We start from the raw sequence: 40,416 nt of genomic DNA on the forward strand, positions 1-40,416 counted from the left end.
GAGAGGGGATCCCGCGCCTTTCTCGTCAACCGTTGCACCAATTCATTTCACTGCCCCAGCCGCTCCAGCAGCGCCGGCACGTGGACCTGGTCGGCCTTGTAGTTGCCGGTCAGCGCGTACATCACGAGGTTGACGCCGCCGCGGAAGGCCATCTCGCGTTGCCGCGGGTCGCCGCCGACGAGGGGATAGAGCGCTTCGCCGCGCCGGCCGACGGCCCAGGCGGAGGCGAGGTCGTTGCCCGTGATGACGATCGGCGAGACGCCGTCGCCGGCCCGCGCCGGGCGGCGCTCGGCCCCGTCGCCGGCCGGCGGCAGGGCCTCGACCCAGGTCTGGCCGGTGGCGTAGCGGCCCGGGAAGCCGTCGACGAGGTAGAACGCCTTGGTCAGCACGTGGTCGCGCGGCACCGGCTCGAGTTCCGGTACTTCCAGGGTCGCGAGCATGCGCTGGAGGTAGAGCGCCTCCGGCGTCGGCGGCCCGCCGGGACGGGCGGTCATCGCGTCGCGGGTGTCGAAGATCACCGTGCCGCCGTTCTTCATGAAGGCGTCGATGCGCCGGATCGCCTCCGGGCTCGGCTGCGGCCGATTCGGCACGATCGGCCAGTAGATCAGCGGGTAGAAGGCGAGCTCGTCCCGGGCCGGGTCGATGCCGGCGGGCTCGCCGGGTTCGAGCGCGGTGCGGCTGGCCAGCATCTGGGTCAGGCCGGAGAGCCCGGCCCGGCTGGTCTCGTCGACGGTCGGGTCGCCGGTGACCACGTAGGCGATGCGGGTGACGAGCGCCGATTCGATGCCGTTCGGCCGGTTGGCGGCGGGCTCGACGGCCCGGGCGCTCTCGGGCGCCGCCCCCAGCACTAGGACACCGAGGACCAGGGCCGCGGCGGCCGGACGGCGGCGCAGGCGCGTCGCCATCCGCCCGAGGAAGCCGCCGAGCCACAGGCTCGCCAGGGTATCGAGGCCGAGGAGCAGCAGGGCGGCGAGGAAGAAGGGCCCGCGCAGGTCGCGGGTGCGGGCCTCCTCCAGGCCGCCGAAGCGCGCGCCGGCGAGCGCCGTGAGATCGAGGGGCTTCAGCCGGTCCTCGGGCGTGAGCGCGTTGACCGCGAGGCCGCCGTCGACCGGGCCGTAATAGCCCGGCGGGTGCTCGGGGGTCGCCCGCTCCGTCCAGGTCGCCGGCACCGCCCGGGCGGTGGCCGGCGGCGCCTTCAGGGCGCCGAAGCCGTCGAGGGTGAGGCGCGGGGCGAGCACCGGCGGCGGGCTGCCCGGGGCGGCCCCGGCAGTCGGCGGCGCCGTGCCGGCGAGCGCCACGACCCGGCGCAGCATGGTCACGAACAGGCCCGACAGGGGCAGGTTCGACCAGGTGGTGTCGGCGGTGACGTGGACCAGGACCACCATGCCCTCCCCGCGCTTGGCGGCGGTGACGATCGGGGTGCCGTCCTGCAGGGCGGCCCAGGTACGCCGGGCGAGATCGCCGTCCGGCTCGGCCAGGATCTGGCGCTTGACGCCGATATCGGCCGGCGGCGTCAGGCCCGCGAAGGGGCTCTCGGGCGCGAACGGCGCCAGCGTGCGCGGGCTGTCCCAGGACAGGGTGCCGCCGAGGTTGCGCCCGCCGCGGCGCAGCCGCACCGGCACGAGGTCGTCGCTGCCGGCGGCGAGCCGCGGCCCGGCGAAGCGCAGGAGCAGGCCGCCCTTCTCGACGAAGTTCGAGACCCGCTCCTGGGTCGCCGGGTCGAGGGCGCCGACATCGGCCAGGACCAGCACCGAGACCTGCGAATCGAGCATCTGGCCGATCGACTCGGCGACGCCGCGCCCGCCCCGGGGCTCCTGGACGTCGGCGAAGGGGGTGAGCGCCCGGGACAGGTAGTAGGTCGGCGAGAGCAGCGGCTGGGCCTGGTCGGCGGTGCCGCCGAAGACGAGACCGACCCGCCGGCGCCGGCCGCGCTCGTCGGCGAGCACCACGGCGCCGGCTGAATGCTCGCCCGCGACCTCGACCCGGGCGATGGCGTTGCGCAGCTCCATCGGCAGGTCGAAGCGCACCTCGGCCGCGGTGGCGCCGCCCGCGAAGGTGAAGTTCGTCTCGGCGAGCGGCAGGCCCTTGGCGTCGAGGGCGCGCACCGTGCCGGCATCGCGCCCGTTGGGGGCGGCCCGCACCACGCTCACGCCGAGCTGCCCGCCAGAGGAATCCGGACCCGCGAGGGCGAGGGCCGGCGGGCGATCGGCCTTGAGCACGGTGACGTCGGCACGGCTGCGCGCGGCAGCCGCCGCGAGGCCCGCCGGGAAGGCGTCGCCATCGGGTCCCGCGACGCCGTCGCCGACCCAGACCACGGCGCTGCCGGGATTGCGGTCGAGGAAGGCCGCGAGCGCCGGCAGCTGCGCCGCCCGGTCGGCGAGGTGCGGCAGCGGCTCGATCGCGCGCAGGCGCTCGAGCGCCGGGCCCGGCCCGGTGGCCTCGAGGCCGGCGGGCGCGGCGGCGGTAGCGAGCAGGGCGACGGGCCGCCCGGCCCGGGCCGCCGCCTCGACCTCGGCGGTGGCGACGCGGACCCGGTCGCGCCAGTCCTGGGCGGCGGTGAAGCCGTTGTCGAGAACCAGCACGAGGGGCGTGCGGCCGTCGCCCGCGGCTTGCGGGCTCGGATTCCAGACCGGACCCGACACCGCCAGGATCAGGCAGGCGGCCGCCAGGAGCCGCAGGACCAGCAGCCAGGGCGGGGTGCGGGCGGGCGTCTCGCGCTCGGGCAGCAGGTCGGCGAGGATGCGCAGCGGCGGGAAGTCGATCCGGCGCGGCCGCGGCGGCGTCACCCGCAAGAGGTACCAGAGCGCCGGCAGGGCGATCAGCGCCGCGAGGGCGGCGGGTGCGGCGAAGCTGAGGGGCAGTCCGAACATCGAAGGCGTCCTCAGCCCGCGCCGCGGGCGGCGGCGACCAGGGTGACGAGGCGCAGCGCCGCCTCGCTCGCGGGCCGGTCGGTGCGGTGCAGCGTGAGCGTCCAGCCTTGCGCGCGGGTGATCTCCGCCAAGGCGTCGCGGTGGGCGCGGATCCGCCGCCGGTAGGCCTCGCCCCAGGCGGCCGCGTCGCCGACGCGGAGCGACAGCCCGGCCTCGAGGTCGTGCAGCTCGGCCTGGCCGGAGAACGGGAACGTCTCCTCGACGGGATCGACCACCATCACGAGGTGGCCGCGGCTGCCGGCGGCGGCGATCGCCGCGACCGAGGCCCGCACCTGCTCGGGCGGGCTCAGGAAGTCGCCGATCAGCACCACTTCGTCGAAGCGCCCGACGGGCGCGCGGGGCGGCAGATCCTCGTCGAGGCTCGCGGTGTCGGCGGACAGGGTCTCGGCCATCCGCTCGACGATGGTGCGGGCGGCGAGCGGCCGCGACAGGCCGAGCAGGCCGACCCGCTCGCCGGCCTCCACGAAGGCGTCGCCGAGCGCCAGGCCGAGCACCAGGGCGCGCTCGATCTTGGGCGCCTGGGCGAGGTCCGAGCCGAAGCCCATCGAGGCCGAGCGGTCGATCCAGAGCCAGACGGTGTGGGCCGCCTCCCATTCCCGCTCGCGGACGTAGAGCCGGTCGTCCCTGCCTGAGCGGCGCCAGTCGATCCGGCTCGCCGCCTCGCCGGCGACGAAGGGACGGAACTGCCAGAAGCTCTCGCCCGGGCCGGCCCGGCGGCGGCCGTGCAGGCCGTGCGCCAGGGTCGCGGCGACCCGGCGGGCCTCCAGGATCAGGCGCGGCATCCGCTCGGCGAGCGAGAGGGCGGTCTCGGTCTCGCGGCGGCCGGGGGCGCGGGCGGCCGCGTCGAGGACGCGCGTCGCGGCCACCGGGTCAGAGCCGCCCGACGAGGCGGCCGATCAGGCCGGGAATCGTCTCGCCGTCGGCGCGCGCCGCGAAGGTGAGCGCCATGCGGTGCTTCAGCACCGGCTCGGCGAGCGCCGCCACGTCGTCGACCGAGGGCGCGACCCGGCCCTCGATCAACGCGCGGGCGCGCACCGCCAGCATCAGGGCCTGGCTGGCGCGGGGGCCGGGCCCCCAGAGCAGCTTGTCGGCGACCGCGGCGTCGCCGCCGACGGGGCGGGCCGAGCGCACGAGGTCGAGGATCGCGTCGACGACGGCCTCGCCGACGGGCAGGCGCCGCACCAGGCGCTGGGCCGAGAGCAGGGCGTCGGTGTCCATCACCGGCTGCGGCCGGTGCTCCTCGGCGCCGGTGGTCTCGAGCAGGATGCGCCGCTCGGCGGCGCGGTCGGGATAGCCGACGTCGATCTCGAGCAGGAAGCGGTCGAGCTGGGCCTCGGGCAGCGGGTAGGTGCCCTCCTGCTCGATCGGGTTCTGGGTCGCGAGCACGTGGAAGGGCCGCGGCAGGTCGTGGCGCGCGCCGGCGACGGAGACGAAGTGCTCCTGCATCGCCTGCAGCAGGGCCGACTGGGTGCGCGGGCTCGCCCGGTTGATCTCGTCGGCCATCAGCAGCTGGGTGAAGATCGGCCCGCGCACGAAGCGGAACGAGCGGTGCCGGTCCTGGTCCTCGTCGAGGATCTCGCTGCCGAGGATGTCGGAGGGCATCAGGTCGGGGGTGAACTGCACCCGCCGCGCATCGAGCCCGAGCACCGTGCCGAGCGTCTCGACGAGCTTGGTCTTGGCCAGGCCCGGCAGGCCGACCAGCAGCCCGTGGCCGCCGGCCAGGATCGTCACCAGCGCGAGGTCGACCACCTGCTCCTGCCCGAAGATGACCCCGTGGATCGCCTCGCGGGCGCGCCCGACGCTGGCGAGGCAGGCCTCCGCGGCGGCGACGATGCCGTCATCCATCGGGGTCGCGGCCGGCGCGCTGGCTTCCATCATGCGGTGTCCTCGTCAACGTCCGGGGGCCTGAACCGACCTGCGTCTCGGGGGCCCTCCCGGGATCCGCGAGTGTGGATCCCTTCCCCACCGCAAGGCAAGGTCGGCGCGACGACGCAGGGCGGCGGCGCCCCTTCGGCCCCACCCGGCTCGCGCAGGCTTGATCGGGCGGCGCGGCGTCACGGCTCCTTGCAGGAAAAGCTCTCGGCCCGCTCCGCCTCGCCGCCCTGGTAGCGCGCTTCCCTGGGGAACGGGCAGAGCGGCCGGGTCCGGCCCGGGAAGGCGGTGCCCCTGGCCGTGAGGCGGTCCGGCGCCTCGTCGCGCTCCACCCAGGATTCGATGGCGGCGAGCGGGTCGAAGTCGTCGAGGGCCGGCCCGCCGCCGCAATGGGTCATGCCCGGCACCAGGAACAGGCGCGCCCGCTCCGCGAGGGCGGCACCGCCGTTGTCGCGGGCGAGGTCCTGCCAATGGGCGACGAGGTCGCGGGCGGAGAAGACCGGATCGGCCACGCCCTGATAGACCAGGAGCCGGCCGCCGCGGGCGGCGAAGGTCGACAGGAAGGTCCCGGTCGGGTCGTTGAAGGAGGCGGTCTCGGCGGTGCGGGGCACGTCGCGATCGAAGTCGAAGCGCAGGGCATCGAAGCCCGGATCCGGCGGGGTCAGAATGTAGTTCGCGATCGCGGCCGGGCCCAGCGTCGCGTTGCGGGCGTTCGGCGTCGCGGTCTTCGAGGTGCCGAGCTTCCAGGCCCGCCAGCCCGGCGCCGCGAGGCCCGGATCCCAGGGCCAGGAGGCGTAGACCGGACGTCCCTGCGAATCCTTCGCGCCGCTGAAGCTTCGCCGCAAGGCGTCCACCTGCGGCTGGCTGAGGCAGGTCGCGGTCTTGTCGCCCGGGCAGGCGAGGCTCGCCGGATCGAACCGGCAGGAGGCGACCGCCTCGACCGTGCCGTCCGCGAGCCCATCGGCGGCGTCGCAGGTCTTGAGCACCGCGCCGGCGACGAGGGTCAGGTCGGCCTCGCTCAAGGCCTCGGCCAGGATCGGCCTGCCCTCCGGGTCCTTCGGGGCGGCGGAGAGGAAGGCCTGCGTGTCCCAGACCTGGCCGAGCGCCGCCCGGGTGAGCCGGAAGGCCGGGGCGCCCGCGACGATGCCGTCGAAGGCGGTGGGGAAGCGCGTCGCCGCCATCAGGGCGGAGCGGCCGCCGTTGGAGCAGCCCATGAAGTAGGCATGCGCCGGGGCGCGGCCGTAGCGGGCGGCGACGAGCGCCTTCGCCTCCCGCGCGACGGCACCGACCGCGCCGTAGGCGAAGTCGATCCGCGCCTGCTGGTCGAGGCCGAAGGCGGCGTCGGCGTTGTCGCGGCCGCGATGGCCCGAATCGGTCGAGACGACGGCGTAGCCGCGCAGCAGGGCCGGCGGCGCCGTCGCCCCCGAGACGGGAATCGCGCCGAGCGCCTCGCCGACCACGCCGTCGAGCCCGCCGCCGCCCTGGAACAGGAAGCGCCCGTTCCACGCCTCCGGCAGCCGCAGCTGGAAGCCGATGCCGTACGCGACGCCCCCCGCCCCGACCCGCGGGTCGATGGTGCCCTCGACGAGGCAGTGGGCCGGCAGCGCGGCCTTCGCCCGGGCGGCGCCGGTGAGGGCGGCGCGGCCCGGATTGTCGGCCGGCAGGGTGCCGGCGGGGACCGCCTCGGCCCGGGCGATGCGCAGGTCCGGCCGGGCGAGCCGCGCGAGGTCGCCGCAGGCGAGCGGGGCGGCGGAGGCGGGCGAGAGGACGCCCGGCAGGCAGAGGCCGAAGACGACCGGCAGGGAGCGTCGCGCCCTCCCCGTCCCGTTCCTCCGGGTCGCGCTGCGCATCATGACCGCTCCTCCCCCAGGGTTTCGCCGCCACTCGGCCCCGGCCGGAGCGCACCGTCAAGCGACGGCAGCGGATTCGTCGGGCGGAAACCCTGCGGCAGCGCGTCCGCGCCCCTGTCGCGGCCGCCCTGCCCGGCGCATGATCGTCGTGACACCGCCATCCAGGGAGCCTCCGCCATGCCCGACCGCGACGCCCCGCTTCCCGACCGGCGCACCCTGCTCCTCGCCGGTCTCGCCGCGGCGAGCCCTGCCCTGGCGGGGCCCGCCCTCGCGGCGGAGCAGCCCGCGCCCCTCACCGACCTTCCGCTGGTGATGCCGAGAATGGAATTCGTCTACGAGGCGGTGGTCGAGATCGCCCCCCTGGTGCCGCTGGGCGAGTCTCCCCTTGGCGAGCGCCGCATCGTGCCGATCACCGGCGGGCGCTTTCAGGGGCCGCGGCTGCGCGGCACGGTCCTGCCCGGCGGCGCCGACCGGCAGCTCGTGCGCAAGGACGGCGTCCGCCGTCTCGACGCGCTCTACGAGATGAAGACCGAGGACGGCGCGATCCTGACCGTGCGCAACCGGGTGACGATCGATCCCGGCCGCGACGGCGCGCCGGACTACCGCTTCTCGACGATCGACGTCACGGCGCCCGAGGGACCGCATGCCTGGCTCAACCGGCTGGTCCTGGTCGGCACGCTGGCCAGCCTGCGGCCGGCGCAGGAGGCGGTGCTGGTGCGGGCGTTCCGCTTGGCGTGACCCATGGTAGGATGCAGGCGGACGAACAGGGAGCGCCCGCCATGCGCGCCGCCGCGACACGCGATCCCCCGATGAGCCTCGACGGCTTCCTGGCCTTCCTGGAGGAACGGCCGAAGGGGGAACGCTGGGAACTGGACGACGGGGTGCCGCTGATGAGTCCGCAGCCGACGCGGCGGCACGACTGGATCCAGGTCAACATCCTGGAGGCCCTGCGCCAGCACCGGCGCCGGCACGCCAGCCCCTGGCGCCCGTCCGGGCCGAGTCAGGTTCCTGTGCCGGGTGCCGCCCGGACCGTGGCGCCCGACGTCATCGTGGCGATCGACGACGGCCGCCACGATCTCTGCATCACGCCCGCGCCGCTGGTGGTGTTCGAGGTGCTGTCGCCCAGCGACAGGCCGAAACGCCGCGCGTCGAAGCTCGCGGCCTACGCCGCCGTCCCGTCGATCCGGAGCGTCGTGCTGGTGGAGCAGGGTCGCCAGTCCGTGACGGTGCATCGCCGCGATCCGGAGGGCGGCCTCTCGCCGGTCGTCTGCACCGACGCGGTCGATCTGCCGGAAATCGGCGTCACGCTGACATTCGCGACGATCTACGACGACATGCCGCTCGGCTGAGCCGCCTCACCCCAGCTCGGCCACCAAAAACTCCCGCACCGCCCCCGCCTCGATCCCCGGCGCGATGAAGCTCTGCCCGATGCCGCGGGCCAGGATGAAGGTGAGCGCGCCGTCGCGGACCTTCTTGTCCTGGCGCATGGCGTCGAGGAGCTGGTCGGCGTCGCCGCATCCGCCCGGGACCTGGGCCAGCGTGGTCGGCAGGCCGGCGAGCGCGAGGTGGTTGGCGACCCGGCCGGCATCCTGGCCCGGGCACAGGCCGAGGCGGGCGGAGAACCGGAAGGCGAGGCACAGGCCGATCGCCACCGCCTCGCCGTGGACGAGCCGGGCGGAGTCGTAGCGCGTCAGGCGCTCGAGGGCGTGCGCGAAGGTGTGGCCGAGATTGAGCAGCGCCCGCTCGCCGTCCTCGCGCTCGTCGCGCACCACGACCCCGGCCTTGGCCCGGCAGCAGGCCGCCACCGCCGCCTCGCGCGCGGGACCGCCCGAGAAGATCTCGCCGAGGTTGGCCTCGCACCAGGCGAAGAACTCCGGCGAATCGATCAGCCCGTATTTCGCCACCTCGGCGTAGCCGGCGCGCATCTCGCGCAGGGACAGCGTGTCGAGGGAGGCGGTGTCGGCGATCACCAGGCTCGGCTGGTGGAAGGCACCGACGAGGTTCTTGCCGTGGGGGGAGTTGATGCCGGTCTTGCCGCCGACCGAGGAATCGACCTGGGCGAGCAGCGTGGTCGGCGCCTGGACGAAGCGCACGCCCCGGCGCAGGCTGGCGGCGGCAAAGCCCGCGAGATCCCCGACGACGCCGCCGCCCAGGGCCAGGACGAGGTCGCGCCGCTCGACCCGGTGGGCGATCAGCCCGTCGCAGACCTGGGCGAAGCCGGCATAGCTCTTCGAGCCCTCGCCCGGCGTCACCGCGATCAGCGCGGTGCGCAAGGACGCCCGGGCCAGCGAGGCGGTGACGGCGTCGCCGTACTCCGCCGCCACGGTCTCGTCGCTCACCACCGCCACCGCCCGGGCGCCGAGCGCCGCGACGCGGGGCCCGATCTCGCCGAGCAGCCCGCGGCCGATCAGGATGTCGTAGGCGCGGCCCCCGTCGAGGGGCACGTGAACGGTCTCGGTCAGCACGGTGTCCTCATCGAAAGCGGGGGCGCCCGGTCACAGCGCGGCGACGCCGTGGCTCGCCGGCTCCGGCGCGCCGCCGGATTCAGGCCCCTCGCCCGGCCCCTCGCCGGCGAGGTCGCCCGCAGGGTCACCCGCCGGGTCGCCCGCGATGTAGGCGTCGAGGGCTTCGAGCACGTCCTGCACCACCCGGTCGTGCGAGACGTCGCGCGACACCACCATCACGTCGGCCCCGCCATAGACCGGGTAGCGCACGTCCATCAGGCGGCGCATCGTCCCCTCGGGGTCCTCGTTCTGGAGCAGCGGACGGCCGGGGCGCTTGCGCACCCGGCGCATCAGCACGTCGAGCTCGGCCTTCAGCCAGACCGAGACGCCGGATTCGGCGATGCGGGCCTGGGTCTCGGGCCGCATGAAGGCGCCGCCGCCGGTGGCGAGCACCATCGGGCCCTCGCGCAGGAGGCGGGTGATCACCCGCTCCTCGCCGTCGCGAAAGCTCGGCTCGCCGTAGATGGCGAAGATGTCCGGGATGGTCAGGCCGGCCGCCGCCTCGATCTCGTGGTCGGCATCCTTGAAGATCAGGCCGAGGCGTCCCGCCAGGCGCTTGCCGACGGTGCTCTTGCCCGCGCCCATGAGCCCGACCAGCACGATCGAGCGCAGGCCGAGGCCTCGGCGCACGCGCGACTCGATCGAGGGGTCCTGGGTGTGGCGCTGGTTCATGCGGCGTTCTTTAGCCTGTTTTCCGCGCAGGGCGAAACGGCGGAATGCGGGGAAAACCACGTCCCCGCCCGCCGCCGCGCCCGTCCGCCTCGGCACCCGCGCAACAGGCGCCGGCTTTCCGCAAGGCCCCGCCGCGGGCGGCCTTGCCTCGGGGGGCGGCCCGTGGTCGAACCGACGGCCAAGGTGGCCGGCGCGACAGGCGCGCGGCCGCTCGTTGTCACATGCGTCACCCGGGGCCCGTCCGACGTGCCGACCCTCTTCCGCTTCCTGGCCGTGGTGGCGATCCTGGCCGGGCTCGCCTTCGCGGCGATGTTCGCGCTCGCCACCTTCGTCGAGCCGACCCCGCGCGAGATCTCCGTCACCATCCCGAACGCGAAGCTGCAGCCGAAATGAGCGCTTCGGCCCCCCAGGGCCTGATGCACGCCTATCTCGACATGCTGGCGGCCGAGCGCGGGGCCGCCGCCAACACGCTGGCGGCCTACCGGCGCGACCTCGACGACTACCTCGCCCACCTCGCGGGGCGGCGCCAGGCGCCCGGCGACGTCGAGGCGGCCGGGATCCGCGCCTACCTCGCCGAGCTGGAGGCGCGGGGGCTGAAGAGCACCTCGGCGGCGCGCCGGCTCTCCTGCGTGCGCGGCTTCCACCGCTTCCTCTACGCCGAGGGCCTCGCGGAGAGCGATCCCACCGCCCCGGTCTCCGGGCCGAAGCGCGGGCGCGGCCTGCCGAAGGTGCTGTCGGTGGCCGAGGTCGACCGGCTTCTCGCGGTCGCCAAGGAGGCCGCCGCGAAGGCGCCGACCCCCGGCGAGGCGGCGCGGGCCGGGCGGATGCACTGCCTGATCGAGCTCCTCTACGCCACCGGCCTGCGCGTCTCGGAGCTCGTCGCCCTGCCGCGCGCCGCCGGCGCCACCAAGGAACGCTTCCTCGTGGTGCGCGGCAAGGGCGGGCGCGAGCGCCTGGTGCCGCTGACCGAGGTCGCCCGCACCGCCATGGCGGCCCATCTGGCGACGCTGACCGCGCCCGGTCCCTGGCTGTTTCCCGCCGAGAGCGAGACCGGCCACCTGACCCGCCAGGCCTTCGCCCGCGACCTCAAGGCCGTGGCCGCCGCCGCCGGCATCCGCACCGACCGGATCAGCCCGCACGTCCTGCGCCACGCCTTCGCCAGCCACCTCCTGCAGAACGGCGCCGACCTCCGGGTGGTGCAGGAGCTGCTCGGCCACGCCGACATCTCGACGACGCAGATCTACACCCACGTCCTCGACGAGCGCCTGAAGCAGATGGTGCGCGACCTCCACCCCCTCGCGAGCGCCTGACCCCGGCGGGCGCCCGCCCCTCCGATCGTCGCCGTGGCGCGCGGGCCGGCGCGACCTATCTCGTCCCGTCAAGGCGGCCGGGGCCGCGGGGGAAAAGCAGCACGTGCCGGTCTCGACCCTGTCCCTCGTCGCGCAGGCCCTGGCGGCGCTCCTCGTCGCCGCGACCCTGCTGCCGTTCTGGCGCAGCCGCGCCGGCCTGGTGCGCACCTTCGACTTCCCGCGGTTCCAGATCGCGGCGGCGATGCCGCCGGTCCTCGTCCTGCTGGTGATCGCCGGGCACGATCCGGCCTCCCTCGTCCTCGGCGCCGCGCTCCTGGCGGCGCTGGGGCTGCAGCTGCGGCACATCCTGCCGTTCACGCGCCTGACGAAGCCGAAAGCCGCCGCCGCGCCGGACGACGCCGATCCGGGGACCTGCGTGTCGATCCTGATCGTCAACGTGCTGCAGTCGAACCGCGCCTACGATCGCCTGCTGCGGGTCGTGGAACGCAGCGACCCCGACCTGATCCTGGCGCTCGAGACCGATGCCGGCTGGCGCGACGCGCTCCAGCCCCTGCGGGCGCGCTATCCGCACGGGGTCGATCAGGCGCAGGACAACACCTACGGGCTGCTGCTCTATTCGCGCCTGCCCCTCGACGACGTGACGCTGCGCTTCCTCGTGGAGGACGACGTGCCCTCGGTCCGCGCCGGCGTCACGCTGCCGTGCGGCGAGCGCTTCACCTTCCACGGCGTGCATCCGCGCCCGCCGCATCCGGGCAACAGCAGCGCGACGCGGGACGGCGAATTGGTGCTGGTCGCCCGCGAGGTCGCGCAGGAGGGCGGTCCCGCGGTGGTGGCGGGCGACCTCAACGACGTCGCCTGGTCGCGCACCACGCGCCTGTTCCAGGCGATCGGCGGCCTCCTCGACCCGCGGGTGGGGCGCGGGGCCTACCCGACCTTCCACGCCCGCTGGCCGATGCTGCGCTGGCCCCTCGACCACGTCTTCTTCAGCGAGCACTTCCTGCTCGCCCGGCTGGAACGGCTGCCCAATGTCGGCTCCGACCACTTCCCGATCCTGATCGCCCTGTGCCGGCACGGCGCGGCGGAGGCGATGCAGGAGCCGCCCGCGGCCGATGCCGAGGACCGGCGGGAGGGTGCCGAGGCGGTGGCGGAGGCGCGCGAGGCGGCGGCCTCCTGATAGCCCAAGCGCAAAAGTCAAACAGTATGACTATTCCGCCGGGCGCGCCCGTGCTGTAAGGGTCCGGCCGGCGCCGCGGGGGCGCCGCACCGGCGGACCCGTCCCAGATCCATGCGCGCGCCGTTCACGACCGTCCGGACCTCCGACGCGGCGCCCGCCCGGGCCGGCGTGGTGATGATTCCGGCCGGGCGTGCGCGCTCCAACCACGCCGAGGTGGCGCGCAGCCTCGGCACCGCGATCATCGCCGGCCGCTACGCCGCCGGCGCCAGGCTGCCGGGGGACGGCGAGCTGATCGCGACGTTCCGGGTGTCGCGCCCGGTCCTGCGCGAGAGCGTCAAGACGCTGGCGGCCAAGGGGCTTCTGACCACCAAGGCCCGGGTCGGCACGGTGGTGCGCGAGCGCGCGGCCTGGAACATGTTCGACGCCGACGTGCTCGCCTGGCACCTGGAGGCCGGCATCGACCGGCGCTTCCTGCGCGACCTCGCCGAGATCCGCCTCGCGGTCGAGCCGGCGGCCGCGGCGCTCGCGGCCGAGCGCCGCGGCCCCGACGACCTCGCCGCCCTGGAGGCGGGTCTCGCGCGGATGCGGGCCGCGCCGTCGGATTCGCCGGGCTTCGCGGAGGGCGACCTCGCGCTCCACGTCGCGGTGGCGGTCGCCTCCGGCAACCCGTTCATGCGCTCGATCGGCGGGGTGATCGAGGTCGCGCTCCGGGCCTCGTTCCAGCTCAGCGCCCCGGTCGAGGCGGCGGAGCGCGAGGCCACGCTGGCCGCCCATGCCGCCATCGTCGCGGCCATCACGGCGGGTGATCCGGACGAAGCGGCCGCCGCCATCACCGCCGTCATTCACAACGGCCTGCGCCGCCACGGAGCCGCGGCCTGACACCCGGGAGGAGAACGCCATGAGCACGACGAGCGCGACGACGAGCATACCGACATCCCGCCCCTATCGCGGCGTCTTCCCGGTCGCCCCGACGATCTTCCACGAGGACGGCACCCTCGATCTCGACGGGCAGCGCCGGGCGATCGACTTCATGATCGAGGCGGGCTCCGACGGCCTGTGCATCCTCGCCAACTTCTCCGAGCAGTTCGTCCTCACCGACGCCGAGCGCGATGCCGTGATGCAGGCGGTGCTGGAGCATGTCGCCGGCCGCGTGCCGGTGATCGTCACCACCACCCACTTCGCCACCCATATCTGCGCCGAGCGCTCGCGCCGGGCGCAGGACTTGGGGGCGGCCATGGTGATGATCATGCCGCCCTATCACGGGGCGACGATCCGGGTGACCGAGGCCGGGATCGAGCGATTCTTCCAGGCGGTCTCGGACGCGATCTCGATCCCGATCATGATCCAGGACGCGCCGGTCTCCGGCACCACGCTGTCGGCCGCCTTCCTGGCGCGGCTCGCCCGCGAGATCGCGAACGTCTCGTACTTCAAGATCGAGACCGCGCAGGCGGCGGCGAAGCTCCGCACGCTGCTCGAGCTCGGCGGGGAGGCGATCGAGGGGCCGTGGGACGGCGAGGAGGCGATCACCCTGCTCGCCGACCTCGATGCCGGCGCCACCGGCGCGATGACCGGCGGCGGCTACCCGGACGGCATCCGCCAGATCCTCGACCCCTATCTCGCCGGACGCCGCCACGAGGCGGTGACGGCCTACGGCCGCTGGCTGCCGCTCATCAACTACGAGAACCGCCAGACCGGGCTCGCCGCGGCCAAGATCCTGATGAAGGAGGGCGGCATCATCCGCTCCGACGCCCTGCGGGCTCCCCTCGAACTGCCGCATCCGGCCACGCGCGCCGGGCTGATCGAGATCGCCCGGAGCCTCGATGCGGCGGTGTTGCGCTGGGGGCGGTGACGAAAAGGCGCTTGCGGGGGAGCGGGCGTCAGCCCGCTCTCTCCTTCGCCTGCATATAGTGTCGAAGCACCGCATTGATGCGCGTCTGGTAGCCTCGGCCCTCCTGGCGGAAGAAACTCAGCACGTCGCGATCGAGCTTGATCGAGATCGCTTCCTTGCCGGACGGCGGCTCGTCGAGGCCGGCCCAGACCGTATCGTCGAGACCGGGGTGATCCGGATCGGACGCTGCCATCTCGTCGATCTCCGCCTCGCTCAGGGCCGAGAGACGGGCACGATCCGTCTCCGAGGCGACCGGCCGGAACGCTCCATCGGCATCGCGCCTCAGCAGCGTACCATCCGCCAGGCGGGTGAAGATGATGGGATCAGCGTTCGCCATAGCGTGCGCGCTCCTTCCGATTGGCGGGCCAAGCCGTGATGAGCCACGTCGTCGGTCAGCGCATGGTATACACGACAGTAAAGATACCACCTAATGCCGCACCTATCGCGACGCGACGTTCTTCGCCGTAGTCGAAGCGGAGATCGACAACATCGAGGCGTCCGCCATCCGCAAAAACCTCCGCCATATCCAGCAGATCGAAGCCGCGCTCCTGCTGCAACCAGGCGCGCTTCCCGGGGTGGCATCCGAACAGACGTTCCATAGGACGCAAGTATATCTTACGGTATATACTCTTGCAATCACGGAAAGCCAGGCTCGCTCATGATCGAGTCTCGTGTCCACCGAGCGGGCGTCGCCTCGTGACGAGGAGGCGAAGGTGGACGGCATCGATCGCGGTATCACCACCCGCGTCCCACGCAACCGCCGTCCCATACTCGGCTATCCGGGCGCCTGCAAAAGATATCTGGTCGCTGAAGAGTCGAGATCAAATCAGCGCCAGTCTTGATCCAGTCCATCAGTTCGATCCGATCGCTCCCGCCGTCCGTCCAAGTCACGTTCAGCGTGCTCGGAGGGTCCGCGACCACCGCCCGGATACGCAGGAAGCCTCTCTCCACCACCGCCGCTTCATTGGCCGCATCGCTGCGCGTAGCGCTGGGGCTTTCGATTTTCTGAGATCCTATTTGATTCCATCCCACAGACTTGACACCATCCAAGTCATTCCGGGGCTGCGAAAGCGGAGCCCGGAATCCAGAAACCCAGAAGGCGGATGCTGAAGCGGAAAGAAAGCCGATCCGTTCTGCAGCATCCGCATTTCTGGGTATGCCACCGGCATTCCGGGCTCCGCTGCGCGGCCCCGAATGACGAAGAGGGTATGAAGACTGTCGATCACGTCAAACAGGCTCTCCGGGACGGGCTCACGGCGGCACGCCCGCCCGGCCCTCCTCTACAACCGCGCCCTCACCTCCTCCACCACCCGCTCCGGCGTGAGGCCGAAATGGCGGGCGAGGTCGGCTTCCGCCCCCGAGGCGCCGAAGCCGCTCATGCCGACGAAGCCGCCGTCCTCGCCGAGATAGCGGTCCCAGCCGAGGCGCACCGCGGCCTCGACCCCGACCCGGACGGTGCCGGGCCCCAGGATCTCGCGGCGATAGGCGGCGTCCTGGCGCTCGAACAGCTCCCAGGACGGCATCGAGACCACCGCGGTCGGGATGCCGTCGGCCTCCAGGCGGCGGCGGGCCTCGACGGCGAGCGCGACCTCCGAGCCGGTGGCGAGCAGGGTGACGCGGCGGGGCGCGGTCGCCTCCTCCAGCACGTAGGCGCCGCGGGCGGAACGGTTCTCGCCCGCGCCGTCGCGCCGGACCGCCGGCAGCGCCTGCCGGGCGAAGATCAGCGAGGACGGGCCGGTGCGGTTCTGCAGCGCGATCTCCCAGCATTCCGCCGCCTCGACGGCGTCGGCCGGGCGCAGGACCAGCATGTTGGGAATGGCCCGGAGCGACGCCAGGTACTCCACCGGCTGGTGGGTCGGTCCGTTGCGGCCGATGCCGACCGAATCATGGCTGAACACGAACGGCACCGGCAGACCCATCATGGCGGCGAGCCGCAGCACCGGGCGCAGGTAGTCGGAGAAGACCAGGTAGGTGACGCCGACCGGCACGACGCCGCCATGGGCGGCCATGCCGTTCATCATCGCCCCCATGGCGTGCTCGCGGATGCCGTAATGGACGTAGCGCCCGCCCTGGTCGTCCGCCGTGAAGGCCTTGAGCTTGCGCTTGTGCTGGGTCGCGCCTTCCAGGTCCGGCGCGCCGGAGAGGAGTTCGGGAATGGCGTCCGCGAGGCGGTCGACCAGCTCGCCCGAGAGTGCGATGCCGGATTGCGCCTTGCCCGACCGGGCGGCCTCGTCGCGGAAGGTCCGCAAGGGCGCGTCCCAGCCCTCCGGCAGCTTGCCCTCGCGCAGGCGGTCGAGCAGGCGGCGGCGCTCCGGCGGCAGGGCGGCGACGCTGCGGGTCCAGGAATCGAACTCGGGGGCGTTGCGCTCGCCGGCCGCGCGCCAGGCGGCGCGGATCCCGTCCGGGATCTCGAAGGCCGGGTGCGGCCAGTTGAGTGCCTTGCGGGCAGCTTCGCTCAGCGAGGCCGGGATGCGGGCGGAATGCGCCGCCCGCGTTCCCTCGACGCCGGGCAGGCCGCGGCCGATCACCGTGGTGCAGCGGATCATCGAGGGGCGCGGATCGGCCTTGGCCAGCAGCAGCGCCGCCGAGACCGCCTCGATATCGTGGCCGTCGACCTCTTGGACGTGCCAGTGGCTGATGCGGAACCGCGCCGCCATGTCGTCGCTCAGCGCGAGGTCGATCGCGCCGTCGTCGGTCATCCGGTTGTCGTCCCAGAGGAAGGTGAGCTTGCCCAGGCCCAGGTGACCGGCGAGCGAGATCACCTCCTGGCCGACGCCCTCCTGCAGGCAGCCGTCGCCGACGAGCGCGTAGGTGCGGTGGTCGATGATGTCGGGCCCGAGCCAGCGATTGAGGTAGGCTTCCGCCAGCGCCATGCCGGCGGCGTTGGCGATGCCCTGGCCGAGGGGGCCGGTTGTGGTCTCGATGCCGTGGGCGGGTGCGTATTCCGGGTGGCCCTCGCAGGGCGAACCGAGCTCGCGGAAGCGCTTGATGTCCTCAAGCCCGATGCCCGCATAGCCCGAGAGGTGCAGCAGGGCATAGAGCAGCATCGAACCGTGGCCGTTCGACACGACGAAGCGGTCGCGGTCGAACCACAGGGGCTCGCGGGCGAGGAACTTGAGGTGGCGGGTGAAGAGCGCCGTCACCGTGTCGGCGGCGCCGAGCGGCGTACCCGGATGCCCCTCGCCCACCCGCTCGATGGCGTCGATGGACAGGAAGCGGATCGCATCCGCGAGCGCGCGCGGCTCGGTGCCGGTCATCTTGGGGTCCCTCCCGGGGATTGTCGGGTGCTCTTGAGGCGCGGTCACCCAACAATCGCCCGGGGCGGAACTCAAACGAGTTTTATCCGCGCCGGGATGAGCGGGATTCACCTCCCGCTCGATTCCGCGTCAGGCGGCGATCAGCCCGCCCATCCGGGCGACCCGGCCGAGATGGTGGTCGGCGTCGCCGAACAGCTGGTCGATCATCGTGACCCGCTTGAAGTAGTGGCCGACGCTGTACTCCATGGTGACGCCGACGCCGCCATGGAGCTGCACCGCGCCCTGGCCGACGATGCGGCCGGAGCGGCCGATCTGGACCTTGGCGCCGGCAATCGCCCGGGCGCGCTCCTCCGCGTCGTCCTCGCCCGCCATCATGGTGGCGAGGAAGGCCATCGAGCGGGCCTGCTCCAGGGCGATGAACATCTCGGCGGCGCGGTGCTGCAGCACCTGGAACGAGCCGATCGTCACCCCGAACTGCTTGCGGGTCTTCAGGTACTCGACCGTCAGCCGGTGCATCCGGTCCATCGCGCCGACCGCCTCGGCGCAGAGCGCGGCGATCGCCTCGTCGGTGACCCGCTCGATCACCGGCAGCGCGCCGGCGGGGTCGCCGATCACCGCATCGGCCCCGACCCGGACCGAGGACAGCGACACTTCCGCCGCCCGCAGCCCGTCCTGGGTCGGGTAGCCGCGGCGCGACACGCCCTCGGCGTTGGCCTCGACCAGGAACAGGCCGATGCCGTCGCGGTCGCGGCGCGAGCCACCGGTCCGGGCCGAGACGATCAGCCGGTCGGCGCTGTCGCCGTGCAGGACGAGCGACTTTTCCCCCTCCAGCACCCAAGCATCGCCGTCGCGCCGCGCGGTGACGCCGACGTCGTTGAGATCGTAGCGGGCCTGGCGCTCGCTCTGCGCGAAGGCGTACCGGGTCTCGCCGGCGATGAGGCCGGGGAGCCACTCGGCGCGCTGCGCGGGGCTGGCGGCGTGGCGCAGCACGCCGCCGGCGAGCACCACGGTGGCGAGGTAGGGCTCGAGCGCCAGCGCGCCGCCGAACGCCTCCATGACGATCATCGTCTCGACCGGGCCGCCGCCGATGCCGCCATCCTCCTCGGAGAACGGCACGGCCAGCAGTCCTTGCTCGGCGTAAGATTCCCACATCGCCTTGGCGAAGCCCTCCGGCTCGCGGCCGTGGCGCTTGCGGGCCTCGAAATCGTAGCGGTCGGCCAGCAGCCGCTCGACGCTGTCCTTGAGGAGGCGCTGCTCCTCGCTCAGATCGAAATCCATCGACGTGTTCCCGGTCGGTCTTGAGGCCGGCAGCGCGGCCGAAATGTCTGGCTCGCTCCCTTTCCCGGACGATTGAAGCGAAGCGGAAGGAGATCCGGGATCCAGCAGGGACAGTGCTGCGAAGCAGCTCTGCCTTTTGCAACGTCGCAAACAGACGGACGCTTCGCGACTTCTTGTGCTGGATCCCGGGTCGCATTCCGCTGTCGCTGCATGCGCCCGGGAAAGGGGGGAGTGGAGGAAGCCCCGGGGCTCAGAGCCCGAGGATCGCCTTCGCGATGATGTTCTTCTGGATCTCGTTCGAGCCGCCGTAGATCGAGATCTTGCGCCAGTTGAAGTAGGTCGGCGCGGCCGGGCCGGCCCAGTCGGGGCCGACCGGCGGCTCGTTGCTCAAGTGGTCGTCGCCCTCGTCCTCGGCCGCGTAAGGCAGGGCGTAGGGCCCGACGACCTCCAGCAGCAGCTCCGTCGTCGCCTGCTGGATCTCCGAGCCCTTGATCTTGAGGATCGAGGAGGCCGGATCCGGCTTGCCCTTCTCGCGGGTGCGCTCGGCGGCGACCACGCGCAGCTGCGTCATCTCCAGCGCCTTCAGTTCGATCTCGAGCGCCGCCAGCTTCTCGCGGAAGCGCGGGTTCTCGAGGATCGGCGTGTCGCCGACCCGCTCGATCGCCGCCAGCTCCTTCAGGCGCCGGATGCGCTGCTTCGAGACGCCGACCCGGGCGATGTTGGTGCGCTCGTTGCCGAGCAGGAACTTGGCGTAGTCCCAGCCCTTGTTCTCCTGGCCGACCAGGTTCTCGACCGGCACCTTGACGTCGTCGAAGAAGACCTCGTTGACCTCGTGCCCGCCGTCGATGGTCTGGATCGGCCGCACGGTGATGCCCGGCGTCTTCATGTCGATGAGGAGGAAGCTGATGCCCTCCTGCTTCTTCACGGTCGCGTCGGTGCGCACGAGGCAGAAGATCCAGTCGGCGTACTGACCGAGCGTGGTCCAGGTCTTCTGGCCGTTGACGACGTAAGTATCGCCCTCGCGCACGGCCTTGGTCTTGAGCGAGGCGAGGTCGGAGCCGGAGCCAGGCTCGGAGAAGCCCTGGCACCACCAGTCGTCGATGTTGGCGATGCGGGGCAGGAAGTGCTTCTTCTGCGCCTCGTTGCCGAACTGGGCGATGACCGGCCCGACCATGTAGACGCCGAACTGCAGCGGCGACGGCGCCGGGAAGCTCTGGAGCTCGTCGAGGAAGATGTACTGGCGCACCGGGTCCCAGCCGGTGCCGCCCCACTCGACGGGCCAGTTCGGCACCGCCCAGCCCTTCTTGTTGAGGATCTTCTGCCAGGTGACGATGTCGTCCTTCGACGGGTGGCGCCCGTCGATCATCTTCTGGCGGATCTCCTGCGGCAGATTTTCCTGGAAGAAGGTGCGGACTTCCTGGCGGAAGGCGCGCTCCTCGGGGGTGAAGCGAAGGTCCATGGCTGCCTCCTGAACGATTTATTGTCTTGAATCTATTCGCTCGACGTCCAAACCCTCCCCCGCAAAGGGCAGGGCTGTCCGGGGAAAAGAGTGGCGCGCCTCCCCTCTCCCGTGTGGGAGAGGGGTTGGGGGTGAGGGTGACACGCTTCAGTGTGAGGCATTGAGCGTTGTGCTGGCAGCGGGACGGTTCAGCATCTTGCGGAACCGTGTCACCCTCACCCCTACCCCTCTCCCACTCGGGAGAGGGGATCCTGCGCTTGATTCTACCCCCATACAGCCCTGCGCAGAGGGAGGAGGGTTCGGACGCCCTACAAGTCCTTGAAGCCCTTGCCCTCGGACGCCAGCCGTTCCAGCAGGGCCGCCGGCTTGAACGCATCGCCGTACTCGGCCTGGTAGGCGCGCAGGCGCTCCAGCACCTTCGGCAGGCCGATCGTATCGGCCCAGAACATCGGGCCGCCGCGATAGACCGGCCAGCCGTAGCCGTTGATCCACACGATATCGATGTCCGAGGCCCGGATCGCCTTGCCCTCCTCGAGGATCTTCGCGCCCTCGTTGACCATCGGGTAGAGGGTCCGCTCCAGGATCTCCTGGTCGGTCGCATCGCGCCGCTTCACGCCCTGGCGCTCGGCGACGCGCGCGATGATCTCCTCGGTGACCTCGGAGGGCGTCGCCTTGCGCTTGGCGTCGTAGTCGTAGAAGCCGGCGCCGGTCTTCTGGCCGCGGCGATCCTGCTCGCACAGGAGGTCGCGCACGCTCTCGGACTTGTTGGTCTCCCGGCTCCAGCCGATGTCGAGGCCGGCGAGGTCGCTCATCGTGAACGGGCCCATCGGCAGGCCGAAATCGTGGATCACCCGGTCGACGTCCCAGGGGGTGACGCCCTCCAGGATCAGGCGGTTCGCCTCGCGCTGGCGCTCGGCCAGCATGCGGTTGCCGACGAAGCCGTGGCAGACGCCGACCAGCACCGGGATCTTGCCGACCTTGCGGCCGAGCTGCATCGCGGTGGCGATGACGTCCTTGGCGGTCTTCTCGCCGCGCACGACCTCCAAGAGGCGCATGACGTTGGCCGGCGAGAAGAAGTGCATGCCGATCACGTCGGCCGGCCGGTTCGTCATCGCCGCGATCGCGTCGATGTCGAGGTAGGAGGTGTTGGACGCGAGGATCGCGCCGGGCTTGGCGATCGTGTCGAGCTTGGAGAAGATCTCCTTCTTGATCCCCATGTCCTCGAACACGGCCTCGATGATGAGGTCGCACTCGGCGAGCTTGTCCAGCTCCAGGGTGTCGGTGAGGAGGCCCATCCGGGTCTCGACGTCCTCAGGTCTCAGGCGGCCCTTCCTGGCGGTGTTCTCGTAGTTGGTGCGGATGGTCTTGAGGCCGCGATCGAGCGCCTCGCGCTTCGTCTCGACGATCGTCACCGGGATGCCGGCGTTGAGGAAATTCATCGAGATGCCGCCGCCCATCGTGCCGGCGCCGATCACGCCGACGCGGGCGATCGGGCGGGCGGGCGTGTCGTCGGGCACGTCCGGGATCTTGGCGGCCTGGCGCTCGGCGAAGAACACGTAGCGCTGCGCCGCCGACTGGGTGCCGGAGACGAGCTTCTGGAATTCCGCCCGCTCGAAGGCCAGCCCCTCGTCGAAGGGCAGCCGGCAGGCGGCCTCGATGCAGGCGATGCAGGCTTCCGGCGCCTCGAAGCCGCGGGTCTTGCGGGCATTCTCCTGGCGGAACTCCGCGAACAGGCCCGGATTCTCGCGGCTCTCCGCGATCTTGTCGTCGCGGTCGCGGATCTTCAGGAGCGGCCGGCCCTCCGCCACCATCCGCTCGGCGAAAGCGACCGCGTGGGCGCGCAAGCCCTCCTCCGGCGCCAGCTCGTCGACGAGGCCCATGCCGGACGCCGCCTTGGCGCCGATCGGCGAGCCGCCGACGATGACGTCGAGGGCCTTGCGCGGGCCCACGACCCGCGGCAGGCGCTGGGTGCCGCCCGCCCCCGGCAGGATGCCGAGCTTGACCTCCGGCAGGCCGACCTTGGCCGAGGACACCGCCACCCGGTAGTGGCAGGCGAGCGCTGTCTCGAGCCCGCCGCCGAGCGCGTTGCCGTGGATCGCCGCGACGACGGGCTTCAACGAGGCCTCGATGCGGTTGAGGAGGTCGGGCAGGCTGATGCCGCTCTGCGGCTTGCCGAACTCGGTGATGTCGGCGCCCGCCGAGAACATCCGGCCGCCGCCGATCAGCACGATCGCCTTGACGGCGGAATCGGCCTCCGCCGCCTCGAGCGCCGCCAGGATGCCCTGGCGGAGCGCGGTGCCGAGCGCGTTGACCGGGCCGGATTGCAGCGTCAGCACCGCGACCGCGCCCTCGCGCGCGGTCGAGACGACGTTGTCGTTTGCGTTCACGTCTTGAGCCATCGTCGGCTTCGTCCCTCTGCCGGCGTCCTCCGGGCGCCTCTTGCCGGGCGCCGTCACGAGCCGGGATGGTGGCAGGTTCAGTAGATCTCGAACAGGCCCGCGGCGCCCATGCCGCCGCCGACGCACATCGTCACGACGCCATACTTGGCGCCGCGGCGCCGGCCTTCCAGCAGGATGTGCCCGGTCATCCGCGCGCCCGACATGCCGTAGGGATGCCCGATCGAGATCGCGCCGCCGTTGACGTTCAGGCGCTCGTCCGGGATGCCGAGCCGGTCGCGGCAATAGAGCACCTGGCTGGCGAAGGCCTCGTTCAGCTCCCAGAGATCGATGTCGTCGACCGTGAGGCCGTGCTGCTTGAGGAGCTTGGGCACCGCGAAGACCGGGCCGATGCCCATCTCGTCCGGGTTGCAGCCGGCGACCGCCATGCCGCGATAGGCGCCGAGGGGTTGCAGGCCCCGGCGCGCGGCCTCGCCGGCCTCCATCAGCACCACCGCCGCCGCGCCATCCGAGAGCTGGCTGGCATTGCCGGCGGTGATGAACCGGCCTTCCTTGATCCGCTGCCCGTCCTTGAAGACGGGCTTCAGGCCCTGCAGGTCCTCGAGCCTGGTCTGCGGCCGGTTGCCCTCGTCCTGGCTTAGGGTCACGTCCTTGTGCGAGACCGCGCCGGTCGCCTTGTCGACGACGGCCATGCGGGCGGCCATCGGCACGATCTCGTCGGCGAACAGGTTCTCTCCTTGCGCCCGGGCGGTGCGCTGCTGCGATTGCAGGGCGTAGGCGTCCTGCGCCTCGCGGCCGATGCCGTACCGCTCGGCGACGGTCTCGGCGGTCTCGATCATCGTCATGTAGATCGCCGGGATGCGCTCGACGAGCCACGGATCCTGGGCGCGGAAGCGGTTGGCCTTGTCGTTCTGGACGAGCGAGACCGATTCGAGGCCGCCGCCCACCGCGACGTCGAGCCCGTCGGTGATGATCTCCTTCGCCGCGGTGGCGATCGCCATCAGGCCCGACGCGCATTGCCGGTCGAGGCTCATGCCGGCCACCGTCTCGGGGAGCCCGGCGCGGAGCGCCGCCTGGCGGGCGATGTTGCCGCCGGTCGAGCCCTGCTGGAGCGCGGCCCCCATCACCACGTCGCCGATCTCGGCCGGGTCGATGCCGGCGCGCTGCACCGCGTGCGCGATGGCGTGGCCGCCCAGCGCCTGGGCCTGCGTGTCGTTGAACGCGCCCCGGTAGGCCTTGCCGATGGGGGTGCGCGCGGTGGCGACGATGACGGCTTCCCGCATCTTTCGGTTTCCTCCGACGACCCCGTCCGCCGCTCACGGGCGGGGCGGGGCTCTGCCTCATTATCGTGGATTGGGTATGGAGCCGCAAGAGCCCCGAAACCCGGGCCGGAGCGAGGGGCGATGCCCTCGATCCGCCCTCGCCACGGCCGCGTTTTCGAAAACACGGCTTGCTTAATCGTCATACAGGGCTAAGGTCGCCTCAAAAGCAAGGCCTGTTTTGGCAGCGCCGACAGGGAGGACGCCCCATGCAGTCGCCGCTCTTCGACCTCACCGGCCGCGTCGCCATCGTGACCGGCTCGTCGCGCGGCATCGGGCGGGCCATCGCCGAGCGCCTGGCCGAGCACGGCGCGAAGGTCGTCATCTCCTCGCGCAAGGCGGAGGCCTGCGCGCCGGTCGCCGACGCGATCAACGCCCGCCACGGCGAGGAGCGGGCGCACGTGATCGCGGCCAGCATCTCGTCGAAGGCCGACCTCGAGCGCGTGGCGAAGGGCACCGAGGACCGGTTCGGCCGCATCGACACGGTGGTCTGCAACGCCGCCTCGAACCCGTATTACGGGCCGATGAGCGGCATCTCGGACGACCAGTTCCGCAAGATCCTCGACAACAACGTCATCGCCAGCCACTGGCTGATCGGCTTCTGCTCGGCCGGCATGATCGAGCGGCGGGACGGGTCGATCATCCTGGTCTCGTCGGTCGGCGGCCTGAAGGGCTCGGGCGTGATCGGCGCCTACAACGTCTCGAAGGCGGCCGACTTCCAGCTTGCCCGCAACCTCGCGGTCGAGCTCGGGCCCCACAACGTGCGGGTCAACTGCATCGCGCCCGGCCTGATCCAGACCGACTTCGCCCGCGCCCTGTGGGAGGATCCCACGTCCCGTGCCGCCTACACGGCGCGCACGCCGCTCGCCCGCATCGGCCAGCCCGACGAGATCGCCGGTGCCGCGGTATTCCTGGCGAGCCCGGCCGGCGCCTTCATGACCGGCCAGAGCATCGTGATCGACGGCGGCCAGACCATCACGTAACGGTCCGTCCCCGGCCTCCCCTGCCCGCTTCCAGAGAGTCACACGAGTCACGAGCCCGCCGATGACCGAGCCGACGACCGCACCGTCCTGGCCCGCACTCTCCCTCGCCGAGGCGACCGCGCGGCTGACCGCGCCGGGCGCGCCCTTCGCCATCGCCGAGATCCCGATCCGCGGCGTGCCGACCCGGATCTGGGCCGGCGCGCCGCTGACCTTGCGCGACATCTTCGTGGCCGGACGGGTGCACGGAGCCAAGACCTTCCTGGTCTACGAGGACGACCGGGCGAGCTTCGAGGCGTTCGGCCGCGCCGCCCTGGCGCTCGCCGGCGACCTGGTCCGCGGCGGCGTCCGGCCGGGGGACCGGGTGGCGATCGCGATGCGCAACCTGCCGGAATGGCCGGTGGCGTTCTTCGCCGCGATCCTCGCCGGTGCGGTGGCGACGCCGCTCAACGCCTGGTGGACCGGCCCCGAGCTCGACCACGGCTTCATCGATTCCGGCGCGTCCGTCGCCATCGTCGACGAGGAGCGCTGGGCCCGCATCGCCGAGCGCCGCGCCGCCTACCCGGCCCTGCGCCGGGTGCTGATCGCCCGCGCGCCGGCCGCCCCCGGCACCGAGAGCCTGACCGACCTCATCGGCCCGGTCTCCGCCTGGGCCGATCTGCCCGAGGGCCGCCTGCCGGAGGTCGCGATCGGCCCGGAGGACGTCGCCACCCTGTTCTACACCTCGGGCACCACCGGCCGCTCGAAGGGGGCGATCGGCACCCAGCGCGCCGGCGCCAGCAACGTGATGGCGCACCCGTTCTCGGCCGCCCGCGCCTTCCTGCGCCGCGGCGAGCCGGTGCCGGTGCCCGACCCCGCCGCGCCCCAGAAGGTGGCGCTGCTCTCGATCCCGCTGTTCCACGTCACCGGCTGCTTCGCCACCCTGGTGACCAATCTGTATCGCGGCGGGCGGCTGGTGATGATGCGCCGCTGGGACCTCGCCCGCGCGATGGCGCTGATCGAGCGCGAGCGCTGCACCAGCGCCGGCGGCGTGCCGACGATCGCGTTCCAGCTCCTCGACGGGATGGCGGCCGGCACGCACGACCTCTCCTCGCTGGAGACCATCAGCTACGGCGGCGCCCCGGCCCCGGCCGAGCTGGTGCGGCGCCTGCGCGCCGCCTTCCCGAAGGCGCAACCGGCGACCGGCTGGGGCATGACCGAGACCACCGCCACCTTCACCCACCACCAGGGCGAGGATTACGTCCACCGCCCCGACAGCTGCGGCCCGCCGCTGCCGGTCTGCGAGGCGAAGGCGATGGACCCGGACGGCAACGCCCTGCCGGCCGGCGAGGTCGGGGAATTGTGGGTCAAGGGCCCGGTCGTGGTGGCGGGCTACTGGAACCGGCCGGATGCCGATGCCGAGGTGTTCCGCGACGGCTGGCTGCGCACCGGCGACCTCGCCCGGATCGACGACGAGGGTTTCATCACCATCGTCGACCGGGCCAAGGACATGCTGATCCGCGGCGGCGAGAACATCTATTGCGGCGAGGTCGAGAGCGTCCTCTACGAGCATCCGGCGGTGGTCGACGCCGCCGTCGTCGGCCTGCCCCATCCGACGCTGGGCGAGGAGCCGGGCGCCGTGGTGGCGATCGCCCAGGGCGCGGAGGCGAGCGAGGAGGAGTTGCGGGCCTTCGTGGCGGCGCGGCTCGCGGCCTTCAAGGTGCCGGTGCGCATCCTGCTCCACGACCAGATCCTGCCGCGCAACCCGAACGGCAAGATCCTGAAGAGCGCGCTGAAGGCGCTGTTCTGAGCCCGGCCCCGTCCGCCGGGGCGGCGCCCGGGCTCCACAACGGCCGGCGATGCGGTAGAGAGCGGCGACCGGCCGGCCCGTTCGGCCGGATTGCCACAGGGCTGACCTGCGATGACCGAGACCGCCTACGACCCCCAGAACATCTTCGGCAAGATCCTGCGGGGCGAGATCCCGTGCCACAAGGTCTACGAGGACGCGCACGTCGTCGCGTTCATGGACGTGATGCCCCAGGCCGACGGCCACACCCTGGTGGTGCCGAAGGTCCCGAGCCGCAACCTCCTCGACGCGGACCCCGCCGTTCTCGGCCATCTCTACGCGGCGGTGCAGCGCGTGGCCCGCGCCGCCAAGGCGGCCTTCGCGGCCGACGGCGTGGCGGTCTACCAGTACAACGAGGCGGCGGCCGGCCAAACGGTGTTCCACCTCCACGTCCACGTCCTGCCCCGGCACGACGGCGTCGCGCCGCGCCGGCACGTCGAGGGCATGGCCGATCCGGCACTGCTGGCACAGCATGCGGAGCGGATCCGGGCGGCGCTCGCGGGCTGACCCGGCGGTTTGGCGACGGCGACGGTCCAGGAACGGCCCAGTCCCTCCTCGCCTCGCAGGCGGGAGGGGCCTGGGTCGGTCGCCTGGACGTGCGTCCAGCGTGGAACGCAAAAAAAGCCGCCCTTTCGGGCGGCTTTCCAATTCTCGATCCTGCGTCGCGCGGATCAGCGCGAGTAGAACTCGATGACCAGGTTCGGCTCCATCTGCACCGGGTACGGAACCTCGGACAGGGTCGGCACGCGGGTCATGCGCGCGGTCATCTTGCCGTGGTCGACCTCGATGTAGTCGGGCACGTCGCGCTCGGCGAGCTGGCTCGCCACGACGACGATCTCGAGCTGCTTGGACGACTCCTTGATCTCGATCACGTCGTCCGGCTTGACGAGGTAGCTCGGGATGTTGACGCGCACGCCGTTCACCCGGATGTGGCCGTGGTTCACGAACTGGCGGGCGGCGAACGGGGTCGCGACGAACTTCGAGCGGTAGACCACCGCGTCGAGGCGGCGCTCGAGCAGGCCGACCAGGTTCTCGCCGGAATCGCCGCGCAGGCGGATCGCCTCGGCGTAGTAGCGGCGGAACTGCTTCTCGGTGATGTTGCCGTAGTAGCCCTTGAGCTTCTGCTTGGCGCGCAGCTGCGTGCCAAAGTCGGACATCTTGCCCTTGCGGCGCTGGCCGTGCTGGCCCGGGCCGTACTCGCGGCGGTTCACGGGGCTCTTCGGGCGGCCCCAGATGTTCTGGCCCATGCGGCGATCGAGCTTATGCTTCGCCTGAACGCGTTTCGACATCGCGTGTCCTCTAGAATTGCATCACGTATGAGAGGAACGCGCCCTCCTCCCCCCGAAACCGGGGCGACAGAGCGGCCGTGACGAGCCGCTCGCGGGTGCGCAAAATGCTGCGGGGCCCCGAACCGGAGCCCCGCGAACCGGGCGCTCTTAGGCGACGAAGCGTTTCGGGTCAAGACGCGGGGCCGGAACTCCCGGCCGGAGTCTCACGGAAGGATCTCACGGCGACGGCCGGAACCGCGCCTCGGCCTCGGCGTCCCGGTCGCCCAGGATCGAGACGTGGTCGCCCGGCAGCGGGACGAAGTCGGCGCCGGCGAGCCGCGCGAGGCGCGCGCCGTACTTCTCCGGGATCACCGGGTCGGACTCGCCGTGCACGATCAGGATCGGCACCGCGACGGCGCCGACCGCCCGGTCCGAGCGCCAGGTGTCGGCGAGCAGGCCCGCTGGCAGGAAGCGGAAATGGTGGCGCGCCATCGCGGTCATCGAGTCGAACGGCGCCTCCAGGTAGAGGCCGAGCACGCCGTCGGCCCCGATCCGGGCCGCCACCGCGACCGCGACGGCCGCCCCGAGGGAGTGCCCGTGCAGCAGCACGGGAGCGCCGGGCGCGCGCCTGCGCGCCTCCGCCACCGCCGCGAGCCCGTCGGCGATCAGGCCGGCCTCGCTCGGGCGGCCGGTCGAGCCCGGATAGCCGCGATAGGCCGGCGCCATCACGCCCCAGCCCCGGGCGCGCCACGCCCCTGCGGCGAAGCGCTCGGCATGCCACTCGGGCAGCGAGGCGTTGCCGTGGAAGCTCACCACCACGCCGGCGCCCGGGGCGGGCGGCAGCCACAGGGCGCGCAGGCGCTCGCCGTCCGCCGTCGGCACCGTGACGCCCGCCACCGCGGCCGGCAGGCGCGCGCCCGTCGCCGGCACGGCGTCGCCCTGCCCCGGATAGAGCAGGCCGCGCTGGAACCACCAGAACGCCGCGATCACCGCACCGTAGAGCGCCAGCACGGCGACGAGCAGGCCGGCCGCGATCGTCGTCACCGGCTTGACCGGTCTCACTGCAGCACGAGCGGCACCGCCTCGAGCGCGATCTCGGCGATGCCGCGGTCGCCGAGCGCCGCCCGCAGGGCCGGGGTCAGCCGGTCGCCGGAGGTGAAGGCCGCCAGCACCGGGCCCGGGCCGTCGTCGCCCGGGCCCCGGACCGGGCCGCCGATCAGCTGGGTCATGCGCCGGGCGATCGCCGGAGCCGGATCGATCCAGGTCACCGGCCAGGGGGCGATCGCCTGGTAGCGCGCGAGCAGGAGCGGATAATGGGTGCAGGCGAGCACCACGACGTCGGTGCGCCCGGCCGGCCCCTCGACGAAGCACGGCCCGATCTCGGCCCGCAGGTCGGCGTCGGAGACCGGCAGCCCGGACAAGGCCGCCTCGGCCAAGGCCGCGAGGCCGGTCGCGCCGACGAGCGTCACGGCGCATCCCGCCGCGTAGGTCTCGATCAGGTCGCGGGTATAGTCGCGCTTCACGGTGCCGGGGGTCGCGAGCACGCTGACGAGGCCCGAGCGCGTCGCGGCGGCGGCGGGCTTGATCGGCGGCACGGTGCCGACGAACGGGATGTCGAAGCGCTGCCGCAGGGCCGGCAGCACCAGGGTCGAGGCGGTGTTGCAGGCCACCACCACGAGGTCGGGGGTGTGGGACGCGATCAGCCGCTCCATCACGGCGAGCACCCGCGCCACCAGCACCGGCTCGGCGAGGCCGCCATACGGGAAGGCGGCGTCGTCGGCGGCGTAGACCACCCGGGCGTCCGGCCGGGCGCGGCGCACCTCGGCGAGCACCGTGAGGCCGCCGAGGCCGGAATCGAACACGAGAACCACCGGCGCGCGCGTGAGCGGCGCCCGGGGCGCCGCGGCAGTGCCGGCCATCAGATCGAACCGCATGGGGGATGTGACCGAGAGGCAGGGAATGATTGCCGGGAAGAGTCCGGCGCGATCGTTAAGGCTTGGTCACTGCGGCGGCAAAAAGGCTTCGCTTCTCCCGCATCGCACAGCCCCCGCGTCCATCACCGATCCAAGCTGCGCGGTAACGCCGCGCTGGAGAAACGTGTTCCCCCGACCAACGTTGATCGTGGACGATCAGTCTACGCAAGAGGGACAACCCGATGGCAGCGACCGCGACCGCGCAGGCTCCCGACACGCGCCCCGCCTTCCCTCCGCCGCCCGCCGAGGCCCGTCCGGTCGACCGGGGAGCCTGGATCGCGGCCTTCCGCCACGTCCGTGACGAGACCGAGCGCCGCGCCGCGCCGCTCTCCCCGGAGGACCAGCAGATCCAGTCGATGCCGGATGCGAGCCCGACCAAGTGGCACCGCGCGCACACGACCTGGTTCTTCGAGCAGTTCCTGCTCACCGCCATGGTGCCGGGCTACACCGTCTTCGACGAGCGGTTCTTCTACCTCTTCAATTCCTACTACGTGCAGGCGGGTCCGCGCGCGCCGCGGATCAGCCGCGGCCTCGTCACCCGGCCGACCTGCGACGAGGTCGCGGCCTATCGCGCCCATGTCGACCGGGCCGTCGGCGAGCTGATCGCGGGCGCCTCCGAGCGGCAGCTGCCCGAGATCGTCGGCATCCTCGAGATCGGCCTCCACCACGAGCAGCAGCACCAGGAGCTGATGCTCACCGACATCCTGCACGCCTTCGCGCAGAACCCGCTGCTGCCGGCCTACGACGCGGGCTGGCGCTGGCCGGCCCTGGCGCAGACGCCCGGCCGCGTCGCGCTCCCGGGCGGCGTGACGCAGATGGGGCACGCGGGCTCCGGCTTCCACTTCGACAACGAGGAGCCGCGCCACGACGTGCTGCTGCGGCCGGCAAGCCTCGACCGCGCCCTCGTCACCAACGGCGAGTGGCTCGAGTTCATGCAGGACGGCGGCTACGCCAAGCCCGAGCTGTGGCTCTCCGACGGCTACGTCGCGGCGCAGAACGAAGGCTGGGAGGCGCCGGGCTACTGGCGCCGGGCCGACGGGGTGTGGTCGAGCATGACGCTCGCCGGGTTGAGGCCCGTCGACCCGGCGCTGCCGGTCACCCATGTCAGCTACTACGAGGCCGACGCCTTCGCCCGCTGGGCCGGGCGCGACCTGCCGACGGAAGCCGAGTGGGAGGCGGCCTCCGGTTCGCTCGACGCCGCCTTCGGCCATGTCTGGCAATGGACCCGCAGCGCCTACAGCGCCTATCCGGGCTACCGCCCGCTGCCGGGCGCGCTCGGCGAGTACAACGGCAAGTTCATGGTCAGCCAGTTCGTGCTGCGCGGCGCGTCGGTGGCGACGCCGCAGGGCCACAGCCGTCCGACCTACAGGAACTTCTTCTATCCCCACCAGCGCTGGCAGTTCACCGGCCTGCGTCTATCTCGGTACGGGGAGTGAGGCGCGCGGCGCCTCGACGCGGGCGCCCTTTTTCGGCGCCGAACCGACATCGGAGGATCTGCCCGTGAATGCCCCGATTCCCCATCTCGCGCCCGCCCTGCGCGACGCCGGCATCGACCGGAGCTTCCTGCAGGACGTGCTCGGGGGCCTGAGCGCCCCGAGGAAGCACCTCTCGGCGAAGTACTTCTACGACCGGCGCGGCTCCGAGCTGTTCGAGGACATCACCCGGCTGCCCGAATATTACCCGACCCGCACCGAGCTCGCGATCCTCGACCGCTACGGGCCGGAGATCGGGGCCGGGCTGGCGCCGGGGGCCGCCCTCGTCGAGTTCGGCAGCGGCTCGACCGCCAAGGTCCGGCGGCTGCTGCCGCACCTCTCCGACCTCGCCGCCTACGTGCCGGTCGACGTCTCGGAGGAGTTCCTGCGCAGCGAGGCGGAGGAGCTCGGCCGCGACTTCCCGCATCTCCGGGTCGAGCCGGTCGCCGCAGACTTCACCAAGCCCTTCCCCCTGCCGGACGACCTGAAGGACGCGCCGAAGGCCGGCTTCTTCCCGGGCTCGACCCTCGGCAACTTCGAGCCCGAGCTGGCCGCGGGCCTGCTCGCCAGCTTCGCCCGGACGCTGGGGAGCGGCGCGACCCTCATCGTCGGCATCGACCTCGTGAAGGACAAGGCGGTGCTGGACGCGGCCTACGACGATGCGGCCGGGGTGACGGCGGCCTTCAACCTCAACCTGCTCACCCGCATCAACCGCGAGCTCGGCGCCGATTTCGACCTCGACGGGTTCTCGCACCAGGCCTTCTTCGACGAGAACCTGGGGCGGATCGAGATGCACCTGGTGAGCCGGCGCAGCCAGCTCGTCACGGTCGCCGGGGTGCCGTTCCATTTCGGCTCCGGCGAGACGATCCACACCGAGAACAGCTACAAGTACACGGTGCCGGGCTTCCGGGCGCTGGCCCGCGGCGCAGGCTGGGAGCACGCCCGCGTCTGGACCGATCCGGACGGGCTGTTCTCGGTCCACGCGCTCACCGCCAGCACGATCCGGCGGCAATGATCGCAGGATGAGCGGCCGCGACCTCGACCGGGCGCCGGGCGCCGCGATCGACGCCTTCCTGGAGACGGCGCGGCGGGTCGCCGCGCCGGCCGGCGACGCGCCGCGGCTGATCTTCGCCCTCGATGCCACGATGAGCCGGCAGCCGAGCTGGGACCTCGCCTGCGGGGTGCAGGCCGGGATGTTCGAGGCGACGGCCCGGCTCGGCGGGCTCGCGGTCCAGCTCGTCTACTTTCGCGGGCTCGACGAGTGCCGGGCCTCGCGCTTCGTCGCCGACGCCCGGGCGCTGACCGGCCTGATGCGGGGCGTGGCCTGCCGGGGCGGCCGGACCCAGATCGGACGGGTGCTGCGCCACGCCCGCAACGAGGCCGGGCGCGGGCCGGTCAAGGCGCTGGTGCTGGTCGGCGACGCGATCGAGGAGAGCCTCGACGACCTCTGCGCCGTCGCGGGCGAGCTCGGCCTCCTCGGGCTGCCCGCCTTCTGCTTCCACGAGGGTCCCGACCCCGCGGTCGCCCAGGGCTTCGCCGAGGTCGCCCGCCTCAGCGGCGGGGCAGCGGCGCGCTTCGACTTCTCGGCGCCCGGCGTGCTGGCGGCGCTGCTGCGCGCCGCGGCGATCTATGCCAGCCGGGGACTCGACGGATTGCGCCTGGCCGCGCATGAGGATGCGGCGGCGCGCCGGCTCCTCGCCGGCATGACCGGGGGCTAAGACGGGTTCTTCCCTTGAGCACCACGCGCAACCGAAGGTGACGAACGACGGATGATCGCCCTCGGCCTCGGTGTCCTGGTCCTCGTCGGCCTGTGGTGGCTCGGTCGCAACGCCGCGACGGCGAATCCGGCGCTGCTCGCCCGGATGATCCGGCAGGCCGGCGGCTGGCTGGCCCTGGCGGCGGCGGCCGTCCTGTTCCTGCGCGGACGCTTCGACATGGCCGGCGCGCTCGGCCTCGGCGGCGCCTGGCTGCTCGGCTGGCGCCGGATGCCCGCCTCCCTCCCCTTCGGCCTCGGCCGCGCCGCGCCGCGGGCGAACGCCACCTCGCGGGTCCGCTCGGCCATGCTGGAGATGGAGCTCGACCACGCCAGCGGCGCGATGCGCGGCACGGTGCTGGCCGGTCCGCTCGCCGGCCAGGCCCTCGACGGCCTGGCCCAGCCGCGCCTCGTCGCGCTCCTGGCCGAGTGCCGCGCGAGCGACCCGGACGGCGCCCGCCTGCTAGAGGCTTACCTGGACCGCCGGTTTGCCGGATGGCGCGTAGACGCTCAAGGAGATCGCGACCCGCGGCCGGGCACTGCGGCGCAGCCAGGGCCGATGACGGAGGAGGAGGCCTATCAGATCCTGGGGCTTCAGCGCGGGGCGCCCCTCGAGGAGGTGCGCCGGGCGCATCGGACCCTGATGAAGCGGCTTCACCCGGACCAGGGCGGGTCCGACTACCTGGCGGCCCGCGTCAACGCGGCCAAGGACTTTCTGCTCAACCGACATCGCTGATACTCCACGCGCGTGTCGACGAAGCCGCGGCAGGAACGCGCCGCGGCGGGGAATGTCGTTCTCAGCACCAGAGCATTTTCCGACGAAGAGGATACCGGTTCGTCTCAGAAAATGCGGCAAAATCAGAGACCCAGAGAGCCTCGCGATTGCAACGCGATCGTGAGGTGCTCTCGCGAATTCAGCGCCGGGTCCCCTCTCCCGTGCGGGAGAGGGGTAGGGGTGGAGACGGTTCAGGATCAGGAGCTGAGCGTCGAGCCGCCCGCGCTACGGTCCGCGTTCGACCCGGAACCGTAGCACCCTTAACCCCCCGGCCCCTCTCCCACACGGGCGAGGGGGAACCCGCGCCTTTTCCTGTTGCGGCCAGTCCCTCCCCTCGCGGGAGGCGACATCCCTAGCTTCGCGTCGCGAAGCAGGTGAAGCCGTTGCGCTTGAGCGCGCGGCAGGCGTCCTGCGCGGTCTCGGCCTCCGAGAAGCCCGAGAACCGGGCGCGGTAGAGCGTGGTGCCGCCATGGGTCACCTTCTCGGTGAAGGGCGCCGCCTTTCCGAGCGCGCCGCCGCTGCGCTGGCGCGCCTCGGCGAGCATCGATTTCGCCTTGCCCTCGTCGTCCATGGCGCCGAGCTGGATCACCCAGGGCGAGACCGTGACGGGCTTCGCGGCCGGGGCCACCGCCTCGCGCGGGGCCGGGGCCCGGGCCTCGCCGGGCTCGGAGGACGGCAGGCGCGAGGCGTACTTGCCCCCCGGTGCCGGGAAGGCCGGCGCGGCGGCCGGCGCGTAGGCCTGGGCGCTCGCCGGCACGGCGGCGGCGGCGCTGCGCCACTTCGCCGAGCCCTGCGGGGTCGCCCCGCCGCGCGGCGCGATGTCGAGGGGCTGGCCGGTGGAGTTCGTGGTCTCGACCGCATCGTCCTCGTCGGCCGAGGCGACGAGGGTCCGGGTCGCGACCGGGCGCTCGGCGACCACGGCGGGACGCGGCCGCTCGGCCACCTCGACCACCGGCGGCGCGGTGCGGGCGCCCGCATAGGCGACCGGCAGGTTGGCCCGGACCAGCTTGGTCATGATCGTGTCGCGGCTCGCCACCGACTTGCCGCCGAGCACCACCGCCACGATGTGGCGGTCGCCGATGCGCGCCGAGGTCATCAGGTTGAAGCCCGAATCGCGGGTGTAGCCGGTCTTGATGCCGTCCACGCCCTCGACCCGGCCGACCAGATGGTTGTGGTTGCCGATCACCCGGCCGCGGAAGGCGAAGGAGCGGGTCTGGAAGTAGCGGTAGTATTTCGGGAAGCGGTCCTGGATCGCGCGGGCGAGGATCGTCAGGTCGCGGGCCGTGGTGATCTGGTCGGCGTCCGGCAGGCCGGAGGCGTTGGCGTAGTGCGTGCGCGTCATGCCGAGGGCATGGGCCTTGCGCGTCATCATCTCGGCGAAGGCCGGCTCGGAGCCGGCGATGTTCTCGCCGATGGCGCAGGCGACGTCGTTGGCGGACTTGGTGACGAGCGCCTTGATCCCCTCCTCGACCGTGATGGTCGAGCCCGGGCGGAGGCCGAGCTTCGAGGGCGCCTGCCGGGCGGCGTTGGCCGAGATCTGCAGCGGCGAGTCGAGATCCATCTTGCCGCGCTCGAGCTGCTCGAACAGCAGGTAGAGCGTCATCACCTTGGTGATCGAGGCCGGGTGCCGCAGGGCGTCCTCGTTGACCGCGTGCATCACGCGGCCGGTCTTGGCGTCGACCACCATCGCCGCGTAGGGCGGGTTGTAGCCCCCGCCGCCGCCGTGATGGACGCGCCGGCGCGCCTCGGCGGGCGAGGCGGTGAGCGCCGTCAGCACCGCAGCGGCGGCGAGCACGGCCGGCAGCGCGGGTCCAGATTGGCCGTGAACGCAACGCATCACGCAACTACCCCGTTGGACTGTAGAGGGCGCCCGCGACGAGGGCGGCACCCCGGACCGCCGGCGCCCGGCGGGACGGCCTGGCGCAGCGGCATCACTGTCAAACAGGCTAGGCAGGCGCGGTTACGCCCCGGTTAATTCCACGCAACCTCCGACGCTCGAATTCTCCGCTTTGTGCGCTGCACAACGGCTCTTGACGAATTTTGTGCAGTGCACATATTGCCCGCAGCGGAGCGCGACGCGCGGGCGCCCCGCATCGCCCTTCACGCCGCGCGAAGAGGGGGCGCCCGTCTGCGGGCGCCGGCGACACCATGAACCAGCAGAACATCAGCCAGCAGGTCGAGAAGCAGGCCGAGGCGGCCCAGAAGTTCGGCAAGGACGGCATGGACGCGATGCTGCGCAGCTTCGGCACCCTGTCGAAGGCCAGCCAGGCGATCGCCGTCGAGGCGACCGACTTCGCCAAGCAGTCCTTCGAGCACGGCACCGCCACCCTCGAGAAGCTCGCCGGCGTCCGCTCGCTCGACAAGGCGCTCGAGATCCAGGCCGAGTACCTGAAGGCCTCCTACGAGCGCACCGTCGCCCAGAGCCAGAAGATGACCGAGCTCTACACAAACCTCGCCAAGGAGATGGCGAAGCCGTTCGAGGGCATCGTCACCCAGGCCCAGCAGCAGGCCTCGAAGTTCCAGGACCAGGCCTTCAAGGCGCAGGGCCGCGCCTTCGAGCAGGCCAAGGACGGCCTGAACAAGGCCCAGGACGAGGCCGGCAAGACCTTCGACGCCGCCAAGGACGCCGCGTAAGCATTGGACGGGCGGCCGGCCCGGCCGCCCTCGCCACGACCTTTTCCAGCGGCCGGCACGGTTCTCCCGTGCCGGCCGCGTCGCGTTCCGGGGTCGGCCCCGCACGACAAGAGCGCGCAGCCGACTGGCGAAGCGCCGACTCGGCCTATAGATTAGGCTCGGCACCGGCAGCCGACGTGATAGGCTGCCGCCCGCGACGCCACACGGACCCTTTCGCCAGACGGAGGGCCGGTGCGGCTCGGCGCGGTCGCCAGAGCGAGGTCGGTACGATTCAGATGGCTCAGGTCCCGAGGCAGGGCGAACCCTCCACCAGGCCGGTCGCGGCCAATCCCCGCGCCCCCGGCAACGGCGACGGGCGATCGGGAACCGCCGTGATCACGCGGACGAAGCCGCGCACCAAGCGGCCCAACCTCTACCGCGTGCTGCTGCTCAACGACGACTACACGCCGATGGAATTCGTCGTCCACGTCGTGGAACGATTCTTCAACAAGTCGCGTGAGGACGCGACCCGCATCATGCTGCACGTCCATCAGAACGGCGTCGGCGAGTGCGGCATATTCACCTACGAGGTCGCCGAGACCAAGGTGACGCAGGTCATGGACTTTGCTCGGAAACACCAACATCCTCTGCAATGCGTCATGGAAAAGAAATAGGCACCAGCTAAGAGGCCCGCTTTGCCCAGCTTCTCACGCAGCCTTGAACAAGCTCTCCACCGCGCCCTGGCGCTGGCCGGCGAGCGCCGACACGAATACGCGACGCTCGAGCATCTCCTGCTCGCCCTGGTCGACGACCAGGACGCGGCCGCGGTCATGCGGGCCTGCAACGTCGACGTCGACCTGCTCAAGCGCAACCTCGTCGAGTACATCGACACCGAGCTCGCCAACCTCACCGGCGACGGGCGGCAGGACGCCAAGCCGACGGCGGGCTTCCAGCGCGTGATCCAGCGCGCGGTGATCCACGTGCAGTCGTCAGGGAGGGAGGAGGTCACCGGCGCCAACGTGCTGGTGGCGATCTTCGCCGAGCGCGAGAGCCACGCCGCCTACTTCCTGCAAGAGCAGGACATGACCCGCTACGACGCGGTCAACTACATCAGCCACGGCATCGCCAAGCGCCCCGGCCTGTCCGAGGGCAAGCCGGTGCGCGGCGCCGACGAGGAGGGTCCGACGGAGCGTCCGAGCGGGGCCGAGGACGAGCGCGGCGGCCAGAAGAAGAAGGGCGACGCCCTCGACGCCTATTGCGTCAACCTCAACAAGAAGGCCCGCGAGGGCAAGATCGACCCGCTGATCGGCCGCGAGAACGAGGTCCAGCGCACGATCCAGGTGCTCTGCCGCCGGCAGAAGAACAATCCGCTGCTCGTCGGCGATCCCGGCGTCGGCAAGACCGCGATCGCGGAAGGCCTCGCCCGCAAGATCATCCAGCACGAGGTGCCGGAGGTCCTGGCCGACGCGACGGTCTTCTCCCTCGACATGGGCACGCTGCTCGCCGGCACCCGCTACCGCGGCGACTTCGAGGAGCGCCTCAAGCAGGTGATGAAGGAGATCGAGGCGCACCCGAACGCCATCATGTTCATCGACGAGATCCACACGGTGATCGGCGCCGGTGCGACCTCGGGCGGCGCGATGGACGCCTCGAACCTGCTCAAGCCGGCGCTGGCCTCGGGTGCGCTCCGCTGCATCGGCTCGACCACCTACAAGGAGTACCGCCAGTACTTCGAGAAGGACCGGGCGCTGGTGCGCCGCTTCCAGAAGATTGACGTCAACGAGCCGTCGATCCCGGACGCGATCGAGATCCTCAAGGGCCTGCGTCCGTCCTTCGAGGAGTTCCACAAGCTCAAGTACACGACCGAGGCCGTGAAGGCCGCGGTCGAGCTGTCGGCCCGCTACATCAACGACCGCAAGCTGCCGGACAAGGCGATCGACGTGATCGACGAGACCGGCGCCTCGCAGATGCTGGTGCCGGAGGGTCGCCGCAAGCGCACGATCGGCGTGAAGGAGATCGAGGCGACCATCGCCACGATGGCCCGCATCCCGCCGAAGACCGTCTCGAAGGACGACGCGGAGGTGCTCGCCCACCTCACCGACAACCTGAAGCGGGTGGTCTACGGCCAGGACGCCGCCATCGACGCGCTGACCGCGTCGATCAAGCTCGCCCGGGCCGGGCTGCGCGACCCCGACAAGCCGATCGGCGCCTACCTGTTCGCCGGCCCGACCGGCGTCGGCAAGACGGAAGCCGCCAAGCAGCTCGCCTCGAGCCTCGGCGTCGAGATGCTGCGCTTCGACATGTCGGAATACATGGAGCGGCACACCGTCTCGCGGCTGATCGGCGCCCCTCCGGGCTATGTCGGCTTCGACCAGGGCGGCCTCCTCACCGACGGCATCGACCAGCACCCGCATTGCGTTCTGCTGCTCGACGAGATCGAGAAGGCCCACCCGGACCTGTTCAACATCCTGCTGCAGGTGATGGATCACGGCAAGCTGACAGACCATAACGGCAAGCAGGTCGATTTCCGCAACGTCATCATCATCATGACGACGAATGCGGGTGCGGCCGACCTCGCCAAGGCGGCGTTCGGCTTCACCCAGAACAAGCGCACCGGCGACGACCAGGAGGCGATCAACCGCCTGTTCGCCCCGGAATTCCGCAACCGCCTCGACGCGACCGTGTCCTTCGGCCACCTGCCGAAGGAGGTGGTGGCCAAGGTCGTCGACAAGTTCGTCCTCCAGCTCGAGGCGCAGCTCGCCGACCGCAACGTCACCATCGAGCTGTCCGACGAGGCGCGGGACTGGCTGGTCGAGAACGGCTACGACGAGGCCATGGGCGCCCGCCCGATGGCCCGCCTGATCCAGTCGACCATCAAGACCCCGCTCGCCGACGAGGTGCTGTTCGGCAAGCTCAAGGACGGCGGCGCGGTCCGGGTGATCGTCAAGCGGCCCGAGGGCGAGAAGCCGAGCCTCGGCTTCGTCTTCCCGGCCGGCCCGGTGACGCCGCGGCCCGAGAAGGACGTGACCATCGCGGCCAAGAAGGCGGCGAAGAAGCAGAAGCGGCCCCGCGCCGCGCCGAAGAAGCCGAAGGACGGCGGCTCGGGCGATGGCGGCGGCGGTGTCCGGACCGTGCCGAAGGTGCCGCTGGTCCGGGCCTGAGCCCAGCCGGATCGAGGGCTACCCCCTCGATCGCGGATCGAGGGCTACCCCCTCGATCCGGGGCCGGCTCCCGTGTATGAGGCTCATCGAGACGCGCGCATCCCGGCGGGACCTCCCCGCCGGGATGCGCATTTGAGGCCTCGGCATCCCCGGCGGATCGCGAGGCCCGGTGATGGATGCGCGAGGGCACGCCCTTCTGCGCCGAGAAGCGTGAGACGATCCCCATGAGCGGCGATCTGAACGAAGGGCCCCTCGCCCCGGCCGCGACCGTGGCCCCGCCTTCCCCCAAGCCGACCCGGCGCGAGCAGCGGCGCCAGCGGCGCCGGCGCCGCAAGATCGGCGAGGAGATCCTCGCCTGGATCCTGGTGCCGGTGATCCTGTTCGCCGGCTACTGGGCGGTCAATTCGAGCCTCGCCTTCTTCGGCACCACGCCGAGCGCGGTGTTCGACCAGCTCAAGCAGGTGAAGACGGCGCTGGAGAAGCGGGAGACGCGCTAGATCGGGGTTTCCGGACGCGCGGCGTCCAGGACGAGGAAAGGATGGTTCCCTCTCCCTCTCAGGGGCGCTCGCGTTGCGAGGCACGGTCGCAAGGGATTTTTCTTTCCCGTCCGCGACCTCATCCTGAGCGCCTGCTGAAGCGCACGGTACACGACACCGCGACCTCGGCCCGACCATAGGGGCGGACGAT

35 protein-coding genes are annotated in these 40,416 nt (G+C 72.1%); 18 read left to right on the forward strand and 17 right to left on the reverse strand.

The window, feature by feature from the left end; translation table 11 throughout:
- Positions 1-47: 47 nt before the first annotated feature.
- From A5481_RS03470 to A5481_RS03485, 4 genes are all read right to left on the reverse strand, one after another.
- Positions 48-2,870, reverse strand: a complete 2,823-nt coding sequence (locus A5481_RS03470) for a DUF4159 domain-containing protein (protein ID WP_048433548.1) — start codon at positions 2,868-2,870, stop codon at positions 48-50.
- Positions 2,871-2,881: 11 nt separating this feature from the next.
- On the reverse strand, positions 2,882-3,796 hold the full coding sequence (locus A5481_RS03475) for a DUF58 domain-containing protein (protein ID WP_048433549.1): 915 nt from the start codon (positions 3,794-3,796) through the stop codon (positions 2,882-2,884).
- A 4-nt stretch (positions 3,797-3,800) separates the two neighbouring features.
- A complete protein-coding gene (locus A5481_RS03480; RefSeq protein ID WP_048433550.1) occupies positions 3,801-4,808 on the reverse strand; it encodes an AAA family ATPase in 1,008 nt (335 codons plus the stop codon).
- A gap of 176 nt (positions 4,809-4,984) precedes the next feature.
- Complete coding sequence (locus A5481_RS03485; RefSeq protein WP_197514134.1) at positions 4,985-6,655, reverse strand: tannase/feruloyl esterase family alpha/beta hydrolase; 1,671 nt, start codon at positions 6,653-6,655, stop codon at positions 4,985-4,987.
- Between the two features lie 174 nt (positions 6,656-6,829).
- Here A5481_RS03485 and A5481_RS03490 point away from each other — a divergent pair, with 174 nt between their 5' ends.
- Complete coding sequence (locus A5481_RS03490) at positions 6,830-7,390, forward strand: DUF3237 domain-containing protein (RefSeq protein ID WP_048433551.1); 561 nt, start codon at positions 6,830-6,832, stop codon at positions 7,388-7,390.
- 41 nt (positions 7,391-7,431) lie between these two features.
- Complete coding sequence (locus A5481_RS03495) at positions 7,432-8,001, forward strand: Uma2 family endonuclease (RefSeq protein ID WP_048433552.1); 570 nt, start codon at positions 7,432-7,434, stop codon at positions 7,999-8,001.
- A 6-nt stretch (positions 8,002-8,007) separates the two neighbouring features.
- Here the strand turns inward: A5481_RS03495 and aroB are convergent, their stop codons facing one another.
- Both aroB and A5481_RS35090 read right to left on the reverse strand, forming a co-directional pair.
- Positions 8,008-9,117 carry a 3-dehydroquinate synthase gene (gene aroB / locus A5481_RS35085; RefSeq protein ID WP_048433553.1) on the reverse strand — a complete coding sequence of 370 codons (1,110 nt, stop codon included), beginning with the start codon at positions 9,115-9,117 and terminating at the stop codon, positions 8,008-8,010.
- Between the two features lie 30 nt (positions 9,118-9,147).
- Entirely contained in the window at positions 9,148-9,828 is a 681-nt protein-coding gene (locus A5481_RS35090) for a shikimate kinase (protein ID WP_082173071.1), read from the reverse strand.
- A gap of 246 nt (positions 9,829-10,074) precedes the next feature.
- Between A5481_RS35090 and A5481_RS03510 the strand changes: the two genes are divergently transcribed.
- The 5 genes from A5481_RS03510 (at position 10,075) to A5481_RS03530 (ending at position 14,161) form a co-directional block, all read left to right on the forward strand.
- Positions 10,075-10,221 carry a hypothetical protein gene (locus A5481_RS03510; RefSeq protein ID WP_048433578.1) on the forward strand — a complete coding sequence of 49 codons (147 nt, stop codon included), beginning with the start codon at positions 10,075-10,077 and terminating at the stop codon, positions 10,219-10,221.
- Entirely contained in the window at positions 10,218-11,138 is a 921-nt protein-coding gene (locus A5481_RS03515; protein ID WP_048433554.1) for a site-specific tyrosine recombinase XerD, read from the forward strand. The genes A5481_RS03510 and A5481_RS03515 overlap by 4 nt, the downstream gene beginning before the upstream one ends.
- Before the next feature lie 103 nt (positions 11,139-11,241).
- On the forward strand, positions 11,242-12,312 hold the full coding sequence (locus A5481_RS03520) for an endonuclease/exonuclease/phosphatase family protein (RefSeq protein ID WP_048433555.1): 1,071 nt from the start codon (positions 11,242-11,244) through the stop codon (positions 12,310-12,312).
- Positions 12,313-12,423: 111 nt separating this feature from the next.
- On the forward strand, positions 12,424-13,191 hold the full coding sequence (locus A5481_RS03525) for a FadR/GntR family transcriptional regulator (RefSeq protein ID WP_048433556.1): 768 nt from the start codon (positions 12,424-12,426) through the stop codon (positions 13,189-13,191).
- 19 nt (positions 13,192-13,210) lie between these two features.
- The gene (locus tag A5481_RS03530) at positions 13,211-14,161 is read left to right on the forward strand and encodes a dihydrodipicolinate synthase family protein (RefSeq protein ID WP_048433557.1); all 951 of its coding nucleotides are present in this window, start codon (positions 13,211-13,213) and stop codon (positions 14,159-14,161) included.
- Positions 14,162-14,189: 28 nt separating this feature from the next.
- On the opposite strand, the gene A5481_RS03535 is transcribed toward A5481_RS03530, so the two are convergent.
- The 7 genes from A5481_RS03535 to A5481_RS03565 form a co-directional block, all read right to left on the reverse strand.
- On the reverse strand, positions 14,190-14,537 hold the full coding sequence (locus tag A5481_RS03535) for a BrnA antitoxin family protein (protein ID WP_082173072.1): 348 nt from the start codon (positions 14,535-14,537) through the stop codon (positions 14,190-14,192).
- A 55-nt stretch (positions 14,538-14,592) separates the two neighbouring features.
- A complete protein-coding gene (locus tag A5481_RS03540; RefSeq protein WP_082173073.1) occupies positions 14,593-14,799 on the reverse strand; it encodes a BrnT family toxin in 207 nt (68 codons plus the stop codon).
- A 681-nt stretch (positions 14,800-15,480) separates the two neighbouring features.
- Positions 15,481-17,457 (reverse strand): transketolase family protein, encoded by a 1,977-nt coding sequence (locus A5481_RS03545; RefSeq protein ID WP_048433558.1) that lies wholly within the window; start codon positions 17,455-17,457, stop codon positions 15,481-15,483.
- Positions 17,458-17,586: 129 nt separating this feature from the next.
- On the reverse strand, positions 17,587-18,735 hold the full coding sequence (locus tag A5481_RS03550) for an acyl-CoA dehydrogenase family protein (protein WP_048433559.1): 1,149 nt from the start codon (positions 18,733-18,735) through the stop codon (positions 17,587-17,589).
- 250 nt (positions 18,736-18,985) lie between these two features.
- Positions 18,986-20,194, reverse strand: a complete 1,209-nt coding sequence (gene pimC, locus A5481_RS03555) for a pimeloyl-CoA dehydrogenase large subunit (RefSeq protein WP_048433560.1) — start codon at positions 20,192-20,194, stop codon at positions 18,986-18,988.
- Positions 20,195-20,502: 308 nt separating this feature from the next.
- Positions 20,503-22,581 (reverse strand): 3-hydroxyacyl-CoA dehydrogenase NAD-binding domain-containing protein, encoded by a 2,079-nt coding sequence (locus A5481_RS03560; RefSeq protein WP_048433561.1) that lies wholly within the window; start codon positions 22,579-22,581, stop codon positions 20,503-20,505.
- Positions 22,582-22,670: 89 nt separating this feature from the next.
- Positions 22,671-23,873 carry an acetyl-CoA C-acyltransferase gene (locus A5481_RS03565; RefSeq protein ID WP_048433562.1) on the reverse strand — a complete coding sequence of 401 codons (1,203 nt, stop codon included), beginning with the start codon at positions 23,871-23,873 and terminating at the stop codon, positions 22,671-22,673.
- 245 nt (positions 23,874-24,118) lie between these two features.
- On the opposite strand from A5481_RS03565, the gene A5481_RS03570 reads away from it, so the two are divergent.
- The 3 genes from A5481_RS03570 to A5481_RS03580 all read left to right on the forward strand — a co-directional run bounded on the left by A5481_RS03570 (position 24,119) and on the right by A5481_RS03580 (position 27,221).
- Positions 24,119-24,892 (forward strand): SDR family oxidoreductase, encoded by a 774-nt coding sequence (locus tag A5481_RS03570; protein ID WP_048433563.1) that lies wholly within the window; start codon positions 24,119-24,121, stop codon positions 24,890-24,892.
- Between the two features lie 61 nt (positions 24,893-24,953).
- Positions 24,954-26,678, forward strand: a complete 1,725-nt coding sequence (locus A5481_RS03575; RefSeq protein ID WP_048433564.1) for a class I adenylate-forming enzyme family protein — start codon at positions 24,954-24,956, stop codon at positions 26,676-26,678.
- Positions 26,679-26,789: 111 nt separating this feature from the next.
- Entirely contained in the window at positions 26,790-27,221 is a 432-nt protein-coding gene (locus A5481_RS03580; RefSeq protein WP_048433565.1) for an HIT family protein, read from the forward strand.
- A 164-nt stretch (positions 27,222-27,385) separates the two neighbouring features.
- Here A5481_RS03580 and rpsD read toward each other — a convergent pair whose 3' ends face one another.
- The 3 genes from rpsD to murI all read right to left on the reverse strand — a co-directional run bounded on the left by rpsD (position 27,386) and on the right by murI (position 29,916).
- Positions 27,386-28,003, reverse strand: a complete 618-nt coding sequence (gene rpsD, locus A5481_RS03585; protein WP_048433566.1) for a 30S ribosomal protein S4 — start codon at positions 28,001-28,003, stop codon at positions 27,386-27,388.
- A gap of 216 nt (positions 28,004-28,219) precedes the next feature.
- A complete protein-coding gene (locus tag A5481_RS03590) occupies positions 28,220-29,026 on the reverse strand; it encodes an alpha/beta hydrolase (RefSeq protein ID WP_053082336.1) in 807 nt (268 codons plus the stop codon).
- A 14-nt stretch (positions 29,027-29,040) separates the two neighbouring features.
- Positions 29,041-29,916: a glutamate racemase gene (gene murI, locus A5481_RS03595; RefSeq protein ID WP_048433568.1), complete on the reverse strand. Its 876-nt coding sequence runs from the start codon at positions 29,914-29,916 to the stop codon at positions 29,041-29,043.
- A gap of 221 nt (positions 29,917-30,137) precedes the next feature.
- Here murI and egtB point away from each other — a divergent pair, with 221 nt between their 5' ends.
- The 4 genes from egtB to A5481_RS03615 all read left to right on the forward strand — a co-directional run bounded on the left by egtB (position 30,138) and on the right by A5481_RS03615 (position 33,916).
- Positions 30,138-31,391, forward strand: coding sequence for an ergothioneine biosynthesis protein EgtB (egtB, locus tag A5481_RS03600; RefSeq protein WP_048433569.1), 1,254 nt, complete (start codon positions 30,138-30,140; stop codon positions 31,389-31,391).
- Positions 31,392-31,455: 64 nt separating this feature from the next.
- Positions 31,456-32,442: an L-histidine N(alpha)-methyltransferase gene (egtD, locus tag A5481_RS03605; RefSeq protein WP_156311803.1), complete on the forward strand. Its 987-nt coding sequence runs from the start codon at positions 31,456-31,458 to the stop codon at positions 32,440-32,442.
- 7 nt (positions 32,443-32,449) lie between these two features.
- On the forward strand, positions 32,450-33,145 hold the full coding sequence (locus tag A5481_RS03610) for a hypothetical protein (protein ID WP_048433570.1): 696 nt from the start codon (positions 32,450-32,452) through the stop codon (positions 33,143-33,145).
- A gap of 51 nt (positions 33,146-33,196) precedes the next feature.
- On the forward strand, positions 33,197-33,916 hold the full coding sequence (locus tag A5481_RS03615; protein ID WP_197514135.1) for a DnaJ domain-containing protein: 720 nt from the start codon (positions 33,197-33,199) through the stop codon (positions 33,914-33,916).
- 391 nt (positions 33,917-34,307) lie between these two features.
- On the opposite strand, the gene A5481_RS03620 is transcribed toward A5481_RS03615, so the two are convergent.
- Positions 34,308-35,792, reverse strand: coding sequence for a D-alanyl-D-alanine carboxypeptidase (locus tag A5481_RS03620; RefSeq protein ID WP_048433571.1), 1,485 nt, complete (start codon positions 35,790-35,792; stop codon positions 34,308-34,310).
- 311 nt (positions 35,793-36,103) lie between these two features.
- Between A5481_RS03620 and A5481_RS03625 the strand changes: the two genes are divergently transcribed.
- The 4 genes from A5481_RS03625 to A5481_RS03640 all read left to right on the forward strand — a co-directional run bounded on the left by A5481_RS03625 (position 36,104) and on the right by A5481_RS03640 (position 40,226).
- Positions 36,104-36,589 carry a phasin family protein gene (locus tag A5481_RS03625; RefSeq protein WP_082173075.1) on the forward strand — a complete coding sequence of 162 codons (486 nt, stop codon included), beginning with the start codon at positions 36,104-36,106 and terminating at the stop codon, positions 36,587-36,589.
- 275 nt (positions 36,590-36,864) lie between these two features.
- Positions 36,865-37,242 carry an ATP-dependent Clp protease adapter ClpS gene (gene clpS, locus A5481_RS03630; protein WP_048433572.1) on the forward strand — a complete coding sequence of 126 codons (378 nt, stop codon included), beginning with the start codon at positions 36,865-36,867 and terminating at the stop codon, positions 37,240-37,242.
- Positions 37,243-37,263: 21 nt separating this feature from the next.
- On the forward strand, positions 37,264-39,729 hold the full coding sequence (gene clpA / locus A5481_RS03635) for an ATP-dependent Clp protease ATP-binding subunit ClpA (protein WP_048433573.1): 2,466 nt from the start codon (positions 37,264-37,266) through the stop codon (positions 39,727-39,729).
- Positions 39,730-39,953: 224 nt separating this feature from the next.
- Positions 39,954-40,226 (forward strand): hypothetical protein, encoded by a 273-nt coding sequence (locus tag A5481_RS03640; RefSeq protein WP_048433583.1) that lies wholly within the window; start codon positions 39,954-39,956, stop codon positions 40,224-40,226.
- Positions 40,227-40,416 lie beyond the last annotated feature (190 nt).

Source organism: Methylobacterium platani, from assembly GCF_001653715.1.
Taxonomy (GTDB): Bacteria; Pseudomonadota; Alphaproteobacteria; order Rhizobiales; family Beijerinckiaceae; genus Methylobacterium; species Methylobacterium platani.

Coding starts and splice junctions, on each gene's coding strand:
- A5481_RS03470 (WP_048433548.1), bottom strand. CDS start 2,870: ATGTTCGGACTGCCCCTCAGCTTCGCCGCACCCGCCGCCCTCGCGGCG.
- A5481_RS03480 (WP_048433550.1), bottom strand. CDS start 4,808: ATGATGGAAGCCAGCGCGCCGGCCGCGACCCCGATGGATGACGGCATC.
- A5481_RS03485 (WP_197514134.1), bottom strand. CDS start 6,655: ATGATGCGCAGCGCGACCCGGAGGAACGGGACGGGGAGGGCGCGACGC.
- A5481_RS03490 (WP_048433551.1), top strand. CDS start 6,830: ATGCCCGACCGCGACGCCCCGCTTCCCGACCGGCGCACCCTGCTCCTC.
- A5481_RS03495 (WP_048433552.1), top strand. CDS start 7,432: ATGCGCGCCGCCGCGACACGCGATCCCCCGATGAGCCTCGACGGCTTC.
- A5481_RS35090 (WP_082173071.1), bottom strand. CDS start 9,828: ATGAACCAGCGCCACACCCAGGACCCCTCGATCGAGTCGCGCGTGCGC.
- A5481_RS03515 (WP_048433554.1), top strand. CDS start 10,218: ATGAGCGCTTCGGCCCCCCAGGGCCTGATGCACGCCTATCTCGACATG.
- A5481_RS03525 (WP_048433556.1), top strand. CDS start 12,424: ATGCGCGCGCCGTTCACGACCGTCCGGACCTCCGACGCGGCGCCCGCC.
- A5481_RS03530 (WP_048433557.1), top strand. CDS start 13,211: ATGAGCACGACGAGCGCGACGACGAGCATACCGACATCCCGCCCCTAT.
- A5481_RS03535 (WP_082173072.1), bottom strand. CDS start 14,537: ATGGCGAACGCTGATCCCATCATCTTCACCCGCCTGGCGGATGGTACG.
- A5481_RS03540 (WP_082173073.1), bottom strand. CDS start 14,799: ATGGAACGTCTGTTCGGATGCCACCCCGGGAAGCGCGCCTGGTTGCAG.
- A5481_RS03545 (WP_048433558.1), bottom strand. CDS start 17,457: ATGACCGGCACCGAGCCGCGCGCGCTCGCGGATGCGATCCGCTTCCTG.
- A5481_RS03550 (WP_048433559.1), bottom strand. CDS start 18,735: ATGGATTTCGATCTGAGCGAGGAGCAGCGCCTCCTCAAGGACAGCGTC.
- pimC (WP_048433560.1), bottom strand. CDS start 20,194: ATGGACCTTCGCTTCACCCCCGAGGAGCGCGCCTTCCGCCAGGAAGTC.
- A5481_RS03565 (WP_048433562.1), bottom strand. CDS start 23,873: ATGCGGGAAGCCGTCATCGTCGCCACCGCGCGCACCCCCATCGGCAAG.
- A5481_RS03570 (WP_048433563.1), top strand. CDS start 24,119: ATGCAGTCGCCGCTCTTCGACCTCACCGGCCGCGTCGCCATCGTGACC.
- A5481_RS03575 (WP_048433564.1), top strand. CDS start 24,954: ATGACCGAGCCGACGACCGCACCGTCCTGGCCCGCACTCTCCCTCGCC.
- A5481_RS03580 (WP_048433565.1), top strand. CDS start 26,790: ATGACCGAGACCGCCTACGACCCCCAGAACATCTTCGGCAAGATCCTG.
- rpsD (WP_048433566.1), bottom strand. CDS start 28,003: ATGTCGAAACGCGTTCAGGCGAAGCATAAGCTCGATCGCCGCATGGGC.
- murI (WP_048433568.1), bottom strand. CDS start 29,916: ATGCGGTTCGATCTGATGGCCGGCACTGCCGCGGCGCCCCGGGCGCCG.
- egtB (WP_048433569.1), top strand. CDS start 30,138: ATGGCAGCGACCGCGACCGCGCAGGCTCCCGACACGCGCCCCGCCTTC.
- A5481_RS03610 (WP_048433570.1), top strand. CDS start 32,450: ATGAGCGGCCGCGACCTCGACCGGGCGCCGGGCGCCGCGATCGACGCC.
- A5481_RS03615 (WP_197514135.1), top strand. CDS start 33,197: ATGATCGCCCTCGGCCTCGGTGTCCTGGTCCTCGTCGGCCTGTGGTGG.
- A5481_RS03620 (WP_048433571.1), bottom strand. CDS start 35,792: ATGCGTTGCGTTCACGGCCAATCTGGACCCGCGCTGCCGGCCGTGCTC.
- A5481_RS03625 (WP_082173075.1), top strand. CDS start 36,104: ATGAACCAGCAGAACATCAGCCAGCAGGTCGAGAAGCAGGCCGAGGCG.
- clpS (WP_048433572.1), top strand. CDS start 36,865: ATGGCTCAGGTCCCGAGGCAGGGCGAACCCTCCACCAGGCCGGTCGCG.
- A5481_RS03640 (WP_048433583.1), top strand. CDS start 39,954: ATGAGCGGCGATCTGAACGAAGGGCCCCTCGCCCCGGCCGCGACCGTG.